51 protein-coding genes (2 of these 51 only partly in view) are annotated in these 57671 nt (G+C 60.7%); 31 read left to right on the top strand and 20 right to left on the bottom strand.

Annotated features, from left to right (window positions below; all coding sequences use genetic code 11):
- The 12 genes from ACZ5DH_RS08535 to ACZ5DH_RS08590 all read left to right on the top strand — a co-directional run.
- Positions 1–1498: the 3' portion of an ABC transporter permease gene (locus tag ACZ5DH_RS08535; RefSeq protein ID WP_464253902.1), read on the top strand. Its footprint begins 1331 nt before the window's first position; only the last 1498 of its 2829 coding nucleotides appear in the window; its start codon lies off the left edge, out of view; its stop codon occupies positions 1496–1498.
- A 7-nt stretch (positions 1499–1505) separates the two neighbouring features.
- Positions 1506–2603, top strand: coding sequence for a 4'-phosphopantetheinyl transferase superfamily protein (locus ACZ5DH_RS08540; protein ID WP_464253903.1), 1098 nt, complete (start codon positions 1506–1508; stop codon positions 2601–2603).
- Between the two features lie 198 nt (positions 2604–2801).
- Complete coding sequence (gene trmD, locus ACZ5DH_RS08545) at positions 2802–4109, top strand: tRNA (guanosine(37)-N1)-methyltransferase TrmD (protein WP_464253904.1); 1308 nt, start codon at positions 2802–2804, stop codon at positions 4107–4109.
- A gap of 77 nt (positions 4110–4186) precedes the next feature.
- Entirely contained in the window at positions 4187–4534 is a 348-nt protein-coding gene (gene rplS, locus ACZ5DH_RS08550) for a 50S ribosomal protein L19 (protein ID WP_183717307.1), read from the top strand.
- A gap of 426 nt (positions 4535–4960) precedes the next feature.
- A complete protein-coding gene (locus ACZ5DH_RS08555) occupies positions 4961–5623 on the top strand; it encodes a ribonuclease HII (RefSeq protein ID WP_464256529.1) in 663 nt (220 codons plus the stop codon).
- On the top strand, positions 5620–6126 hold the full coding sequence (locus tag ACZ5DH_RS08560; protein WP_464253905.1) for a YraN family protein: 507 nt from the start codon (positions 5620–5622) through the stop codon (positions 6124–6126). The genes ACZ5DH_RS08555 and ACZ5DH_RS08560 overlap by 4 nt, the downstream gene beginning before the upstream one ends.
- The gene (gene rsmI / locus ACZ5DH_RS08565) at positions 6068–6928 is read left to right on the top strand and encodes a 16S rRNA (cytidine(1402)-2'-O)-methyltransferase (RefSeq protein WP_464253906.1); all 861 of its coding nucleotides are present in this window, start codon (positions 6068–6070) and stop codon (positions 6926–6928) included. Before ACZ5DH_RS08560 ends, rsmI begins: the two co-directional genes overlap by 59 nt.
- Positions 6929–7050: 122 nt before the next feature.
- Positions 7051–7800, top strand: coding sequence for a PTS system mannose/fructose/sorbose family transporter subunit IID (locus tag ACZ5DH_RS08570; RefSeq protein ID WP_464253907.1), 750 nt, complete (start codon positions 7051–7053; stop codon positions 7798–7800).
- Positions 7801–7915: 115 nt separating this feature from the next.
- Positions 7916–8206 carry an HPr family phosphocarrier protein gene (locus tag ACZ5DH_RS08575; RefSeq protein ID WP_291302305.1) on the top strand — a complete coding sequence of 97 codons (291 nt, stop codon included), beginning with the start codon at positions 7916–7918 and terminating at the stop codon, positions 8204–8206.
- A gap of 1 nt (position 8207) precedes the next feature.
- Entirely contained in the window at positions 8208–9980 is a 1773-nt protein-coding gene (gene ptsP, locus ACZ5DH_RS08580) for a phosphoenolpyruvate--protein phosphotransferase (RefSeq protein WP_464253908.1), read from the top strand.
- Positions 9977–10432 carry an SsrA-binding protein SmpB gene (smpB, locus tag ACZ5DH_RS08585; RefSeq protein WP_464253909.1) on the top strand — a complete coding sequence of 152 codons (456 nt, stop codon included), beginning with the start codon at positions 9977–9979 and terminating at the stop codon, positions 10430–10432. Before ptsP ends, smpB begins: the two co-directional genes overlap by 4 nt.
- A 403-nt stretch (positions 10433–10835) precedes the next feature.
- A complete protein-coding gene (locus ACZ5DH_RS08590) occupies positions 10836–13598 on the top strand; it encodes a ComEC/Rec2 family competence protein (protein WP_464253910.1) in 2763 nt (920 codons plus the stop codon).
- Positions 13599–14142: 544 nt separating this feature from the next.
- Here ACZ5DH_RS08590 and ACZ5DH_RS08595 read toward each other — a convergent pair.
- On the bottom strand, positions 14143–14529 hold the full coding sequence (locus tag ACZ5DH_RS08595) for a winged helix-turn-helix transcriptional regulator (RefSeq protein WP_464253911.1): 387 nt from the start codon (positions 14527–14529) through the stop codon (positions 14143–14145).
- Between the two features lie 198 nt (positions 14530–14727).
- On the opposite strand from ACZ5DH_RS08595, the gene ACZ5DH_RS08600 reads away from it, so the two are divergent.
- Complete coding sequence (locus ACZ5DH_RS08600; protein WP_464253912.1) at positions 14728–15378, top strand: flavodoxin family protein; 651 nt, start codon at positions 14728–14730, stop codon at positions 15376–15378.
- A gap of 240 nt (positions 15379–15618) precedes the next feature.
- Here ACZ5DH_RS08600 and mutM read toward each other — a convergent pair whose 3' ends face one another.
- The 5 genes from mutM to ffh form a co-directional block, all read right to left on the bottom strand.
- Complete coding sequence (gene mutM, locus ACZ5DH_RS08605; RefSeq protein ID WP_464253913.1) at positions 15619–16590, bottom strand: bifunctional DNA-formamidopyrimidine glycosylase/DNA-(apurinic or apyrimidinic site) lyase; 972 nt, start codon at positions 16588–16590, stop codon at positions 15619–15621.
- 643 nt (positions 16591–17233) lie between these two features.
- Complete coding sequence (rimM, locus tag ACZ5DH_RS08610; protein ID WP_464253914.1) at positions 17234–17782, bottom strand: ribosome maturation factor RimM; 549 nt, start codon at positions 17780–17782, stop codon at positions 17234–17236.
- A gap of 11 nt (positions 17783–17793) precedes the next feature.
- Complete coding sequence (locus ACZ5DH_RS08615; RefSeq protein WP_012625423.1) at positions 17794–18024, bottom strand: KH domain-containing protein; 231 nt, start codon at positions 18022–18024, stop codon at positions 17794–17796.
- A gap of 157 nt (positions 18025–18181) precedes the next feature.
- A complete protein-coding gene (gene rpsP / locus ACZ5DH_RS08620; protein WP_179979665.1) occupies positions 18182–18421 on the bottom strand; it encodes a 30S ribosomal protein S16 in 240 nt (79 codons plus the stop codon).
- A 117-nt stretch (positions 18422–18538) separates the two neighbouring features.
- Entirely contained in the window at positions 18539–20077 is a 1539-nt protein-coding gene (gene ffh / locus ACZ5DH_RS08625) for a signal recognition particle protein (RefSeq protein WP_464253915.1), read from the bottom strand.
- 386 nt (positions 20078–20463) lie between these two features.
- Here ffh and guaB point away from each other — a divergent pair, with 386 nt between their 5' ends.
- The 11 genes from guaB to ACZ5DH_RS08680 all read left to right on the top strand — a co-directional run bounded on the left by guaB (position 20464) and on the right by ACZ5DH_RS08680 (position 30040).
- Positions 20464–21921: an IMP dehydrogenase gene (guaB, locus tag ACZ5DH_RS08630; RefSeq protein WP_464253916.1), complete on the top strand. Its 1458-nt coding sequence runs from the start codon at positions 20464–20466 to the stop codon at positions 21919–21921.
- 395 nt (positions 21922–22316) lie between these two features.
- A complete protein-coding gene (gene guaA / locus ACZ5DH_RS08635; protein WP_464253917.1) occupies positions 22317–23852 on the top strand; it encodes a glutamine-hydrolyzing GMP synthase in 1536 nt (511 codons plus the stop codon).
- Between the two features lie 9 nt (positions 23853–23861).
- Positions 23862–24509, top strand: a complete 648-nt coding sequence (gene tatB, locus ACZ5DH_RS08640) for a Sec-independent protein translocase protein TatB (protein ID WP_464253918.1) — start codon at positions 23862–23864, stop codon at positions 24507–24509.
- A gap of 650 nt (positions 24510–25159) precedes the next feature.
- The gene (tatC, locus tag ACZ5DH_RS08645; protein ID WP_464256530.1) at positions 25160–25972 is read left to right on the top strand and encodes a twin-arginine translocase subunit TatC; all 813 of its coding nucleotides are present in this window, start codon (positions 25160–25162) and stop codon (positions 25970–25972) included.
- Positions 25969–26565, top strand: a complete 597-nt coding sequence (locus ACZ5DH_RS08650) for an imidazoleglycerol-phosphate dehydratase (protein ID WP_464253919.1) — start codon at positions 25969–25971, stop codon at positions 26563–26565. The genes tatC and ACZ5DH_RS08650 overlap by 4 nt, the downstream gene beginning before the upstream one ends.
- Positions 26565–27224 (top strand): hypothetical protein, encoded by a 660-nt coding sequence (locus ACZ5DH_RS08655; protein ID WP_464253920.1) that lies wholly within the window; start codon positions 26565–26567, stop codon positions 27222–27224. The genes ACZ5DH_RS08650 and ACZ5DH_RS08655 overlap by 1 nt, the downstream gene beginning before the upstream one ends.
- Entirely contained in the window at positions 27221–27967 is a 747-nt protein-coding gene (hisA, locus tag ACZ5DH_RS08660; RefSeq protein ID WP_464253921.1) for a 1-(5-phosphoribosyl)-5-[(5-phosphoribosylamino)methylideneamino]imidazole-4-carboxamide isomerase, read from the top strand. The genes ACZ5DH_RS08655 and hisA overlap by 4 nt, the downstream gene beginning before the upstream one ends.
- Before the next feature lie 366 nt (positions 27968–28333).
- On the top strand, positions 28334–28510 hold the full coding sequence (locus ACZ5DH_RS08665) for a hypothetical protein (protein WP_464253922.1): 177 nt from the start codon (positions 28334–28336) through the stop codon (positions 28508–28510).
- Positions 28511–28653: 143 nt separating this feature from the next.
- A complete protein-coding gene (locus tag ACZ5DH_RS08670; protein WP_464253923.1) occupies positions 28654–29124 on the top strand; it encodes a DMT family transporter in 471 nt (156 codons plus the stop codon).
- On the top strand, positions 29124–29462 hold the full coding sequence (locus ACZ5DH_RS08675) for an SMR family transporter (protein WP_464256531.1): 339 nt from the start codon (positions 29124–29126) through the stop codon (positions 29460–29462). The genes ACZ5DH_RS08670 and ACZ5DH_RS08675 overlap by 1 nt, the downstream gene beginning before the upstream one ends.
- A gap of 26 nt (positions 29463–29488) precedes the next feature.
- Positions 29489–30040, top strand: coding sequence for a hypothetical protein (locus tag ACZ5DH_RS08680; protein WP_464253924.1), 552 nt, complete (start codon positions 29489–29491; stop codon positions 30038–30040).
- Positions 30041–30250: 210 nt separating this feature from the next.
- Here ACZ5DH_RS08680 and ACZ5DH_RS08685 read toward each other — a convergent pair whose 3' ends face one another.
- The 10 genes from ACZ5DH_RS08685 to ACZ5DH_RS08730 form a co-directional block, all read right to left on the bottom strand.
- Positions 30251–30832 (bottom strand): histidine phosphatase family protein, encoded by a 582-nt coding sequence (locus ACZ5DH_RS08685; RefSeq protein WP_464253925.1) that lies wholly within the window; start codon positions 30830–30832, stop codon positions 30251–30253.
- Positions 30833–30939: 107 nt separating this feature from the next.
- On the bottom strand, positions 30940–32412 hold the full coding sequence (locus ACZ5DH_RS08690) for a DVU_1551 family NTP transferase (protein ID WP_464253926.1): 1473 nt from the start codon (positions 32410–32412) through the stop codon (positions 30940–30942).
- Positions 32409–33785, bottom strand: a complete 1377-nt coding sequence (locus ACZ5DH_RS08695; RefSeq protein WP_464253927.1) for a phenylacetate--CoA ligase family protein — start codon at positions 33783–33785, stop codon at positions 32409–32411. The genes ACZ5DH_RS08690 and ACZ5DH_RS08695 overlap by 4 nt, the downstream gene beginning before the upstream one ends.
- Entirely contained in the window at positions 33782–35359 is a 1578-nt protein-coding gene (locus ACZ5DH_RS08700) for a radical SAM protein (protein ID WP_464253928.1), read from the bottom strand. Before ACZ5DH_RS08700 ends, ACZ5DH_RS08695 begins: the two co-directional genes overlap by 4 nt.
- The gene (locus ACZ5DH_RS08705; protein ID WP_464253929.1) at positions 35356–35820 is read right to left on the bottom strand and encodes a DVU_1555 family C-GCAxxG-C-C protein; all 465 of its coding nucleotides are present in this window, start codon (positions 35818–35820) and stop codon (positions 35356–35358) included. Before ACZ5DH_RS08705 ends, ACZ5DH_RS08700 begins: the two co-directional genes overlap by 4 nt.
- Positions 35817–36611, bottom strand: coding sequence for a DVU_1556 family methyltransferase (gene trsM / locus ACZ5DH_RS08710; protein ID WP_464253930.1), 795 nt, complete (start codon positions 36609–36611; stop codon positions 35817–35819). Before trsM ends, ACZ5DH_RS08705 begins: the two co-directional genes overlap by 4 nt.
- Entirely contained in the window at positions 36608–36823 is a 216-nt protein-coding gene (locus ACZ5DH_RS08715; RefSeq protein WP_179979679.1) for a DVU_1557 family redox protein, read from the bottom strand. The genes trsM and ACZ5DH_RS08715 overlap by 4 nt, the downstream gene beginning before the upstream one ends.
- Positions 36820–39288: a pyridine nucleotide-disulfide oxidoreductase/dicluster-binding protein gene (locus tag ACZ5DH_RS08720; protein ID WP_464253931.1), complete on the bottom strand. Its 2469-nt coding sequence runs from the start codon at positions 39286–39288 to the stop codon at positions 36820–36822. The genes ACZ5DH_RS08715 and ACZ5DH_RS08720 overlap by 4 nt, the downstream gene beginning before the upstream one ends.
- Positions 39289–39599: 311 nt before the next feature.
- Positions 39600–42323 carry a molybdopterin-dependent aldehyde oxidoreductase gene (locus ACZ5DH_RS08725; RefSeq protein ID WP_464253932.1) on the bottom strand — a complete coding sequence of 908 codons (2724 nt, stop codon included), beginning with the start codon at positions 42321–42323 and terminating at the stop codon, positions 39600–39602.
- A gap of 142 nt (positions 42324–42465) precedes the next feature.
- Positions 42466–43491 (bottom strand): molybdopterin-binding protein, encoded by a 1026-nt coding sequence (locus ACZ5DH_RS08730; protein WP_464256532.1) that lies wholly within the window; start codon positions 43489–43491, stop codon positions 42466–42468.
- A 324-nt stretch (positions 43492–43815) separates the two neighbouring features.
- Between ACZ5DH_RS08730 and ACZ5DH_RS08735 the strand changes: the two genes are divergently transcribed.
- From ACZ5DH_RS08735 to hcp, 5 genes are all read left to right on the top strand, one after another.
- A complete protein-coding gene (locus ACZ5DH_RS08735; RefSeq protein ID WP_464253933.1) occupies positions 43816–44199 on the top strand; it encodes a DVU3141 family protein in 384 nt (127 codons plus the stop codon).
- Positions 44200–44284: 85 nt separating this feature from the next.
- Positions 44285–45835: a polysaccharide biosynthesis/export family protein gene (locus ACZ5DH_RS08740; protein WP_464253934.1), complete on the top strand. Its 1551-nt coding sequence runs from the start codon at positions 44285–44287 to the stop codon at positions 45833–45835.
- Between the two features lie 256 nt (positions 45836–46091).
- Entirely contained in the window at positions 46092–46781 is a 690-nt protein-coding gene (locus tag ACZ5DH_RS08745) for a Crp/Fnr family transcriptional regulator (protein WP_464253935.1), read from the top strand.
- Positions 46782–46846: 65 nt separating this feature from the next.
- A complete protein-coding gene (locus ACZ5DH_RS08750; protein WP_464253936.1) occupies positions 46847–47194 on the top strand; it encodes a cupin domain-containing protein in 348 nt (115 codons plus the stop codon).
- Positions 47195–47283: 89 nt separating this feature from the next.
- Positions 47284–48909: a hydroxylamine reductase gene (gene hcp / locus ACZ5DH_RS08755; RefSeq protein WP_464256533.1), complete on the top strand. Its 1626-nt coding sequence runs from the start codon at positions 47284–47286 to the stop codon at positions 48907–48909.
- A gap of 472 nt (positions 48910–49381) precedes the next feature.
- Here the strand turns inward: hcp and ACZ5DH_RS08760 are convergent, their stop codons facing one another.
- Entirely contained in the window at positions 49382–50389 is a 1008-nt protein-coding gene (locus tag ACZ5DH_RS08760; RefSeq protein WP_464253937.1) for an MltA domain-containing protein, read from the bottom strand.
- Positions 50390–50581: 192 nt separating this feature from the next.
- Here ACZ5DH_RS08760 and ACZ5DH_RS08765 point away from each other — a divergent pair, with 192 nt between their 5' ends.
- Positions 50582–50980: an acyl-CoA thioesterase gene (locus ACZ5DH_RS08765; protein WP_464256534.1), complete on the top strand. Its 399-nt coding sequence runs from the start codon at positions 50582–50584 to the stop codon at positions 50978–50980.
- A 645-nt stretch (positions 50981–51625) separates the two neighbouring features.
- Here ACZ5DH_RS08765 and ACZ5DH_RS08770 read toward each other — a convergent pair.
- Together ACZ5DH_RS08770 and ACZ5DH_RS08775 are read right to left on the bottom strand one after the other, a co-directional pair.
- Positions 51626–51862, bottom strand: a complete 237-nt coding sequence (locus ACZ5DH_RS08770) for a FeoB-associated Cys-rich membrane protein (RefSeq protein ID WP_464253938.1) — start codon at positions 51860–51862, stop codon at positions 51626–51628.
- Between the two features lie 732 nt (positions 51863–52594).
- Positions 52595–53059, bottom strand: coding sequence for a Fur family transcriptional regulator (locus tag ACZ5DH_RS08775; protein WP_464253939.1), 465 nt, complete (start codon positions 53057–53059; stop codon positions 52595–52597).
- Between the two features lie 411 nt (positions 53060–53470).
- Here ACZ5DH_RS08775 and ahpC point away from each other — a divergent pair, with 411 nt between their 5' ends.
- Positions 53471–54037 (top strand): alkyl hydroperoxide reductase subunit C, encoded by a 567-nt coding sequence (ahpC, locus tag ACZ5DH_RS08780; protein WP_464253940.1) that lies wholly within the window; start codon positions 53471–53473, stop codon positions 54035–54037.
- 691 nt (positions 54038–54728) lie between these two features.
- On the opposite strand, the gene uvrA is transcribed toward ahpC, so the two are convergent.
- Positions 54729–57671: the 3' portion of an excinuclease ABC subunit UvrA gene (gene uvrA / locus ACZ5DH_RS08785; protein ID WP_464256535.1), read on the bottom strand. 18 nt of this gene lie beyond the right edge of the window; only the last 2943 of its 2961 coding nucleotides appear in the window; the start codon falls outside the window, past its right edge; its stop codon occupies positions 54729–54731.

Raw genomic sequence — 57671 nt, forward strand, 5'->3', positions numbered from 1 at the left:
GGCCGCCCCTCGCATGGATGCTTTGCGCGACCTTGAAAAACTTGTTCTGCTGCACGCCAATCTGTACACCCTGCTCATGAACTTCGTTTCATTTGCCGATTTTTACGAGCCCGGCAACAGGGCCATATTCCTGGCTGGCACGCTGTATATCGACAGCCGCTCCTGCTCGCTGTGCGTGCATGTGGACGATGTGAACGCCCATGTGCGCCTGGCCACCCAAAGTCACCTTTGCCTGCTCTACTGCCTTTGCGTCCGTAAAGACGCCAGCGGCAAGGAGCACACGGCCACCATTGCCGCCGCCCTTACCGCAGGCTCGGCCGATGACCTGATTGAAGGCCGTCACGGCGTTTTTGTGGACAATGCCGGGCAGCCATGGGACAGTACGCTGCTGCGTGTGGTACGCAATCCCATCAGCCTGCGCGAAGCCACGTGGGCTCCCTACATCCGCTTTGCCAATCTTGTTGGCGGGCAGTTGCAAAAACTGGTAGCCGCCAAGGATGCGGCCATTTCCAACGCCTCGTCCAAGCTGGCCAGTTCCACAACCGGGGGGCAGGCAGACGCAGCGGCCAAGGCCGCGCCCCAAAAGCAGCCCTTTGACATCGCGAAAAGCGCGGGCATTTTTGCCGCCGTCAGTGTGGGCATAAGCATGGTCAGCGCCTCGTTCACCTACATCGCCAGATCCATTTTTTCTCTGGGCTGGTGGTGGCCCATGGCGCTGCTGGTTATTTTCGCCGTAATCTCCGGCCCATCCGTGGTCATGGCATGGTTCAAGCTGCGCCGCCGCAGCCTCGGCCCCTTGCTGGACGCTTCCGGCTGGGCCGTCAATACGGGCGCGCCCATAAACTTTACGTTGGGCGGCGCGCTCACGGCTGTGGGCCAAATGCCCCCCGGCGCGCAGCGCTCGCTTGACGACCCTTACGGTTTGCCCGCCCGCCTTGGGCACTCGCGCGTGCGCCGCGCCTTCATGACCATCCTGGCCCTGCTCCTTCTTGCAGCCGCCAGCCTTGGCGGCTACTGGGCGTGGCACGGTGAAGCGCCGTCATGGATCAGGTTCTGGCGGCATGAAGCTCCCGCAGCCAGCGCAACTGACGGCAAAAACACCGGTTCGCCCGGCCAAATCGCTCCCGGCCAAATCGCTCCCGGCAAGTCCGCTTCCGGCAAGCCTGGCCAGTCAGGCAACACGGACGTGACGCCGCAGCATAGCGAGGGCGGCACGGCAGCTTCATCCGGCGCAGATGCGTCCGGTGCAGCTCCGTCCGGCAAGAATACCCCTGCCTCTGAAAAAACAGACGGGCAAAACCCGACTGACAGCAATACGCAAAAGGCCAATGCCAAGGATGCCGCCAAGACCGGAAAAAACGCTGGCGAAACCGCCGGACCGGCTTCTTCGAACGCGGCTTCCACAGGCAGTCCCCTTTCCGGGCTTGAGGCCCTTGTGCCGGGTAAAACTCCCGGCCCGGGCGCCTCGGACGCCCAACCAGAAGCAAAAGGCAAGTAAGGGCATTATGGGTAAAGCAGTTACTGACGGATGTTCTCCGGCGCGGTCTTTGTTCCACTCCTCTCCGGAGCAGGGCTCCGCCCCGCTGGCCGCTTCTCCGGCCGCCTCCACGCAGCCTTCAGACGCGTGGGCACAGGCCTCCGCCGCCGACCTGCGCTGGATATGGGCGGCACAGGCCGCCAAACGCGGCGTTATCATTGTGTACTCTCCCCTGCCCCGTCTGGAAGGACAGGCGCTGCACCATTGGTGTACCCGTCTGGAAGATGTAGTTGTGCCCTGGCTCAGCCCATTGCAGCTGAATCACCTGCAATGCTTCGGCTCAAGCGACGCTGCCCTCAAGGCCCGGTGCAGCCGCCTGCTCGCAAGGGCACTGCTCATACGGCTGGTCATGGCTGCGACGCACGCCTCCATAATCACGCGCGGTACGGCTGACGCCGCCCAAAGGCCGCGGCAACATCCCGGCATGGATTCGCACATGGAATGGCTGAGCCTTAACGGCCTTGATATGGATTACCTCGGAAGGCCCGTGATGCCGGGCTGGCGGGCCGCGTTCAGTCACAGCGGCCAGGCGGCGTTCTGCGCCGCATTCCATTTGGGGCACGAGGGTGAAAATCAGTCCTGTCATCAAGGTCACGACACGCCGGACAGCGAGGCTCTGCAGGAGTTTCGCCCTTGTCTGGCCGTTGACGCCGAATCCCTGTTCAATCCACCGCCTGCCCCCCGCGCCTATTCCAGTAAGGAGCTGACCGCTCCCCTTGCCAAAGAGTCCAGAATCCGTGATGCGTTGCGGCGCTGGACCATCAAGGAGGCCCTGCTCAAGTCCGCCGGGCTTGGCCTTTCGCGTGACCCCGCCCTTGTGCACAGCGGATTTTCCGGGCAACGGCGCGGCCGCGCGCAATTCTGTCATGAAGGCAGCACGAGTTTTACCCTTGGCGACGGCAGCGTCAGGCAGAGTGAGCCGTGCAGGTATATTGGCTGGCAGCTTGTGCCCTGCGCCGAACACTGGCTGTGCGTGGCAGCCCCCGTATTGCCGGACCGCCCCCTTCTTGTGACAGGACGCCCCTTGCGCGCGCACTGGAGCGGCGTCCTCAACACACTGGGCTAGTAGTGATGGTCAGGTGAAATATTTTGTGGGGGAGGGACCTTTTGCAAAAGGGTCCCTCCCCCACGCCCCCACCCCCTGAAACTCTTCACGCTCCCACCGCAAACCGCGCGTCCATGTATAAGATGGCGTGGCCGCCCTGTCCCGCTCACAGACAAAGCTCTTCTTGCAAGACAAGGCGTTTTACGGCACTCTCCGCCCATGCCGCGCTTTCACCTGGTTTCCCTCTTTCCCGAATTTTTCCAGTCGCCTCTGTCCACAGCCCTTATGGGGCGTGCGCGGGAAGCTGGGCTTGTGGATTTTTCCTTTCACGATCCCCGCGAATTCAGTACCAGCAAGCACCGGCATGTGGACGACCGCCCCTACGGCGGCGGGCCCGGCATGGTCATGCAGGGCGAACCCCTGGCAGCGGCGCTGCGCTCCATCGGGCAGCCGGGGCGCATCCTGCTCATGACGCCCGGCGGCCGCCCCCTGACCCAGAGCATGGCTGACGAACTGGCGCGCGAAGAAGACCTGACCATCGTCTGCGGCCGATACGAAGGCATTGATGCCCGCCTGCTGGATATTTTTTCCATTGAACCCGTAAGCGTGGGCGATGTGGTGCTCAACGGCGGCGAAACGGCGGCCCTGGCTGTCATTGAGGCTGTTTCGCGCCTTATGCCCGGCTTTATGGGCAAGGAAGAGTCCGGCGAGGACGAAAGTTTTTCACACGGCCTTCTGGAATATCCGCACTACACCCGGCCAGAGGTTCTGGAGGGCCTGCCCGTGCCCGAAGTGCTGCGCGGCGGCGACCATGCGCGCATAGCGCAGTGGCGGCGGCGGCAGTCTGTGCTGGCCACGCTGCGCATGCGGCCTGACCTGCTGGACTCTGCCCCACTGACAAAAGAGGATGTGCAGACCCTGGCCGAAGCCCCTCGCGAGAGGCCGGGCCGCAATCTTTCGTTCTGCCTTGTGCACTATCCGGTGCAGCTTGATGCAAAAAAATCCGGCGCTTCCTCTTTGACAAATCTCGACATACACGATATAGCCCGAATTTCCCGCAGCTATGCAATGGGTTTTTTCCATGTGGTGACCCCCTTGCAAGACCAACTACGGGTGCTGGATGAAATTTTGCGCCACTGGACGCGGGGTCCGGGCGGTTCAGGCAATGCCGACCGGGCACAGGCTCTCGGTCTGGTTTGCCCCGCAACCTCTCTGGACGAGGCCGTGGCGCATATGACCGCACGGCACGGCGTCCGGCCCAGGCTGGTGGCAAGTTCTGCCGTTTGGCCCGGAAAAAATACAGGGCAGGCTCACAAGGGCCCGCTCATGACGCCGCAGGAAGTGCGACACTGGTGCAGCCAGGGGCCGGTCATGCTTTGTCTCGGCACGGCAAAGGGGCTTGCCCCCGAAGTGCTGGAACAATGTGACGGCCTGATTCGCCCTGTGCGGTTTTTAGGGTATAACCACCTTTCGGTGCGCAGCGCCGCCGCTATTCTGGCAGACAGAATTTTAGGCGATTACAGCTGACAAAACAGGCGGCCTGAACGCATCGGCGCCGCTACGCAACGACGCAACAATCCGCCCGGATTTGCAAGGAGTTCACGATGGATATCATCAAAAAAATCGAACGGGAAAACATGCGCATGGATGTACCCGCGTTTCGCTCCGGCGACACGGTGAAAGTGCATCTGCGTATCGTGGAAGGCGAAAAACAGCGCATCCAGGTTTTCCAGGGCAACGTCATCCGCATCAAACGCGGCACCACCAATGCCACCTTCACGGTGCGCAAGGTTTCTGACGGCGTGGGTGTGGAACGCATCTTCCCCATCAACTCGCCCTTCATCGACCGCGTGGAACTGGTCACCCAGGGTCGTGTGCGCCGCAGCCGTCTGTACTACCTGCGCGCCCTCAAGGGCAAAGCTGCGCGCATCAAGCCGCGTGGCCGCTTCTGATAGCCCGCTGAGGCATCAGAACACACACTGCGCCTTTTTGACGGCGCGCCGTGAGATGGCGGGCAACCGCGCTCATGGCGCGCCTCTTGTGCGTTTATTGCCGGAGTCGCCAGCGTTGGAGCATGTTGCCTTTGAAAAAGTGTAAACGCTCTAACGCTGCACGAAGGTGCAGCGCGCCACAACGTGGCGTGGATGCAGCCGAGCTTTGGCTGTAAAAACAGCAATTGGTTAAGTGAGCGGGCAGCCTACTGATGGCTGTCGCTGTCCGTAAGCGGCAAAGATCCGCTAACGGCTACCGCAAATCGCATTTTTCGGCTGAATGAAAACTTTGAAATGTGAAGCAGTTCAAAGTTACTCTGCTCCAGGAGACCATGCGTGAAAAAGCCCTCCTCCCGCCCAACGCGCCCGCCTGACCTCCAGGGCAGTCTGCTTTTTGCAGCAGGCCGCCCCAGTGATCCCGGCATCACGGCGGGAGTGGATGAAGCCGGGCGCGGCTGCCTTGCGGGACCGGTGGTGGCCGGGGCCGTCATTCTGCCCGCAAGCTTTGACCTGCCCGGCCTTACGGACTCCAAGGCCTGCACCGCCAGACAGCGCGACACGCTCGCTCCGCGCATCAGGGCATGCGCCATAGGCTGGGGGCTCGGCATCGTCTGGCCGCGCCGCATTGATGCCATCAACATTCTTCAGGCCACCTTTGAGGCCATGAGCCTGGCAATACGCCACCTGCGCACAACACCGGCCCTTCTGCTCATTGACGGCGACAAAACCGTGCCCGAGGCAGTTCTGGCGCGCCTGTGGAGCCTGGGCCATGCGGGTACGCCGCCGCTGCAGCGCGCCATTATACACGGCGACGCCACAGAACCCGCCATTTCCGCCGCGTCCATCCTGGCCAAAACCTGCCGCGACAGGCTCATGACCAGTCTTGACAAGCGCTGGCCCGGCTTCGGTTTCGCCGTCCACAAGGGCTATGGCACCAGGGAGCATTATGAGGCGCTGCGCCGCCTTGGCCCCTGTCCGCAGCACCGGCTGACATTCCGGGGTGTGTGCGAGGAAAAACCCGCTGCCGTGCGACAGGGCAGTTTGCTGTGAACCTGCGCCGCCTGCTGCCGGGGCTTTTTGACAAAATGGCCCGCAAGAAGCACTCTGCCCCTGAAGGCGGCCAGGCCAAAGGCGCTGACAAAAAAACCGGCACACCCGCGCACCTGCTTCTGGGCAAAAAGGGAGAGGAAGCCGCTACGGCCTTTTTGACCCGCAAGGGCTACGCCATACTCGACCGTAACTGGCGTCAGGCCCGTCTGGAACTGGACATCGTTTGCCGTGACGGCGACACCATTGTTTTTGTAGAAGTGAAAACTCGCGGCAGCGACAGCCACGGCGGCCCCATCCATGCCCTGGGCATCGCAAAGCAGCGCACCCTCTGCCGCGCGGCCCGCGCGTGGCTGGCGGCTCACGAGGCCTGGGAACAGCCCTGCCGCTTTGATGTCATCTGCGCCCTGCGCAATGGCTCTACCCTGCACCTGGAGCATTTTTGCCATGCCTTTGACTGCCCCCCGGCTCTGGATAGTAGCCACGCCTCTTGGCAACCCTGGTGATCTTTCGCCCAGGGCTCGCGCCGTATTGACCGAAGCCGACATCGTGCTTGCGGAAGATACGCGCCGTACGGCCCGCCTTTTTCGCGACTGCGGCATTGAGGCGCGCCGCCTCTTGAGCTTCCACGACCACAACGAGACCGAGCGGCAGGAACACGTGCTTCGCTCCCTGCGCGAAGGCCAGAGTGTGGCCCTTGTTTCCGATGCGGGCACGCCGCTGCTGGCCGACCCCGGCTACCGCCTTGTGCGTGCCTGCCGCAAGGAAGGCCTGCCAGTTTCTCCCCTGCCCGGCCCCTCGGCGCCGGTAGCGGCCCTTTCCGCAGCGGGCCTGCCGCCCCTGCCGCACAGCTTTCTGGGGTTTCTGCCGCGTGACGCTTCGGGGCGCGACGCCCTGTTTGCCGCTTTTGCCCATGTGCCCGGCTCCCTCATTTTTTTCGAGCGCAAGGACCGCCTCAAGGAAAGCCTCGCACGGGCGGCCAAACTGCTGGGCCCGCGCGAGGCGGCGGTCTGCCGCGAATTGACCAAGGAGCATGAGGAATTTATACTGATCCGGCTGGAAAACAGCGAAGACCTGCCCGATGACCTGCTTGGCGAAATTACCGTTATCATCGGCCCGCCGGAACAGGTAAGCCGCAGCCCTGAAAACGAGGTTCTGACCCTGCTGCGGCAGGAGCTGGAAGCGGGCGGGCCACAGGGCAAGCCCCGGCAGGTGGCCCGCAGGGTTCAGGATATGGTGCGCGGCTGGAGCGGCAAAGAGATATACGCCCTGCTCACGGCTGATACAGACCCCCAACGCAACCTCTAACCACCGCAACGCCGCCGTGCGTCCGTTCAGCCGCCGCCCGGCGGCAGACGTCAGGGACGCCCCCCTCGGCTTTCGGCGAAGTCCCCGGTGCCCCCCGGACTTCATGCGGGCAGGACGCTCTGATGTATCCCACATTCGTCGCACTCAACTGCCTTGGCCGCACCTGCTGCATCAATGCGGCCACCACGGCCAGAGGCATGCAGCAGGTGGGGCTGCTCTTTGTGCTGAGCCCCGCCCTGTGCTGGCTTTATCCCGAAGGCGCGGCCCGCGCCCGGGCCTTTGCCCGCTATGGCGGACACAGCAACACCCATCCCTTCATGATTCCTCTTTTTGTGGGCATTCTGCTGTCGCTTGAAGAAGAAATAGCCAAGGGCACGCTCCCGGAATCCGCCGTAAGCTCTGTACGCGAAACCCTGGCCACCACGCTTTCGGCTCTGGGCGATTCCTTTTTCAGCGGCACGTTGCTGCCCCTGTGGGCGCTTGTGAGCGTGGCCCTGCTGCTTTCGGGCCATATACCCCTGGCAGGCTTCCTGGCTGTGGGATTTTTTTTCGCCCTTCTGCTTTTCAGGGCGGGCAGCTTTTTTTCTGGCCTGCGCCACGGCATGCCGGTTTTGGTGCGCCTGAAGCGCCTCAACCTCATCAACTGGGTGGACAGGCTCAAGATGGTCAACGCGGTGCTGGTGGCCCTGGTCATCTGGCATCTGCCCATGAGCCGCCTGAAGCCTTTTCCGTGGGACGTTTACCTGTTTGGCGCGCTGGCGGTTCTGGGGGCATCCTGGCTTGTGGCGCGGCTCCGCCTGCCGCGCATACTGCTGTGGGGCATGACGCTTGGGGCGTTGATTCTCATGGACGTTGACCTCATAGGTATGTAGTATGTCCACGACTGCCAGCTGGCACAGCCTGGCTGGCACAAGGTCGAGGCAGACATTCGGCGCCGCCGCGCCATATACGGCCCCAACCGCCCTGACATTGTTAAAAGGTGAGGAAATGGAAGAGACCATTGAAGAAACGTCACGCGGGCTGGAAATGCGGCTTTGCCTCAATTTGCGCAATGGCCTTCACGCCAGACCCGCAGCACGACTGGCCCAGGAAGCACAGCGCTATTCGTCGGCCATTCAGCTTATCAGCGATACCGGCGAGGTTGACGCCAAAAGCATGCTTGACGTTCTTTCACTTGCCCCGCCCTTCAACGCGGAACTGACTCTTCTGGCTCAGGGGCATGACGCCCGCGAGGCCCTTTGCGGCCTGGCCCGTCTTCTCAGCACCATGCAGGATTGATATGGCCCGCGCGGTACTTTTTGGCACTCCAGTTTCTCCCGGCATAGCCATTGGCCGCGTGCGCTTCATGCACAAGCTGTGGCAGGACGAGGAACGGCGCATCACGCCCGCTGAAGTGGAGGCCGAGCAGGCCGCCCTTCGCCTTGCGGCTGAAAACGTGCGCGTTTCGCTGCAAAAAACCATGGACAATGTGCCCGAAGATCTGGCCGAATACCGTGAGATTATTGCCGCGCAGATGGAAATGGCCCGCGACGCCAAACTGCTCAATACCGCCTCCGCGCGCATCGAACAAAAGCTCATTGCCGCGCCCTGGGCCCTGCGCCTGACGGTTGATGAACTGTGCGCCCTGTTCCGGGGCATGGACGACCCCTATCTGCGCGACCGCGCGCAGGATATCCGCGCTGTGGGTTTGCGCCTGCGCGAGAGTCTTTCCACTGGCCCTTCCGAAACACGGGGCGCTGCTGAACCGGGCGTGCTGGTGGCCGAAGACCTTTCTCCCGCCGATGTTATGGAGCTGAACCTCGACTGCGTGCTGGGCATCCTGACCACCGAGGGCGGCCCCACTTCGCACACGGCCATCCTTTCGCGCAGTCTGCGCATCCCCTGCCTTTCCAGTGTTACCGGCCTTGTGACCGTGGCCAGAGAAAATGAGCAGGTCATCATTGACGGTCTTGGCGGCTGCGTGCTGCTGGACCCGGATGAGGCGGACATGGCCCGCTATGAAGCCCGCCGCCTTGAATACACCAGCTGGGAAGAATTCACGCTCAAGACGGCACGCTGGCCCGCTGAAATGTGCGATGGCGTGCGTGTGGTGGTTCAGGCCAATCTGGAAAGCAGCGAGGAACTTGCCGCGGTGCCGTGCAGCGGCGCCGACGGCGTGGGTCTGTACCGCACCGAGTTTGCCTATCTCAAAGGCCGTCTGCCCAACGAAGAAGAACTGCTGGCCGAATACGCCCTTGTGGCCCAAAAAATTTCACCCGAGCGCGTTGTTTTTCGCACCCTTGACGTGGGCGCGGACAAGATGCTGCATGCCCAGGCGGCCCTCAAGGAACCCAATCCGGCCCTTGGCTTGCGCGGCATACGCTTCTGCCTGCGCCATCAGGGACTTTTTCGCACGCAGTTGCGGGCGCTCATGCGCGCGGGGGTGCACGGCAACGTGGCCATCATGCTGCCGATGGTTTCAGGCATGGACGAAGTACAGCAGGTGCGCAGAATCATGCAGGAAATGCATCAGGAACTCAGCGCCCAGAACCTGCAGCACGCGCCCGAACTGCCCCTTGGCGTCATGATAGAAACGCCTGCGGCGGCCCTCATCTGCGACGCCCTTGCCAGGGAATGCGATTTTTTCAGTATTGGCACAAATGATCTCATACACTATATTATGGGCATAGACCGCAACAACCGCCATGTGGCGTATCTCAATGAACCCTTGCATCCCGCCGTTGTGCGCTCGCTCAAGCATATTGTTGACGCCGCACACCGTGAAGGCATAGGAGTTTCCGTCTGCGGCGAACTGGCGTCTGATCCGCTGGGCATGGCCCTGCTGCTGGGCATGGGGGTAGACACCATATCCGTGGCTCCGCGTTTTGTGCCCGGCCTGAAACACCTCATCCGCCAGCTCAGGGCCGAAACCTGCATGGAACTGGCCCACAGCGTGCTCATGAGCACCGATGTGGCCGCCTCACGCCGCATGGTTCGTGAACAGTTGCATCAATCCCTTGGGCCTGAACTGGCCTTTCACACCACCAGCCTTTTGATCCACAGCCAGCCATGAGCCAAAAAACACCGCCTTCCACCATCGCCGTCAATAAAAAGGCCCGTCACCTCTACGAACTTTCAGAGTTTACCGAGGCGGGCATTGTGCTTACCGGCCCCGAAGTCAAAAGCATCCGCGCGGGCAAGGTCAACTTCATCGACAGCTATGTTGACTTTCGCAAGGGCGAAGCCTGGCTTATCTCGCTGCACGTGGCCCCGTATTCCAACGCAGGCTACGCCCCGCAGGAGCCCGAGCGCGCCCGAAAACTCCTGCTGCACCAGCGCGAAACCGCCAAACTGGCGGGCCTTGTGGCCCAAAAGGGCCTTACGGTCGTGCCTGTGCGCCTGTATCTCAAGCGGGGCAAGATCAAGGTGGAACTGGCCGTTGGCCGGGGCAAAAAACTGCACGACCACCGTGAAAGCCTTAAAAAACGCGCTGAAGAAAGGGACCTGGCCCGCGAACTGGCCTAGTTTTTCAGGGGCAGCCCCCCCTTGCGCGTAGACATTTTGACGTTTGCAAGCCGTTCGCTTTGGCGCGTGACCACGCAGCCAGCAAGCGCTTACGTCTTCACGGCAATGGCCTTGTCCACGCGCCACCAGGGCAATGTCACAACACCATTGCCGCAAAAACGAAAGTTCAGCCCATTGACACGTGATACGCCACGCCGCCGCTCCGGCAGGACAGGCCCGCCCGGAAACTCCCGCGGCCGCCGGGTTCACTGCGTGTTTGCCGTGCGCATGACGCAGGCCGGACAAAACGAAGACCGGCGTTTTGCAGGACAGAGGCGCGGATACCGTTGGCGCAACCAGTTCAGCACACGTCTGACCCACCGCCCGGCAGCCGGACGGAGGTTTTTTACGGGCACGGAAAAGCATGCGTTATCCGCCGCTACAAGCCCCGCTGTTCTGGCAGACCTGCCTGTGCTTCTGGATAGGCGGCATTGCCTCCGCCGTATGGCCGCAACAGACCTTTCTTTGTTTTTTCCTTTTAATTCTGGCGGATAAACGCCTGTGGCAGGCAGCCCCACTGGCTTTCTGCGCTCTGCTCGCGCTCGCGGGGCTGCTGACGGCGCAGTGGCAACTGTATGGCAGCCCGTGGCAGCACGGCTTTTCCGACCCGGAACGGCCACCCTGGCTGGCGCAGGCAGGCAAAAAGGTGCGGGTATGCGGCACGGTCACCGACAGCCAGGGCTTGCCGGACCAGCGTTTGCGGCTTTTGCTCGCCGATCTGGCCCCTGAGGGTGGCGGACACCTGGAGCAGGCCAGAGGCGGGGACACGGCTGCGCCAGCCCGCTCTCAGTCGGCGGCCCCCGCGCCATTGTCCGACCTGGCCACGTCATTACCCGCCCAGAATGTGCCGGTATCCGGCCAGACGGCGCTCACTTGGGAAAATCCCCCCTTGCACCCATTGCCGGGGCAAACCCTCTGCCTCAGCCTCCGGCCCATGCCCATGCAGGGTTTTGCCAACAAGGGGCAGGCCGCGTGGGAACTCTGGTGGGCCGCGCAGGGCGTATACTGGCGAATGTGGACTCAGGAAAGGCGCGCAGACCCCCGACTGCACGGCGACCCAGGGCGTTCCGCCCGCTGGCGCGAGGCCCTTCGCGAGGATTTTCTGGCGGTCCTGGTTGCTCCCCGGTCGTTGCCCCTGGCAGACAAAGCCGCGCCCCCCGCGCACTCTGACGCCGCCCCAAAATCCTCGACCTTTTCGCCCCCTCCCGGCGCGGCAGACATGCCTCAGGGCAAGGCCATCCTGCTGGCCCTGCTTTTTGGCGACAGACAGTATCTTGATCAGGCCACGCTGAACAATTTTATCGCAGCCACCCTGGTGCACAGCCTGGCCCTTTCGGGGCAGCACCTTGTCATCGCGGGCATGCTCGGGCTGGCCTGCGTGCTGGCTTTGGCGCGCTTGCGGCCCGGCATCTATCTGCACCGGCCACGCACACTCTGGGTCATATTGGCCTCACTGCCTCCGGCACTTGCCTATTTGTGGCTGGGCAACGCCCCTGCGTCGCTTTTGCGGGCCACGGTCATGCTCTTTGTGGTGGCGCTGTGGCTGACCATGGGCCGTCCGCGCACCACCCTGGACGCCCTGTGCGCGGCGCTGCTGTGCATCACCGTGGCCGCGCCGCTGAATGTGTTTGATACCGGGCTGCAACTCTCCGCTTTGTGCGTGGGCGCCATCGGCCTGAGCCTGCCCTGGCTGCGTGAACTCATGCCGGGATTCGACGGCGCGCCCAGATCAGGGGCGCGTGCCCGCCTCGCCCAATGGGGCCGCGCCCTGCTGCGGATTTTTCTCGTTTCACTCTGCATCCAGGTAGTTCTGCTGCCGCTCAACATGCTCCTTTTCGGCAATGCGGGGTTCTGGTTTCCGCTCAATGTGGCGTGGCTTCCTGTGGCCGATCTTTTTGTTCTGCCCGCGTCTGTGCTGGGCCTGGCATTGGCGGCCCTTGGCATGGAAACGGCGGCCCGCCTGGTTCTGGATCTGGCGGCCCTGCCCTGTCAATGGCTGGTGGATCTGCTGGACTGGCTGGCCGCAAACGACCTTTTGCTGGCCCCCTCCATGCTGCGTCCCCACTGGACAGCCCTGCCGGCGTTTGCCGCCCTGCTCACGGCGCTGGCCTTCAAGGCGGGACGCCCCATTTTGCCGGCAGCGGCGCAACGTCTGCTGCTGGCGGGGGGAGTCCTGCTTCTGGTCGGCCCCACGCTGCGGCTGGCAGAACGCCTTTCACCCGAAATCCGCCTGGATGTGCTGGACGTCGGGCAGAGTCAGGCCGTGGCCCTACGGCTGCCGGGGCATATGCGTCTGCTGCTGGACGGCGGCGGCAGCGCTTCGCCGCGCTTTGACCCCGGCCAGAACATCGTGGCCCCGGTGCTGCTCTATAACGATGGTCCCCGCCTCAAGGCCGTGCTCAACAGCCATCCCGATCTGGACCACATGGGCGGGCTTGTGCATATCCTGCGGCAGTTCACTGTAAGCGCCTTTTTTGACAACGGGCGCGACAGCGGCGACGCCAGGGGCGGCTGGGCCGCGATCTGGGCGCGTACTCGCCGCCAGTACGGGGCTCAGCCGCTTGCCCAGGGGGATGTGCTGCAACTGGGCGACCCCGCCTATGGCCTGCAACTGGAAATACTGCACCCGCCGCGCGCCGAAAGGAGCACACGCGGCGCGGGCACTGCCTCCCGTGAAGTCTGGGACGGCAACAACGCCTCTGTGGTGGCAAGGCTGACCCGCTATGGACAGGGGCTGGCGCTCATTCCGGGCGACGCCGAGCGCCGCTCGCTACGCCACATGCTTGATCAGGGGCTGGATCTGCGGGCTCAGGTGCTGGTGCTGCCCCATCACGGGTCGGACAGCAGCTATCTGCCCGAACTGTATGAAGCCGTACAGCCCGAGGTTGCGGTGGCGGCATGCGGCTTTGAAAACCGGTACGGGTATCCGGGAAAAAAGGTACGAGGGTGGCTGGAGAGTGCCGGGATTCCCCTGCTATTCACAGGGCGGGACGGACAGATAAGCCTGAACTGGACAAGCGTGTCGGGCCGTGCAAAGCAAAAAAATGAAGCCGCACACACAACCCTGCATCTGCAGACGCAAAGGCCACTGCACGAAAACCCTGTCCCCGACGAGCAGGCAGAATAAAAAGGATAGAAAGGCTTTGTGGGGGAGGGACGTCTGGCCAAAGAACAGGCCATTCGGCCACAATGAACAAAAGGGTTTTGTGGGGGAGGGACCCTTTTGCAAAAGGGTCTCCTCCCCCACGCCCCCACCCCCCAAAACCTTTACTGTGTTTTAGAGCAATTTCATTTTGAAATTGTTCTGGCGGATGCGGGAGCAGACGCCCGCCACAGAGGCGTAAGCGCAATTTATTTGCGCGGTTAAACGCCGAAGTGAGCGTACTTCAAACTTTGAGAATGTATATTCTCAAAGTTAATCTGCTCTAGTAGTGGGGACTCCAGAGGCGGAACTTTTCTGCCATCACACCGTCTCAAAGGCACTCTACTTTAGATCAGAGTAACGGTGAAATGCTTTACATTCCAATTTGCCATTCTGCCGAAAAATACGACATTCGGCAGAATATACGCGACAGCTGATGGCGCTCCGCTCCGTGCAGCGTTAGAACAGGTAGCCTTTTTCAACGGTAAGATTCTCAAAATGAAAGAAACCCTGGTCTGCCGGGATGCGCCTACCCCTGCTGGCATACCGGCTCCACACCCAGATGCTCTTTTCCCCACTGGTAGAGTTCTTTCAGGGTTGGCAGCAAGCGCCAGCCTTGCGGGGTCAGGGCATATTTCACGCGGCGTACCTTGCCCGCGGCAAGTTCCGTTCTGCTGACCAGACCGTCGCGTTCCAGCTCTTTCAGGCATTTGCCAAGCATCATGTTGGTTATGCCCCTCACTTCGCGGCCAAGGGCATTGAATCCGCAGCCGCCCGTGTCGGCCAGATGCCAGAGAATGGGCAATTTCCATTTGCCGCCTATGAGGTTAAGGGCGTGGATGAGGGGACAAGGGATATCATATACACTTTCACACGGCAGTGCCGTACTGTAGCCCACCGTCATCTTTGCCTTCATGCCTGACGCTCCTTGAAAAGCCTTGTGCGACGGGACGTTGACCGCCTTCTGCGGCACAGGTGAAAACCCGCATTCCAGGTTAGAAAAAACTGCGTACTTGTTTTCTAACCCGCGCTTCTTTTAAAGTATATCTGTCGAGACAACGCGCCGAGCATGGGCGCAAGAATGAAACCCCACACTGTTCATAAGGAGAAAACCATGAAATATTACGCCGTTAACGGAAGTCCCAGAAAAAAGCACAACACGGCCACTGTGCTGGCCAAGGCTCTTGAGGGCGTGGCCGCAGCGCAACCTGACGCACAGACCGAAATGCTGCATCTCTATGACTACACGTATAAAGGCTGTATCAGCTGTTTTGAATGCAAAAGGCTTGGCGGAAAGTCCTACGGAAAATGCGCCGTAAAGGACGATCTGGCCCCAATACTGGAAAAACTTTCTCTGGCCGACGGCATCATCTTTGGCTCGCCCATCTATTTCAAGGGCATTACGGGCGAAATGCGCTCATTTTTCGAGCGCTTTCTTTTCCCGTATCTGGTATATGACGCCACCTATTCTTCCATTGCCCCCAAGAAGATGAAAACGGCCTTCATCTACACAATGAACGTCACTGAAGCCTTCATGCGAAGCATGGACTATCCCGAACATCTCTCCGGAATGGAGTATTTTACGGGCAGGATGCTGACGCCGCCATCGGTGCTGTATGTGAACGACACCTATCAGTTTATGGACTACAGCAAGTACAAGGTGGAATGCTTCTCTGAAGAAGCCAAGCTCAAACGCAAAAATGAAGAATTCCCCAAGGACTGCCGGAAGGCCTTTGAACTTGGCATGGCCATGGCCAGATCCTGAGGCATTGAAGTTCATGAGCGGCGGGGCGGCCAGGCTGCCCCGCCGCTCTGGACGCCAGTCGGATTGCTGCGCGGGCGCCATTTTGACTGACGTTCTGCCCACGCCATGCCGCTACGCTGGCCGCCATTTTGACTGACGTTCTGTCAGCGCCGATGGCCGCAGCATTGGCCGTCGCAACGCATCACAACCCTTTAGCGTCAAAACACTATTAATGCCCGACCCGGTCTGCCCTATGTGGCCCTAGCGTTGGCACTGCGAACAGTACACGGTGCCACGGCCTGCAACTTTTGCTTTTTCAAGGGGACGGCCGCACTTTTTGCAGGGTTGCCCGCCACGCCCGTACACAGAAAAGGTGTTCTGGAATGCGCCCGCATTGCCGTTGGCGTCCTTGTAATCGCGGATGGAACTGCCGCATTGTGAAATGGACAGCAGCAGCACGTCCTGCAGGGCTTTCAGCAGGGTATCCATTTGAGCACGGGTGAGGTCTGCCGCTTTGCGGCGGGGGTCAATGCCTGCCGCGAACAGGCTTTCGTCCGCGTAGATGTTGCCCACGCCAGCCAGGATTTTCTGATCCAGCAGCACGGCCTTGATGGCCGATTTTCTGCCGGAGAGGCTTTTGGCGAAATTTTTTGGCGTCAGGGTCAGGGGTTCCGGGCCAAGCTCGCTCCAGAAAGGCCAACGGTCAAAGATATCAGGTGTGCCCGCCAGCACGAGTCCGAATGCGCGCACGTCGTCGAAAAACAGACGGCGCGGCCCGTCTTGGACGTCCGGGGGCACATCCTTCATTTGATCCAGTGCGTCTTTCACCTGCACGGATGAGGCGTGCCCGGCACGCACCACTGCATTATCTTTCTGAGTCCCCATCTGCGAAGCGGGAATATCCAGATCAAAAACGCAACGGGTATGCGGGCCTGGGGCTGTTTCGGGCGCATAGGGCATGAGCCGCCCGGTCATGCGCAGATGCACGGCAAGCCGCAGGCCTTTGCAGCCGCGAACAGCGGCATTTTCAGCGTTTGAGGCGTCAAGCTGCAACAGGAGCAGCTTGCCGCGCCGCCCGACTTCCGCGATGCGGCAGCCGCGCAAATGTTCCAGCGGAAGGCTGAGGGGGTGCTGGCTGGTGGCGCGCAGCACCTGCGCACTGGTGATAACGCAGCCCTGCACATGCGGCCTCAAGGTTCGGGCAATGGTTTCTACTTCCGGCAATTCGGGCATGATGTTCCTCTGTTTGCCGGAAAGATAATACATCCTGCCCGCATGGCAAGACACCACAAACGGTTTGCTCGCAGACACAAAGGGCAACACGACCCCAGGCCCATTGTGGCACACGCCAAAGCGCAGATAAACACGCTTACATCTCTACAACAGACGCCTGTTCCCATACAAGCAAGGGCAGTTTCTCTGCCAAATTAGCAGCCACCATAAAAAGCGAAGCCTTTGTACTCTGATATGACGAATCAAAGTGAAGAGCACGGATGGCATTGCGCGGCGCGGAGGGAGATCGCCGAGCGCAGCGAGGAAGCTCCCGCAGCAGAGGCCGCGCAGCCCTCGCGGAATTAATGTAGATGGAAAGCCCAGTGGGGTCGTCCGGGGGGAGTGCAGAGGGGGCCTCGGAGGGGCGGAGCCCCTAACAGGCCCCCATCTGCCGCCCGCCGCGCAGGCGGCCCAAACCACATAAATGAAAAGCCTCCGTGCCCGCAGGGCACAGAGGCCTCCTCTCAAAGAACAGGTCTGCTGTTTTTTCTTTAAGTACTTACTGCGCAACCACCTCAACCCGCCACGCAGACGACCCAATAAAAAAAGCTGCCATGCCCACAGACACAGCAGCCCCAAAAATCAGCCAGACGACAAATCCGCCCTACAAGTCCTGTTTTTTCTCCGAACTATCCGAAAGATAAATATCCAGCAGCCCATCCGGCGGATCAATAACCACGGCCGGGGCCTCTATGTCAAAGCCCACGATAAACTCCGGCCTGGCGGGAAAAAGCACTTCCTTGCCGTCGTCCGTCATGATGACCCACATTTCCAGATCAGCGGGGTACTCGAAGTGGTCGAGTCTTCCGATCCGCTGCCCGTCGGGCAGCAAGACGTCCCCGCCGAGCAGGTCTTCCAGATAGACCTCATCCTCTTCAGGTTCGGGCAGGGTTTCGCGCTTTGCGAGCAGCTTGTAGCCCCGAAAGTTTTCGGCGGCTGTGCGGTCTGCCACGCCTTCCAGCAACAGCAGCGGGCGGCCTTTATGGCTGCGCACTGCAAGAGGCCGGATAGGGCGCGGTTCCGCATCGCCCGCCTGAATCCAGAGGGGGGTGGTCAAAAGCAAGGGGGAGTCCGCATACCAGTCGATGCAGATCTCCCCTTTGATACCGTGGGGCCGCGCAAGCGTGCCCATATGAATCCATGAATCCGCCATAGTATCCGGCGCTATTCCAGAATTTCCAGCACAGTGCGTTTTTTGCACTTGATGGACGCGGCGCTCAGTATGGTTCGCATGGCCCTGGCCGTGCGCCCCTGCTTGCCAATGACCTTGCCCAGGTCTTCTTTGGCAACCTTGAGTTCCAGAACGGTAGTCTGTTCGCCTTCCACTTCGCTGACCTGCACTTCGTCGGGATGATCTACCAGGGATCGGGCAATATATTCGATCAGGGCCTTCATTGAGTACCTCCAAAGGGGTCTGCGCCGGAGAAGACCGGAGCAGTAAAGGCCGCGCGCAGTGCCGATATTGCCCAAGACGGCCTTTCCCAACATGCTTTCGCATAATTCGGGAGGCCGCAGGGCGTCTGCCGCCGTGGCGGAAGCTTAGCGGAATGCGCTAGGCCATGTGTTTCTTGATCAGGGAACGCACGGTATCCGTGGGTTCAGCGCCACGAGCCAGCCATTCCTTGATTTTATCCGCATCAAGCTTGACCTCGATCGGATCCTTCATGGGGTTATAATAGCCCAGGAATTCCAGCGGACGGCCATCACGACGGGTTTCGTCAGTGGCGGCCACAACCCGGTAGAAGGGGTGCTTTTTGCTTCCGAGGCGGGTCAGTTTCAACTTTACAGCCATGAGTCCAACTCCCTTTGAGGTGGTATGTTATCGTTGCGCCCGGGAAAGGGCAAGGGCGGAAAAGCCCTGGCGCAAAGAGGTGTTGCCGTTACGACGGCGCTCCTTGCCGCGAAATATCTATTTTTTCTTACGCTTTTGGCGCTCTTTTTTCTTGCGCTTTTTTGCGGCGGCCGATTTGCCGGAACCCGCGCGCCCACCGGGTGCGCCGTCCATACCGGGCAAACCGCCCATTCCGGGCATGCCGCCCATGCCTGGCAGACCGCCAAGGCCGGGCATCCCACCCATACCGCCGGGAGGGGTCATGCCGGGGGGCATGCCGCGCATGCGGGGCATGGAAGGCATCTTGGCCCCCTTGCCGCCCATCATACCCTTCATCATCTGGCGCATCTGCTCAAACTGGCGCACCAGCTGATTGACCTGAGCGACGGTCACGCCCGCGCCCTTGGCTATGCGCGCCCGGCGACTGCCATTGAGGATGTCGGGGTTGCGCCTCTCGGCCATGGTCATCGAGTTGATGATGGCTTCGGTACGGGCCATTTCCTTTTCGGGCATGGCGCCGCTTGCTTCGGCCAGCTTGTCGCGCAAACCGCCAAGCCCCGGAATCATCTTGAGGATGCTGTCCAGGGAGCCGAGTTTTTTGATGCGGCGCATCTGGGTGCGAAAATCTTCAAGGTCAAAACTGGCCTTTTTCATCTTGCGGGCCAGTTCTTCGGCCTCCTCGGCATTGATGGCGCTCTGCGCTTTTTCCACAAGGGTAAGCACGTCGCCCATGCCCAGGATACGCCCGGCGATGCGGTCGGGGTGGAAAACTTCCATCTCGGACAGTTTTTCGCCCATGCCCACAAATTTTACGGGAGCGCCAGTAACCGCGCGGATGGAAAGGGCCGCGCCGCCGCGCGCATCGCCGTCCATCTTGGTGAGCACAACACCCGTGACGCCAAGGCGCTGGTTGAAGCTTTCAGCCACGGTCACGGCATCCTGGCCGGTCATGGCGTCAGCCACAAACAAAATTTCCTGCGGCCGCACGGCCGCCTTGATGGCCTCAAGCTCCTGCATGAGGGGCTCGTCCACATGCAGACGCCCCGCCGTATCCAGCAGCAGCACAGTGGCCTGTTCGCGCCGCGCCTCTTCCAGGGCGGCCCTGGCTATGTCCACGGGGCTCATGTCCACGGTGGAGGGATAGCAAGGCATGTCCAGCTGTTTGGCGAGCACGGTCAGCTGGTCAATGGCCGCGGGGCGGTACACGTCGGCAGGCACAAGATAGGGACGCATCTTTTGTTTGCGCAAAATATTTGCTATCTTGCCCGCAGAGGTGGTCTTGCCCGAGCCCTGCAAACCCACAAGCATGATGACCGCAGGCTCGCGCCCCTGAAGGTCAAGCCCGGCGGTTTCACCGCCAAGCAGGTTCACCAGTTCGTCATTGACGATCTTGACCACCTGCTGGGAAGGGTTCACGCCCTTGAGCACTTCCTGGCCAAGACACTTTTCGCGCACGCTTTCAACAAAGTCTTTGACGACCTTGAAGTTAACGTCCGCTTCCAGCAGGGCCAGCCGCACTTCGCGCAGACCGGCCTGCACGTTTTCTTCGGTTAGCTGGCCGCGTCCGCTAAAAGAGCGGAATACGCCGGAAAGTCTGTCTGAAAGGCTTTCGAACATGCAGTCTCCACAGGGGCCGCAGGGCGGCAAAAAGCGGTGCGGTAATTACCTCGCGCAGATACCCTGCACATGGCCGCCGCACGGCGCAAAAGCCCCTACAGGGGCGAAGTGGTGATTCATAGGATGTTTGCCGCCTCACGTCAAGTCTTGTAAGAAAAAGGCGCACCGGGGCTTGCAAAGTACGGCCAAAAACTGTACGCGCAGGCACCCGCCTGAAATGGCCCGCCCGGTCCCAGAATCTTCACCGGGCAATGGCGGGGCCCCTGCCCCTTCGCTTGCGAGAAGGCAACCCGCAAAGGCACAGCCCACATTGACATACGGGCCACAAGGGGATACTCTGTCAGACTATAATTTGAACAATTATTCCAGCATATTACGAGGAAGTCATGTTCACCAATCGCGGCAAGGCGCTGACCTTTGACGATATTTTGCTCATCCCCGGCTATTCGGACATCACCCCTGACGCCGTGGACATTGCCACCTGGCTCACCCCTTCCATTCCTCTTCGCATCCCCCTGCTCTCCGCCGCTATGGACACCGTGACGGAATCGGCCATGGCCATTTCCATGGCTCGCATGGGCGGCATCGGCATCATCCATAAGAACATGCCCGTTGCCCGGCAACGCCTTGAGGTCGAGAGGGTCAAAAAGAGCGAGAGCGGCATGATTCTCGACCCTGTGACCATTTCACCCAACAATACCGTGCAGGACGCCCTTGACCTCATGTCGGACTTCCGCGTTTCCGGTCTGCCAGTTGTGGAAGATGGCCGTCTGGTGGGCATTCTCACCAACCGTGACGTGCGCTTTATCGAAGACGGGCACGCCGTGCGCGTGGCCGACGTCATGACCAGTAAAAAACTCGTCACCGTACCCATGGGCACATCCCTTGAAGAAGCCAAGCAGCATTTGCACGAACACCGCATTGAAAAGCTGCTTGTGGTTGATGAAGACGGCCATCTGCGCGGCCTCATCACCATGAAAGATATCGACAAGGTGCAAAAGTACCCCAACGCCTGCAAGGATGCCGCCGGACGCCTGCGCGTAGGCGCGGCCATCGGCATTGGCAAGGATTGCGAATCTCGCGCCGAACAGCTGCTTGAAGCCGGGGCCGACGTACTGGTGCTTGATTCGGCCCACGGGCATTCTGTCAATGTTCTCACTGCCATACGCATGGTCAAATCAGCCTTCCCCAACTGCCAGCTTGTGGCTGGCAACGTGGCCACCTATGAAGGGGCCAAGGCCATTCTTGAAGCCGGCGCCGACACCGTCAAGGTGGGCATAGGCCCCGGCTCCATCTGCACCACCCGTATTGTGGCCGGCGTTGGCGTGCCTCAGGTCTCCGCTGTTATGGACGGCGGACGCGCCGCGCGCGAAATGGACCGCTGCTGCATCGCTGACGGCGGCATCAAGTTTTCGGGCGACATCGTCAAGGCCCTGGTCGTGGGCGCGCATTCCGTCATGATCGGCTCGCTGTTCGCAGGCACCGAGGAAAGCCCCGGTGAAACCATTCTGTATCAGGGACGCACGTACAAGATCTATCGCGGCATGGGCTCCATCGACGCCATGAAGGAAGGCAGCTCCGACCGCTACTTCCAGGAAAAAAGCAAAAAACTCGTTCCCGAGGGCATCGTGGGCCGTGTGCCCTACCGGGGCCCGGTGATGGAGGCGGTATACCAGCTCATGGGCGGCCTGCGTTCCGGCATGGGCTACGTGGGCGCGCACAACCTCAAGCAGCTGTTCGAGAACACCACATTCTGCGAGATTTCTCCGGCTGGCCTGCGCGAAAGCCATGTGCACGACGTGGTTATCACCAAGGAAGCACCCAACTATCGCATTGAGAACTAGGGCATTTATCCTTGAAAAAAGGGAAATGCCCTGACGCTGCACGAGAGTGTAGCGCGCCGCAACGTGGCGCGGGTTCTGCCAAAAATCGCATTTTTCGGCGGAATGACAAATTGAAATGTGAAACATTTCAATGTTAATCTAGTTCAAGGCGCATTGAAAACCAGGGCAATTTCATCTTGAAATTGCCCTGGCGTCTGCGCGAGCAGACATCCGCCACCGGGGGCGCAGGCGCGCGCTGTTTGCGCTGCCGACGCAAGGTGGACGCCACAAAAATACCGAGAATACGCATCTCACAGTGAGCATGCTCAGGCTGGCGGCGCAGCGACGCCGCATGCCCCCTGCACACAGGGAACCGGTGCGCCCCCGGCTGGGCGCGCACAGATCATGAGGAAGTTATGCCCAGCAAGGTCATTATCATAGATTACGGCTCGCAAGTTACCCAGCTTATCGCGCGACGCGTGCGCGAAGCCGGGGTATATTCTGAAATCCACTCCTGTGTGACCACCGCCGAACAGGTGGCCGCCATGAAGCCCCAGGCCGTTATTCTGTCCGGTGGCCCGGCCAGCGTGGGCGAAGCGGACGCCCCGGCGCTGGATCCCGGTTTTCTGGAACTGGGCGTGCCCGTGCTCGGCATCTGCTATGGCATGCAGTTGCTGGCCCAGAACCTCGGCGGGCAACTGGCCCAGTCCCTCACGCGGGAATATGGCCCGGCCGACCTCAACCTCATCGCGCCCTGCACCTTGATGGATGGCGTCACCTCGCCAACCCGCGTGTGGATGAGTCACGGCGACAAGGTTATGGTGCCGCCGCCCGGCTTCACCGTCACGGCCAGCACCAGCACGCTTGAAGTCGCTGCCATGGCCGATGAAAAGCGCAAAATCTACGCTGTGCAGTTCCACCCCGAAGTGCACCACAGCGTGGACGGCGAACGCATGCTCCAGAACTTCCTGTTCAAGGTTGTCGGCATCAAGCCCGACTGGACCATGTCGTCCTTTGTGGAGCGCGTAATCAAGGAAATGGCCGAGCAGGCTGGCGACAAGCATGTGGTCTGCGCCCTTTCCGGCGGCATCGACTCCACGGTTGTGGCCGTGCTGCTGCACCGCGCCATCGGCAAGCGTCTGCACTGCATTTTTGTGGACAACGGCCTGCTGCGCCTTGGCGAAGGCGATGAAGTGGTCGGCTTCCTGCGCGAACATTTTGACCTCAACCTCAATTTTGTCCAGGCGCAGGAGCGCTTTCTCTCCAAGCTCAAGGGCGTGGAAGACCCCGAAAAGAAGCGCAAAATCATCGGCCACACCTTTATTGAAATTTTCGATGAAGAAGCCAAAAAGCTCCCTGAAGTCGATTTTCTGGCCCAGGGCACACTGTACCCCGACGTCATCGAATCCGTTTCCCACAAGGGCCCCAGCGCTGTCATCAAGAGCCACCACAATGTGGGCGGCCTGCCCGATACGATGAAACTCAAGCTCATCGAACCCCTGCGCGAACTCTTCAAGGACGAAGTGCGCAAGGTTGCGGCGGAACTCGGCATGCCCGACTCCATCGTGTGGCGGCATCCCTTCCCCGGCCCCGGCCTTGCCATCCGCGTGCTTGGCGAAGTGACGGAAGAGCGCCTCGGCATTCTGCGTCAGGCAGACAAAATCGTGCAGCAGGAATTGCGCGAATCCGGCTGGTACCGCAAGGTCTGGCAGGGCTTTGCCGTGCTGCTGCCGCTCAAGACCGTGGGCGTCATGGGCGACGGGCGCACCTATGAGCATGTCATTGCCCTGCGCGTGGTCGACAGCGTGGACGCCATGACCGCAGATTGGGCACGCCTGCCCGCCGAGCTTATCGAGCGCATGTCCGGCCGTATCATCAATGAGGTCAAGGGCGTCAACCGTGTGGTCTACGACGTGTCCTCCAAGCCGCCCAGCACCATTGAATGGGAATAGGAGAGCCCTATGTTCGGTATAGGCAGCACTGAGCTTCTGGTCATCCTTGTGGTGGCCCTGATTGTGCTCGGCCCCAAGAGCATGGCCAACATTTCGCGCACACTGGGCAAGGCTTTGGGCGAATTCCGCCGGGTTTCCACCGACTTCCAGCGCACCCTCAATGCCGAGGTTGAAGAGGAAGAGCAGAAAAAACGCAAAAAAGAGGCTGCCCAGGCTGCCAGAGAGGCCGCCAGAGCCGAGGCCGAAGCCGCACAGGTGGCCGCCCAGGAATCCGGCCAGGCAACAGAGCAGCCCGCCGGACAGGCTGAGGGCCAGACGCCCCAGGCTGGCGCGCAGGCGACGGATCCACAAGACACCCCCGCGGCTGAAGCCGTACTGGACACCACTGCGGTTCATCCCGAGCAGCCTGCGGCGCAAGCCCAGGCTCCTGCCGAAGCCCAAGCTGCCGCGCGGTATGCGCCGGAAGCCGCAACCGATGCAGGACAGTCGCAGGCTTCTGCTGCCAGCGAGGCCACAAATGCCGACGCTGGCGTGCCAGCGCCGCCCGAAGGCAGCCCTCTGGCCGAAGCCCTTGCACGAACTGAAGCTGAAGCCCGTGCGGCGGAAGCCCGCCTGGCTCAGACCGCAACAGCCTCTGAAAACGGCGGCAAGGCATGATTGAAGAAAAAAAAGCCCTTCTTGAGCAGGCTTCGATTGATGCCACGGCGGCCGACTCCCAGGAGTCCGGCCAGGAATCGGAAGCATCCGCCGCTCTGTCCGTTATAGGCCAGATTGATCTTGAGGCCGCCAGCAAGCTGGCGGCCTCTGCCACGCCATCAACTCCATCGGGCGACGCGGGCAATGCCGCTACGCCAAGCGTCACAGCAGACGCTGCGTCAGGCGAAGTGACTGCCGCTGCCGCAAACGATGCGGCTGAGGCAACGGCAGGCCTCACGCCCGATGCCGCAAACGCAGTGACAGACGCCACGGCAGCCCCCACGCCCGCCGCCGAGCCCCAAGCTGCTGACGATGCCCCGAAAAACGCCGCTGCGGCAACGCCGCAGGATTCGGTTGCCCCAGAAGCCGCTGCCGACTCCCTTGCGGTGCACAACGCTTCTGAGCCGGCCGGCGCAGCCCCTGAAGAAACTTCGCCGACTGAAGCCACCCCGCCCACAGCGGCATCGGGCGGGCAGCCCCCCCTACCCCCGGCAAGCTCCTTTCCGCCTGCGGGCACGTCGGGCGACGCTCCTCTTCCCGTTGCTTCGGGAGGGAACCTTCCCGCCGCTGCCGAAGACGATGAAGACGACGATGACGGGCCGGACAAGGCCATGGGCCTTATGGACCACCTTGGTGAACTGCGCATGCGCATCGTGCGCTGCTGCATTGCCATTGTTCTGGGATTTTTTGCCTGCTGGGCCGTGGTGGACCCCATTTTCGACGCTCTGGTGAACCCGCTGCTGGCCGTGCTGCCCAAGGGCTCGCATGCCATTTACACCACCCTGCCCGAAGGCTTTTTCACGCGCATGTACATTGCCCTGGTGGCGGGCATCTTTGCGTCCAGCCCGGTGATTTTTTATCAGATCTGGTCCTTCATCGCGCCGGGATTGTATGAAGAGGAAAAAAAATACATCATTCCCATTGCGGTGATGTCCGCGCTGTTCTTCGCTTGCGGCGGGGCATTCTGCTATTTTGTGGTTTTTCCCTACGCTTTCAGCTTCTTTGTGAGCTTTGCCACGGAAGAGATCGTGGCCATGCCCAAGGTCAGCGATTATCTGAGCTTTGTGCTCAAGCTTATTCTGGCCTTCGGCATCATCTTTGAAATGCCGCTTTTCGCCTTCTTTCTGGCCCGCATGGGCGTCATCACCGCCGCCATGATGCGCAAGGCACGGCGCTACGCCATCCTTGGCATCTTCGTCGTGGCCGCCATTCTTACGCCGCCGGACGTGGTTTCGCAGCTTCTCATGGCTTGCCCCATGCTCGTGTTGTATGAAATAAGTATATTAGTGGCCGCCGCTTTTGGCCGCAAACCCAAAAAGAGCGAAGACGAAGAAAGCGAAGGCCAGGAAAAACAGACCGCCGCAGGCGGAACTTCTGACGCATCCAAAGACGCCAAGGCCGCCAGTACCTCGGAGGAATCATGAGTACCGCCCCGCGCACGTCCACACAGGCGCGCACCAGCGCCGAAACCGACATACGCCTTGAACTGACGCTGGACGGCCAGGGCAAAACGGATATCAGAACGGGCTTTGGTCTGCTGGATCACATGCTGACGCTGACGGCTTTCTGGGCAGGTATGGACCTCACTCTCATCTGTGAGGGCGATATGGAAGTGGACGCCCACCACACCGCTGAAGACGTGGGCCTTACCCTGGGCAAAAGCCTGCTTGAAGCTCTGGGCGACAGGACGGGCATTGCCCGCGTCGGCTACGGCCGCGTGCCCATGGATGAAGCCCTTACCGAAGTTACCGTAGACCTTTCGGGCCGTCCCTGGCTTGAGTGGCGCGGCGACGACCTGTTGCCTCCCGTACTCGCCCGGGAGGAAAAAGACCTCTGGCGTGAATATTACAAGGCTCTTGCAAGCGGCGCACGCTGCAATCTGCATGTGGAGATGCGCTACGGCAAGAATGGACACCACCTGCTGGAATCCGTCGCCAAGGGTCTGGGTCTTGCTCTGGCTCAGGCGGTGCGACGGCACGGCACAACCATCCGCAGCACCAAGGGAGGTCTTGATTAATGCATAACCGCCTGAATATACTGCTACTCATTATACTAAGCTTCGTTCTGGTTCTGGGTGCCTGCTCCAAGCGGCCGCGCAGCACAGCCGATGTGCCGCGCAATCTCTCCGGCACCTACTCCATAACCGTGGCTCCCTTTACCCAACCCGTCAATGCAAGCCAGCTTATCATGGGGCGCATCCCCGAAGATCAGGGACGCATCCCCGAAGACATGCTGACCTCTCTGGACATGCAATTGCGCCGCGTACTGACCACCGACACCAACCGGCAGTACAAGTTTATCAGCCTGCGCACCTTGCCCAAGGATCTGACGACCTTTCACAGCTCTGAACAGCCGCAGGCCTTGCCCCGCTGGATAGAGTACGGCAAAAAACAGGGTGCGCAGGTGCTGCTTATCCCTCAGGTGCTGGACTGGCACGAACGTGAAGGCTCCACGGCCGGGGTCACCCAGTCGGCCCACGTGCGCGTTGAATTCTTTTTGCTGCGCGTTGACACGGGCAGCATCATGGACCGCTCTGTTTTTGAAGAAAGACAGCTGGGCCTGACGGAAAACCTGCTGAACATGGGTTCATTTCTCAAGCGCAAGGGCCAGTGGGTCACCGCCGAGGAACTCACCGTGGATGGCATACGCAAGGCTGTGAAGGATTTGGGATTATGATTCTGTTTCCTGCTGTAGATATTCAGAATGGCAAGGCCGTTCGCCTCAAGCAGGGGCGTGCCCATGAAAGCACGACTTTTGCCGAAAGCCCTGTGGACGCGGCCAAAGCCTGGGAAGAAGCCGGGGCACGCTGGCTGCACGTGGTTGACCTGGACGGCGCTTTTGACGGCGCTGCCCAAAGCCGACACATCGTGCGGGACATCTGCACGGCCCTTTCCATCCCCGTGCAACTGGGCGGGGGCATCCGCGACATGAAAACAGCCGAGGGCTATCTTGAAGCCGGGGTCAGCCGCCTTATCATCGGCACTCTGGCTCTGGAACAGCCAGAGCTTTTCGCAGCCATGTGCCGCGCGTTTCCCGGCCAGATTGGCGTTTCACTGGATGCTGAAGGCGGTCGCCTCAAAAGCCGTGGCTGGGTGGAAGATACGGGCATGACCGTTGATTCGGCCCTGCCCCGCCTGCTTGAAGACGGCGCGGCCTTTGTCATCTATACGGACATTGAACGCGACGGCATGCAGTGCGGCGTCAATGTGGCGGCTCTGAAACATCTGGCGCAGCTTTCCACCGTGCCCGTCATTGCGGCGGGTGGCGTGGCCACGCTTGAAGACGTAAAGAATCTCTACCCCCTCACCCTCAATACCAGCCTTATCGGCGCGGTGAGCGGGCGCGCCCTCTATGAGGGAACGCTCAACCTTGAGGAAGCCAATGCCTGGATTGATGCCCAGGCTGGTGTACAAGTTTAGGGTAGAATTCGTTGGGATGCTTTGTGGGGGAGGGACCCTTTTGCAAAAGGGTCCCTCCCCCACGCCCCCACCCCCTAAGGAAACGCTGATTTATTCCGTTTGGCGTCGTTGCTTCACTTTTTTTGAAACAGTCGAGGACGGAAGAGTCCACTCCTGCTTCAAAAAAAGATCGCGCCTTGCCAAACGAAACAACTGCGCGTTTCCAAGAGGCTCTTTAATCAGTGCTTCCTTAAGATAGTTCAAAGTGTGTTGTGAGCTGAAAGGAGCCAAAGACAGCGTCTTTGAGACAGCACAGCATTTCAAAATGTATCGTTCTGGCTGATAAATACAGGCCCATGCGTAAGTAAACGTCCACATGGGCCTGTTATGTTGTGGGGTGCTGCCCCTGTTCTGGCCCTGTTCTGGCCTGCCTGGGCCACCCTTGCCAAGCCGTCGGGCAGTACCTATACTCTCTGCATGAAGTCAGCTTTTTACAACCAGCATCATCCTGGCCGCTCTTTTTGCGGTTACCCTGAAGAGCGCTACTGGCGTTCCTTCCTTTAATTCCTCACACGCAGACGTCCTTTGTCGCGGCGGCCCCCATCGGGCGGCCGACGCTCTGGTTGTTTCAAATCCCGGACAAACTGCCGTGGGGCATGCTCTGAAGCCTGCCCGGCATAACTGCCCGGAACGCATGCGAGGATAGAATGCTTGTCACCAAACCCCGCCACTGGTTCTGCCTTATGGGAGCCATTATTTTTGAAGTGGCCGGAACCACAATAATGAAGATGGCCCAGGGATGGAGTTTTGCCCATGCCGCCCTGCTGGGGCTGGCCCTTATGTGGCTGGCCATTGGCCTTTCCTATTATCTGCTGGCAAAGGCCACCACCGGCCTGCCCGTGGGCGTGGCCTTCGCCTTTTGGGAGGGGCTTGGGCTGACGCTCATAACCCTGTGCAGCGTTGTCCTGCTGGACGAAAGCATGACCGTCAGGCGCGCGCTTGGTCTTGTGTGCGTGCTGGCGGGCGCTCTGCTTGTCCACCACGGAACAGGGCACGGAACAGGGCACGGGGCTGGGCACGGCAAGAAAGACGCCAATGTCGCCCTCCACCCGGCAGCGCGTCCCGCATCTGCCGCAGGCGGCACGCCGACGCAGCTGCGGGAAGGAGAAAGGGCATGATGCAAACATTCACCTCCTTTTTCAGCCTTTCATTGCTGCTGGTTGTGCTGGCCGCCACGCTGGATGTGCTGGCAAATCTTTTACTGGCGAAGTCCGGCGGCTTTCGCCGCCGCTGGCTTGGCTTCTTTTCACTGGCGCTTGTGGGCCTGGCTTTTTACTGTCTTTCGTTGGCCGTGCGCCATATGGACCTGGCCGTGGCCTACGCCATGTGGGGCAGCTTTGGCATCCTTGGCACCTCCCTTGGAGGCTGGCTGTTTTTCAGCCAGAAGCTGCGGCCCTGCGCCTTTGCCGGCATGGCTTTGCTCATGACAGGTATGGCGCTTTTGCATATGAGTTGACGCCCGGACGTCTGCCGGAGGCAATTGTGGGAAAAAAATTCTGGGATTATCTTGAAAAATGGCGCGGCCTTTTCCCGCGCCGCCGGACGCTGCGCTGGCGTGATGGCTGGATACAGAACGGATACTGCTGTGACTGCCGCTATTGCTGCGGCCCGCAGGATTCCAACGAACCCTACCCCATGGCCCTGTTGCCCCGGCAGATACACGCTGGCATTGAAAAAGACTTTTACATGCTCAACGCCGACACCGCCTATATGGATGGCCGTGGCTGCAAGTCGTGTTCGCCCAAGGGCTGCGGCCTGCCCCGTGAAAACCGGCCCGTGTCTTGCGGCCTCTTTCCCTTTGCGCTCATCAACGGCAACCTGTACGCCTACAAGACCTGTCCGGCCAGTCTGTTCACACCGGTGGCGCAACTGGCACCGCTGGGACTTGAAGCCGCCCGCTGGCTCACCGGCTTCAGCCACGATGAACTGCGCCACCTGTCGCTCAACGTGGAGCCTGCCGTTCTGGCGGAAAAATACATTTCTCTGGATATTCAGCTTTTTGACGACAGAGGCGTAAACCTGCGCTTGCGCTGACCCCGGAGCAATTCCACCCCGAACATACTCTGACGGCTGTGTGGGCAGGCGCTCGCCGTGATTTTCTCGCTATTTAGAAACAGCCCCTAGAGTACAATAAGAGTTTTAGGGGGTGGGGGCGTGGGGGAGGAGACCCTTTTGCAAAAGGGTCCCTCCCCCACAAAGCATTTCACTGGTGAAAGCCAGCCAACGCTACGCGCGTAACGGCGTTTACCATTCCGGCACAAAGGTGCGGCAGGCGTATTCCTGTGGGATATGAAGAGCATCGTCAAGCGGCAGGGCCATGTAGTGGGCCAGCAAGCTGCGGATGACGCCAGCGTGGGCCACCAGCAACAGCGTGCCGTCAGGGTAGCGCCGCCGCCAGCGGCGCACGGCCTCAAGAGCGCGGTTTTGCAATTGCGTGAAGCTCTCGCCGCCCTCTGGCTGAAAATGGGCAAAATCCCGGCCCCGCGCGTCAAACTGGCCGGGAAAACGCGCTTCAATCTCGGCCTTTGTCAGGCCCTGCCACTGGCCCATGTCCAGTTCGCGCAGTCCTGGTTCAAAGTGGACAGGGGGCGGGCTGGCGGTCCATTCATTTCCGGTCAGAAGAATGGACGTGGTCTCACGGCAACGCCCCAGATCCGAGGACACCACTGCCGCCAGTCTTCCCGCCAATATGGGCATGAAGTCACAAGCCAGAGCGCGTATCTGCCGCCGCCCGGCAGGGCTGAGCGGGATATCGCGGTTTCCCACGATGCGCCGCTCGGGGTTGGGCGGCAAAGCGCCGTGGCGCACAAGCCACATGCCTTTCATCTGAAATCTCCAGTTTTTTTCTGTAGCACGCGCCCCGGATTTCGGGCAAGACTTGACAGATTTTTTCCATTTTCCGCAAAAACGGCCTTCTATCGCCGTCACCAGCCTTACCGGGGCATGGGGGCAAGCGACCTGCTGCCGACGCTGCCGTCAACGGTACTGTGGCACAAGACTACGCGCATGCCGTCGCCCTGCGTCTGGCCGGGATGAACGGCCGTTTCCGTCAGGGCGGCACGGGCTATGTCCTCGGGATATGGGGGATGCGGGGGGCGCGAAGTGTGCGCAGGCTGCGGGGATTGCGGAGACTGCAAGGGCTGCGGGGCTTGATCCCGCGCGCAGTCCTGGTCATCTTCCTGAACACTATGTCCGCCTGTGGGGCAGTCAAGTTCGCGGGCAAGCCGGGCTTCCATCGCCAGGGCACGCTCCATGCGCCCCATGATGGCTTGCTCCGCCTCAGCACCGAAGCTTTCCATCTTTTGTTCAAAGCGCTGACGCACAGGCACAAAGCTTCCGCCGTAACAGTATTTGTCAGCCAGAAAAATCAGCTCCCTTTCGGTGATGGGCTGGTCGTCGGGCAAGGTCAGGTCCCGGTGGTCTTCCACAATATGGGCCATGACAGGCAGGCGCAGATGGCGAAATAATCGGCCCGCTGCGGCCTCATGCCCTTTCTCATCCTTGCAGATATCGTGCACCAGCCCTCCGGCCAGGGCAAGATCGGGGTCAAGGCCAGAGTTACGGCCAGAATCAGGAGCAGAAGTAAAGCAAGCGCCAAGGTCAGGGTTTGGGACAGCGTCGCCCTCCAGACCGGGATTCCCTGTACGCCTCGTCAGGAGCAGGGCTTTTGCCAGGGCAGCGGCAACCGTGCCCACGGCGCGGCCATGACGCAGCCCTTTTTCAGGCACGCCACGCAGACGCAGTAGTTCCAGGGCCTCGTCCGGCCGCAGAGTCTCCCGACGTGACGCCAGAAGCCTCATGCTTTCATATTCTTCAGGCCTGTCCATATCCGGCAGCATAAGCCGGTCCGCCACGGAAATGTGGCGCACAGGCAGACCTTCCAGAGCGCCCCGCAGGCCATTTTCGCCCCCGGTATGCGCATGGCGCAGCACATGCGCCAGATGACGGGCGGGCAGAAGCGGCGGATGCCCCTCCTGGCCTGCGAAGGTCGGCACAAGAACATTTTCCGGGTCAGCCGCATGGGCCTCGAGCAGGGCCTGTATGGTCATGGGCCGCACCAGCGGCACATCCACTGGCTGTACCAGCACAGGCGTTTCCGCCATTGTCGGATCGCCCCCGGCCAGCGCCGACAGTCCGGCGCAGACCGAGGAAAACATGCCGTCTTCCGGCCTGGGGTTGCGCACCACAGCAAGGCCGAGAGCCTGCGCCGCCGGTTCAATACGTTCCGCATGCCAGCCTGTGACGACCGAGAGATGCTCGATGCCCATCTGGCGAAAAAGGCGCGCCAGTCCTTCCAGGGCAGAACATGATTCTCCGGCCGCCCCCAGCGGAAATGGCAGAAGAGCCTTGACCCGGCCCATGCGGGACGCCTGCCCTGCGGCCAATATCAGCACGCGGGCAGTCACATCCAGCCTTCCCAGTCGCCCACAGTGCAGTATGGCCCGTCATGGCCTGAGCGGTCACGCTGCCCGGAAGCCCCTGTCGGATTGCCGCCCTTGGGCATCTGCACCACACGCACCCGGTTGCCGCACCGTTCAAGCCTGCCCTGCACCGGCCCCAGGCGCGGCAAGGGGCTGCCGCAGGCGCACGGACCTGGCAAAAGGCAGGCCACGTCTCCTGTGCGGTAGCGGATAAGGGGCATGGCTTCGCGCTCCAGCGTCGTGATGACAACTTCGCCTGTCTCCCCAGGCTGCAACGGTTCATCACCGCAAAAATCCACAATTTCCACAATAATATCCAGGAGGCGCAAGTGATACCCGTCATGGGCCGGACACTCCACAGCGCCGCCATAGCCCGTTTCCGTGAGCCCGTAGTGGTCAAGCACGGTGCAGTTCCATACGGTGGACAACACGTGCCCCAGCACGGGGTCAAGCCTGTCCGCGCTGCTGAGCAGGCCGCAAAGTCCCGGAGGGCTGCTCTTGGGAAAATGGCGCAACAATCCTTCCAGTTGCCCTGGCGCGGCCACAAGACAATGGGGCCGCACCTCGTCCAGCCACTGCACAATATCCTGATGAATGCCCGCGAGCGCCGCCTGCGGCGTCGCCACTCTTGCTGAGGGACACGCACCAAAGGCGCGGGGCGTCACACCCCTTTGCAGCGGATTTTCCCGCATGGGCAGCCCTTGTGCCGGCCTTCTCACAAAGCCTTGCTGCAGGCTTTTGGCAGGAACCAGCAGATCCTGCGGCGGGGTGCACACCTCCACGCCACACGGGCTCAAAGACTGGCGCAGCAGGTCTGCCACTCCATCGGGACGTGCCGCCCCCGGCAACAATACCGCCAGCTTTTGCCCGCCGCGCACCAGTTGCGACATACCCACGCGAAAAAAATCAATGGTTCTGGCAAGATCCGCCTGAGTAAAAGCCAACCGCTTGGGACTGCCAGTGGTGCCGGACGTGCGCAAGGTCACCATGCGCTGCACATCGCCGTGCGACACGCAAAGAAAATCCTCCCACCGGGCCAGATCTTCAGCCGTGGTGAAGGGCAGACCGCGCATATCCTCGGGAGTGAAGCGTTCGAGGTCGTATCCTGCCAGTTTGCGGGCATAAAAAGCGCTACGGGCAGCCGCGTAGCTGAGGCAACGGGTCAGGGCGCGGGCGCGGGATTCACGCAGGGTACACACGAGGGTCTTGGCGTCTGCACCCTGCACGCCGCACTGACCGGCCAGCCAGGCATCAAGAGGATTACGAAAACCGCGACCAGGAGCCGCGGCAGCGGAAGAGCCGCGAGCCGAAAAACTCCGCAAAGAAGGCCCGGCAACAGACGAGGAACCTGAATTCATGAGACGTCCTCCGCATACAGCCGCGTGCCGTTCTGTGATGTCAGATTGTGCAGGCAAAATGGTATCATGCGTCCGTCACGCCGCAAAACGTGGATGCAGCATCCGCGCACGCGCTCAATATCCAGGCTCAGCGCGTCCTGAAAAGCCATGGCGGACAGCGTGAAACGCCGCTCGGCCCCTGCCTGGGCCAAAAAACGGCTGAATCCGTCCAGACCAGCGCTGACAGCGCCCAGGCCCGACGCACGGTCGGCTGTTTTTTCCGCTTCGGGACTGTCGCCACGCCAGTGCAGGGCCACGAACTGCTTTGCCTTTCGCGCGCCCTCTGCCGCTGACGGCGGCACGCCAGTACCCGGCGATGAAGCCCCCGGAGCGGCCGCATTCTTTGCACCGGAGCCCGCAGAATCCGCACCCTGAGGGCGCGGCGAACAGCAGGACTGGCCAGCGTCAGACAGCCACTGGAGTGCTGGCTGGGCGTCATTTGCCCTTCCGTTTTCAACGGCGGCAGGCCCGGCGTCGTTACGCCGATAAACAGCGCTGAAGGAGCACAATTCATTTTCGCACCCCGGCGGGTGCAGATGTTCCGGGCGCACAAGATCGGGAGCCTGCCGGGTAAAGCAGGCCATAACTTCCGGCAGGGTGAGCCTTGGGGCCTCATCCAGACGCCAGGGATAACGCCCGAAAAACGCGGCGGGCTGCACATGCAGGCCCCGCACCGCTGGCCCAAGACGCAGGGCAAGGCGCAGCAGGTCGCCTACCTCGTTGTCATTGACGCCGCGCACAAGGGTAGCCACCAGCACCACGCCAAGGCCCGCCCCGGCGCAGGCAGCCACGGCACGACGCTTGAAATCCAGACAGGGGCGGCCGCGCAATGTCCTGAAGGTTTCGTCGCTCACGCCGTCCCATTGCAGATAGACGGAATCCAGCCCGGCCTTTCGCAGTCTTGCGGCATAGCCCTCTTCTTCGGCCAGCCGCAGCCCGTTGGTGTTGACCTGCACAAGGCCAAAGGCCCTCTCGCGCGCAAGGCCGATGATTTGCGGCAGATCGTCACGCACAGTGGGTTCGCCGCCGGAAATCTGCACATTGCACGGTCCGGACGCGGTTTTAAGCGCGTCCAGCTGGTCGGCGATGCAGGCCAGATCCGGATCAGAGCCGTTTTCCCGCCCAGATCCGCCCGCCTCCGCGTAGCAGATGGGGCAGGTCATATTGCAGCGCATGGTCACTTCCACAAGGCCCGTACAGGTGTGCTGCGCATGTGCCGGGCACAGGCCGCAGTCAAAGGGGCAACCCTCGCCCATGGCCGTGCGGGGATGCAGAGGATAGGAAGGGCTTTTGGGACGCGACCATGACTCGAACGCGGGAACAGGCACGCCGTCCTGGTCCCCGGTTACGGGCTGCCCCGCAGGGTCTGCCGGGCCCTGCGCAACCGTGCGCCATACGGGCACGCTGAACAGGCCGTGCTCGGGGCAGGTCTTGCGCAGTTCAACACAATGCGGATCGTCCTGCGCCAGCGCGTATACGGCGTCCAGCCGCCGCAGACAGACCGGGCACAGGCTTTGGGTTCGACGCAGAATCATGACGCGGGCATGATGTCCAGATCATAGCTCTGGACCAGTTCAATAATCTTTCCCCAGCATTCGGCCAGCAGGTCGCCGCAGGCCACAGGATTGGGCGCTTCGCCCGGTGCGCCCGACGTCGCGCCAAGCCCGGCGGCTATCTGACTGCAGCTTTGGCCGCCGTAAGCGTTGGTGCGCTCATAAAACCATGTGGCGTAATCGTTGAGCAGGGGCGTAAGCATGGCGTGCGGCGTTTCAGTGGCAGCCCCCTTGCCAGCCACCAGCGCCAGGGCACAGGCTCCACCAGTGAGCAGGCCGCAAGGCCCGTCCGACTGGCCGATGCCATGGCAAAGGCCATGAACCGCCCGCACAAGATCAGGGTTTTCCTGATCGCGGGCCTGAAGCATAAGCAACATCAGCAACTGGCTGCAGCAATAGCCCTCATGCACCAGAGGCAGAAGCTCCATCATCATCGGATTCATGCTCTCTCCTTTTGTGCTATCCACAATCCATAGCCGTATTTGCGCCCCCCACCAGAGGCGGAACAGGAACACCCGCCGGAAAGCCCTTTGCCCCCGGAGCCGGTCTCCCCATACCAGACCATGCGGGCGGCCAGTTCCACCAGCGCCCGACTGTGATCTTCATACGTCGCGATCTGAAAGCCCGCCTGCTGTAAATACCGCTCCCACAGCGCCGCGGGACGCGCGCCCTCCATGCAGGATGCGCCCGTGCCCTGTGTGGCGGAAAAACCGGGAGCAGGATCTTCTGGCTGCATCCCCACACAGGTCGCGGCGTTTTGCCCTGAACCGCGCACGTGCGCCGGCATTGCGCCGCCCTGCGCATCACGCTGCGTAAGGTCGCTGAAGAGCAGCGCGCCACCGGGGCGCAGCACGCGCAGACACTGGCGCAGCACGCCCAGCGGGTCCGCCAGCAACGAAAATACGCATTCGCACACAAGGCCGTCAACGCTGCCTGCCGCCAGAGGCAGCCGGGCCATGTCCGCCCGGATGATCTGCCCACCGCCTTCGCCCGCCGCGCTCACGGCTTCGGGCTGCACCTGCCTGTCCAGACCTATCACACGATATCCGGCCTGTCGCAACAGCCCCAGGGTCGCCCCGCAGCCGCAGCCCATGTCCAGCACAAGGCCGCCGGGCGCAAGGCCGCAGAGCCTGCGGCACAGTTCAAGGCCCCTGACGGTCAGGGCCGTGCCGCCGGGCCGCCAGATAGTGCCAGCCACGCGGCGGAAGGATTCACTCTCCCACAGGGCGCTCATTTGTCTTCCAGCAGAGCTTCCACCTCAACCATCTTGCCTTCAGCCAGGGATTTTGGCGTCTGCGTCAGACCGCACTTTGGGCAGCGCGGTAAAATGACGTCAAAAGCGCTGTTGAGATAGAACACCGGAACCTTGCCCTGTTCGAGGGGCACATTGCAGCGACAGCATACCCATTGGCCGCCATCGGGGGCGTAGTTGGGGCCCATGCTCATGACTGTCCTCCTTGCCCGCCGCGCTGCCCGTCCGTGCAGCACTGGTGGCTGTTGATGACGTCCACGGCCTCGTGGCCGCCGGAACCGGGCACCACCATACGATGGCACCACGCATCGTGGAGTATGAAACTTTCGCCTTGAGGCTCATACTCTACCCAGAATGTTACCTGACGGGGGCGCCAGGAGCCAAGAATGTGACCGTTTTCGAGATTTTTAAAACAGTGCCCGCTGGCTTCGGCCCCGGCCACGGCAGCTTCAATGTCTTCCAGCAGAATATGCCGCTCTTCCAGCCGGGTCAGCATTTCGGCGCTTATGATGACACGTTCCTTGCCCGGTTCCGGCGCGTCCTGCCCCAACCAGTCCCGCATCAGGCGCCGTCGCAGGGCCGCGCGGTTGGCACGGCGGGCGGACAGACCAGGGCCTTTTTCCTTGCCACCATCCGGGCTGGCGCAAGCGGGAAAAAGCAGATCAAGCAGATGCCAGCATTCCTTGCCGCTGGCCGCCATGCGGTCGCGGCACATGATGCAGGAGGCAAGGCCCGCATGGGGCAGTTCCGCCGAGCGGTGGGCGGCCATGGCATCCGCAAGTTCGGGCTGGGCGCACCACACAAGGCCGCCATAGCCGCAGCAGGCTGTGGAGGCTCCGGTGAGGCGCGGCTCTTCAATACGCGCCCCCGCCCGTTGGGCCAGACTGCGCACCGCCGTGAGCCACGCGCTGTCATGCCGCGCCGTACAGGGGTCCTGAATGGAAAAAACCTCGGGCAGGCCGGTGCAGCAGCCAGCCATGGCCGGATCGCCAGAAGATGCCGCCTTTTCGTCGGACTGCGGGAGCGAAGAAGGCAGCGGCCTGTCGGGCAGGCCCATCTGGTTCATAACCTCCCAAAGCGACAGGGATTCGGCTTCGGGCAGGGATTCGCGCAGGGCGGCAAGGCAGGACGAGCAGGCGGCCATTATCCGTGGTTTGCCAAGGTGTTCCCACGTCTGGCGCAGTTTTGCACTGTGTTCGGCAAAAAGGCTGGCCCGTCCGGCCCACCGGGCCGGAATGCCGCAACAGGAGAGCATGAGGGCCACGCCGGGTTCGGAGCTTGCTGCCATACGTTCGCGCAGCAGGCCGTATACGCGGGCCACCTGCTCCCCGCGTGAAGCCGCCAGCTGGCAGCCGGGGAAAAACAGCCACGAAGGCGCAACGCCAGAAGGCAAGGAAGTGTCGGGCAAAACAAGGGCGCATTCCGGGCCGGAGGCGCTTTCCATATCCTCAAGGGCAAATTCGTGGGCGGCGGGAGGCATATAGCCTCTCTCCACCATGTCCTCACGCGCGGAGAGGCAAAGCTCGGCCATAGAGAAATTTTCCGGGCAAAGCTCTTCACACTGGCCGCACAGGGCGCAGCCGTTGATCAGGGCATTGGCCGTATGCAGGCCCTTGACGATGGAGGCGTTGTTGTGAACCTGCCGTGCGTACACACGTGGATAGCCCTTATATTTTTGCAGGTAGACGCATTCGCGCACGCAGATCATGCACTGGCACTGCAGGCAGCGGGCAGCTTCAGCCACGGCATCGTCGGCGGCATACACGGCGGCGGCCGGCTCCACGCGCGGCACGGGGGCGATGCCGCGCAGGTCCGTATGCAGGGGTCCCTGCTCCTTGTTGCGCGCGGCGGTAAGGGACACGCCACTGGTCAGGCGTTCCAGCGTCTGGGCGGCGCGGCGTCCCTGCCCGGCCTGACGCGACGATGAGGCAAAATTGTGCCCCGTGGGCGTCACGCTGCACCAGCCCGCACAGCAGACAGCGTCACGCCAGTGCAGGGTTTCCTCATCCAGATCCGCAGGGGCCGGAGCCAGAGCCGGGGCCGCGCCCGCGTCCACAAGCACGCCCGCGTATTCCGCGGCAGCCTTGTCCAGCAGGGCCTGATCCAGCTCGGCCGCAACAAACCGCACCTTCTGGCGCACCAGAAGTTCCATATCTTCGGCCAGAAAATCCTTGGCAAGCGCCCCGTCACCCTCGTTGCGCAGTTGTGGATAGGCTTCAAGCACCGCCTGGCTGGGCGTTCCGGCATGGTACACTGTCACGGGATACGCCTTGCGAGAAAGATCCCAGGCAGCCGCGAGGCCCGCCAGACCCGCCCCAAGGATCGCTATGCTGAAGCGCTTGGGCGGCAGGGGCAGGGGGCGGCCCTGCGGGCCGGCCGCCAGCATGCAGGCAAGCTCGAGGCCGTGCATGGCAACGCTGCCGCCAAGGTCGCGCCGCAGACAGACGTTTTCACACGGGGCGTCGCAGAGGCGGGCCATGATGCCGGGCAGCGGCAGATGGCGCTCCACAAGCTTACGGGCGTCGCCGGGCCTGCCCTCGGCCATACGCGCCATGAAGGCGCGTACGTCCAGATCGAAAGGGCAGGCTTCGCGGCAACGCGGAGGGCTTTCCTGCGTACAGCGGGCTTCAATCTCGTGCAGACGTTTTTGATCCATCATGGCGTAAACTCACTGAAAATCCGGCTTGGTGTGGAGTGCAAATGTAAAAATCTTTTTTCCGCCCATGCGCATGGTCCACGGCAAGGCCTCGTGTTTTCCCTGCCCCGCAAAAGCGTATGCGGGGTTTTTGGGGGTGCCCCCGAAAACCCCGCGTACGGACAATGCGCAACATGAGCCTGTACCCCTGCGCGCCAGACAAAACAGTAATCTTTGCGGGTGAGGGTCGGAAGGAGGGGACTTTCAGCCATCATGACGCTGTCAGATGCTGAAAGGCTCCCTCCTTCCGCTTTTTCCTTGGCTATGAACCTACCCTACTTGGGCATGGCCTCCAAGACCTTTTCGGGACGCGCGGGCAAATGCCGGATGCGCGCGCCGCAGGCATTGTAGATGCCGTTGATGATGGCCGCATGCGGGGCGGTGAGGGGCATTTCGCCCACACCGGAGGCGCCGAAGGGGCCATCCTTGCGGGGGGTCTGCACATACACGATTTCCATATCGTCGGGGATCATCTTGATGCTGGGAACGCCCGATCCGCCTATGGTGCTGTGCTTCTTGAGGTCTTCGTAATCTTCGGTAAGAGCAAGACCAACGCCCTGGGCGAGGCCGCCGTAGATCTGCCCGTCCACCACAAGCTTGTTGCAGAGGGTGCCGATGTCGGCCACGCAGACGATTTTTTCCACGGTGGCTTTGCCGGTGGCCACTTCAACAGCCACTTCGGACAGGAACAGGCCGTACATGTAGCAGGCGAAAGGCGAACCCTGGCCCTTGCCGTCGCAGTCCTTGGCAGGCGCGCTCCACTTGCCTTCATAGCGCAGCGGGCGGCCTTCGGCCTTCATTTCTTCAGGAGTAAAGAAGCCGCCGCCGGGCTTGCGCATGCCCTCGATGAGCATTTCGCAAGCCACGCGGATGGCGTTGCCCGTGACCACCTGTGAACGTGAGCCGCCCGCGGGACCGGAGTTGGGGGTCTTGCTGGTGTCGTTCATGAGCAGGTGAATATTTTCAGGGGCGATCTTCAGGGGACGCAGAGCCTCATGGGCCGTGCCCAGCGAACCGGCGTCGGCGCCCTGGCCGTGGTCTTCCCAGGAGTTCCCCAGGGTCACGCTGCCGTCCATATTGAGTTCAACCCAGGCTTCGGAGGTGTCCGGCCCGTCAAGGCCCGCGCCGTACACGCCAAGGGCGATGCCCACGCCGCGCTTGACTTCGGCGGTGGAACGTTCCTTCACGCGCTTTTTGGATTCTTCATAGTAGGGGCGCATTTTTTCGAACATTTCAGGCAGGCTCATAACTTCAGGAACCTGACCCGAAGGCGTGGTGTCGCCTTCCTTATAGCAGTTCAGGGCGCGCAGTTCGAAGGGATCCATGCCGAGCTTTTCAGCCAGTTCGTCCATGAGCACTTCAGAGGGGAATTCCGATTCCGGCGCGCCGTAACCGCGGAACGCCGCGCCCCAGCAGTGGTTGGTGGCAACGGTGCGGCCCTGGCCGCGAATGTTGGCGATGCCGTAGCCCGCGCCGATATACTGCGCACCGCGCAGGGTCAGAAGGTCGCCGAATTCGGAATAGGGACCGTGGTCAACGCTCCAGTCCGTCTCCATTGCGAGGATCTTGCCCTGCTTGTTGGCGGCGTAACGCAGCGTGGTCCAGAAGGGCGAACGCTTGCCGGTGTAGTTCTGCTGCTGCTCGTAGTTGTAACGCAGATGGCAGGGACGACCGGTGGCCATGACGGCCACGCCGATGAGCGCTTCCATGGTGGGGCTGAACTTGTAGCCGAAGGTGCCGCCCGCGGTGTTTTGCACCAGCACGAGATCCTTGGGGAATTCCAGACCCAGACCGGGAGCGATCATAAGCGCGTGCAGGTGAAGACCAATGGACTTGGAGTGGATGACCACCTGGCCCTGCTCGTTGATGTAGCCGTAACCCACGTCGGGTTCGATGGGCAGGTGCGGCTGGCGCTGGGTGTAGTAGCTGCCCTCGATCACCACATTGCTGGGATCGTTGAAGAACGGAGCCGTATCGGCGCCTTTTTCTTCAAACTGGTCATAATAGACGTTGGGGGTGCCGGGGTGAATCTCAATGGCGTCCGGGGCCATGGCTTCAGGAGCGCTCATGTATTCGGGCAGCAGCTCCAGGTCAAACTTGACCTTTTCAGCGGCGGCGCGCGCATTGGCCTCAGAGTCGGCACAAACGATGGCCAGGGCATCGCCGTACTGGAAGATCTTCTGGTCGTTCAGGATGGGGCGTTCCCAACCGTCACCCTTGTTGGTGGGGAAGGTGATGAGGCCCGTGATGCGGTTCTTGCCCTTCACGTCCTTGTGGGTCAGCACCTTGACCACACCGGGCATCTTTTCGGCCTCGGAGGTGTCGATGCCCTTGATGATGGCATGGGACACCTTGGCCTGGGCCAGGGCCAGATGCAGGGTGTCTTCAGGCATACGCACGGTGGCGTCCGCGCCGAATTCGGCCACGCCCGTGACCTTGGCCACAGCGCTGGGACGGGGGATGCTGGTGCCCCAGATGCGGCCGTCGGCAGGCATCTTGAAGCTGATTTCTTCAACGGTTTTTTCGCCGCGCATGATGGCGGCCGCGTCCATGACGGCGTCCACCAGGGGCTTGTAGCCCGTGCAGCGGCAGATATTGTGGTTCTTCTGGAACCAGTCACGCACATCTTCACGGCTGGGCTTGACGTTCTCATCCAGCAAAGCCTTGGCCGACACGATGAAACCGGGGGTGCAAAAACCGCACTGCGCCGCGCCGTGCTGTATCCAGGCGTGCTGCAGAGGATGCAGGCAGGCGGGCGTTCCAATGCCTTCAAGAGTGGTTATGGCCGCATTATCAGCCACGCGGCTCATCTTTATGATGCAGGCGCGCGACACCTTGCCGTCAACGATGACGGTACAAGCGCCGCACTGCCCTTTGCCGCAGCCAACCTTGACGCTGGTGAGCTGCAACTGGCTGCGCAGCACGTCCACCAGAGTATCATTGGGGCTGACCAGCAAACGCCGGGGGATGCCGTTCACTACAAGAGTTTTTGGTTCCATGCGCGACTCCTTTATTGATGAATGCCTGTGTATATGCCGACGCGGGATATCCGCGTTCAGGGCCGAGACTGACCGGCGTGAACGCCGTGCTGCTCAAGAAGGCAGAAGATACATTGACTGTGATACCGCTATGCCCGCGGCTCTATTTGCCAAAAGGACACATGGGGTAGGTGCATTCGGGACAGCCCGAGCAAAACCCGCCGTGCCCCATGGCCGCCACGTCTTCGGGCGTGACCTTGATGCCGGCCAGCAGGCGCGGCACCACCAGGTCGAAAATACTGGCCTTGTGGTACATGACGCAGCCCGGCAGGCCCAGAACGGGCACCGGGCCGCGCGGCCCGGTTGCGTAGGCCAGAAGAAACATGGCGCCCGGATATACCGGCGCGCCGTAACCAAGAACTTCCGCCCCGGAAGCGCGGATGGCCGTTGGCGTGCGGTCGTCCGGATCAACGGACATGCCGCCCGTGACCACGATCATGTCCGCGCCCTGATGCAAAAAATCCACAATGGCGGATGCCGTCATGGCCACCTCATCACTGGTGAGGGTCTGCCCCATGACGGTACTGCCCAGTTTGGCGAACTTTTTTTGCAGCACAGGCCCAAAGGCATCCTGAATACGGCCGTAGTACACTTCACTGCCTGTGGTCACCACGCCTACCCTGGCGTGCGCGAGGGGCAGCACTTCCATGACGGGGCCGCTGACGCTGGCCTCCATGCGGCGCAGCTTTTCTTCTTCTATCATGAGCGGCACCACGCGCGTGCCCGCCACAGCCCGCCCCCTGGCGACAAACTGCATGCTGTGCAGTGTGGCTATGGTAATTTCGCCAAGGCTGTTGATTCTGGTCAGCGCGGGCACGTCAATACGCAACAGGCCGTCACATGCGGCAGAGAGATCGATGCGCCCTTCCCTGGGTTCCCCGGCCACGAGGTTTTTGCCCACCGTGGCGGCCACAATGCGGGCGGCGGCGTCATTTTCATGAACCATGCCGGGGAGCGGTTCGAAAACATAAAGATGCTCCTTGCCTACTTCGAGCAGCACCTTGATATCTTCGGGCCGCACCACATGGCCCTTGCTGAAGACCGGCCCCTTGCTCTCACCGGGCACAATCCGCGTTATATCGTGACAAAGAACGCTACCTACTGCGTCGTGAACATGTATGGTTTTCATACAAGGTTTTGGCATGAATACTCCTGCAATGATGCATGATCTGATGCTCAGATTAGACAGAGAATACCACCCTCACAACAAAATGCAAAATAAAATTCAGCCTTTATAAAGTGTGGACACAATAACTTGCCGGTATCTTATGTGTTACGTTTTTATTTTCTCCATTTTGACAAAAAGCGTGACTATTAAACCCCAGCAAAACGATATCCTACGCTTCGGGGAATTGACAGAGGCCGCGTTCTCTGCGACAGGGAGTGGAAGAAAATGATCCGAAATCACGTCAGATGATCATGGCGCGTCGGTCCGCCGCCGCCAGGAGTCCGCATGAACACAAAACTCGGTACCATACACACACCGCGCTTTCACCGGCTGGCCACCTTGGCCGCCGCACTTTTTCTCACCCTGCCCCTGGCCGCCTGCGGCTTTGGCGAAAACCCGCAAAAGGCTGAAACGCCCCCTGGCCCTGTGGAAAGCTTCATGATACTTTCCACTCCCGGTCAGACCACCGTTGTGGACGACGTACAGTTCGGACAGGGCGTAAACGTGAGCGTTGACGAAGTTTTCACCTCGGCCAAGGGTGAAAACTGCAAACGCGGCACAGTTTTGGCCGGGCAGAAGGAAGCCGAAGTGGTGGTCATCTGCCAGGACGAACAGGGACGCTGGATCATGGCTCCCAGAGTCTGGGGACAGGGCATCTCCAAGCCGTAATTTCAGCGGGGGCCGACCCCGTAACCATTGCAGGCGCGCGGCGCGGCTCAGCCGCGAAACCGCGCGTCTCATCCGTTGGAACACCATGCTGCAAAAACACTACTTTATCGCCATCTTGGCTCTGTTGACCCTTTGTGGCGCAGCCCGGGCCGAAGATAACGTGCGGCCTTACGCGGCCAATCTTTTTCAGGGCAATTTCGCCCACAACAAAGAAGGCTCCGTCATCGCCTCCGGCGACCGGGTGGTAGTGCGCCTGTGGGGTGGCGACCTTAACGTCGACCGCACGCTGACCGTGGGGCCGGATGGGCACATGAACCTGCCCGAGGTGGGTGACATGCCCGTGTCAGGGCTTGCCTACGACAAGCTGGTTGACGCGCTGCGCAGCAAGCTGGCCGCCAACGGACACCCCAACGTTCAGATATACGCCGCCCCCCTGGACGCACGCCCCGTGTCCATCTTTGTGACCGGCGGCGTAGCCCGCCCCGGCAGCTACACAGGCGGCCCCAACGACCCCATGCTCAGCTTTCTGGACAAGGCTGGCGGCCTTGATCCTGTGCGCGGAAGCTACCGCGACATCCATCTTATGCGCGACGGAAAATCCGTATCCAATCTTGATCTTTACCCCTTTGCCCGCAAGGGCGTGCTGCCCGCCGTGCGGCTACAGGACGGCGACACGCTGGTGGTGGGCGAAAAAGGCCCCACCATCACGGCCACAGGCGTAGTGCGCAACGCGGCGCTTTTTGAATTCCCCAAGGGGCAGGCCACCGGGGCGGCCCTCATCGATCTGGCCGAACCCGAAAGCCGTGCCTCGCACATTACCCTCAACGGCACCCGTAACGGCGCGCCCTACAGCACATATCTGCCCCTTAAAGACCTGCGCAGCCTGCGCCTTGAAGACGGCGACAAGGTGCAGTTCATCGCCGACGCCACCGGCAACACCATAATGATTGAAGTTCAGGGAGCGGTGCGCGGCGCTTCGCGCTTTCCCGTTCGCCAGGGTGCGCGCCTGCGCGACGTGAAGAACTTCATTGCCGTGGAACCCGAGCGCGCCAACCTTGACGCCATGTACATCAAGCGCAAGAGCGTGGCCGCCCGGCAAAAAAAAGCCATTGCCGATTCCCTGCGCCGCCTGGAAGAAACCGCCCTCACCGCCTCTTCGGCCAGCACCGAAGAAGCGCAGATACGCGCCAAGGAAGCCGAAATGGTGTCCAAGTTTGTCGAGCGCGCCAAGGCAGTGGAACCAGAAGGCGTGGTCGTGCTCGAAGGCGGCCCGGACAAGGCCGACCTGAGCCTTGAGGAAGGCGACGTCATCGTCATCCCCACCAAGAGCGACGTTGTGCTGGTCAGCGGCGAGGTCATGGTTCCCCAGGCCATGCTCTGGGCCAAGAAGAAAGATTCGGGAGACTACATCAAGAGTGCGGGCGGCCTGACCAACCGCGCGGACAGCGACAAGATTCTTGTCATGCACCAGAACGGCTCGGTGACGCAGGGCGGAAGCAACATTTCGCCCGGCGACCAGATACTGGTGCTGCCCAAGGTTGAATCCAAAAGCATGCAGGCCGTCAAGGACATCTCCCAGGTGCTCATGCAGGTGGCCATTTCCGCCAGAGTGCTGCTGGGCCTGCCCTCGCTGTAAGACGCGCCCCGCACCACAAGCACACAGTGCAAAACAAAAAGCCCGTTTCCGGGCTTTTTGTTTTGCAAGCCCCACGCCCCTGCCAGAACGCTGGCGTGCCGCCCAAAACCCGGCCTGCACGTTATTGACGTCCCAACACGGTCAAGCCAAACTTGGAGGTGGGCATTTTATAGGCTTTAGTGTATACTTCCCCCAAGCTCATGATCGGCATGACACTCCTGTAATGCCGGTTTTCTCCTCAGGACAGGAAGAACACATGGATCAGGCCCTGAAAAACTGTGACCTTTTCGCGCATATGACCTCCGATGAGGCCAGGCTCTGTCTGGGATGCAGCGGCGCTGTGGAGGAGAAATTCGGCAGGGGGGGAATGGTTTTTTGCGAAACCGATTCGCCCACCCGGCTGTTCGTCCTGCTGGAGGGCTCCGTCACGGTGGGACGCGACAGCGCCGATGGCAGACGCGCGGTCATGGCCCGTATTGACAGCCCTGGCGATCTGTTCGGCGAAGTGTATGTTTTTCTTGATCAGTCTACCTACGGTTGTAGCGTGCAGGCCGAAAGTCCGGTGCGGGTTCTGGCCATACCCGCCAAGTTCTTTTATTCTACCTGTGAAAAGCGCTGCGCCATGCATGCGCAGATCATTCGCAACATGCTCTCGGTCTTTGCGCGCAAGGCCTTTTTTTTGACCCGGCGGGTGTCGCTGCTGTCATCCGGCAGTCTGCGGCGCAAAATCGCCGCCCTTCTGCTGGAGCATCGCGCCCCGGACGGGTCACTGGCCCTGGGCATGAACCGTGAACAGATGGCTGATTTTCTGGGTGTAACGCGCCCGTCGCTTTCGCGAGAACTGGCAGCCATGCGCGATGAGGGACTGCTGGACATGCACGGCAAGGCCATCGCCCTGCCCCACCCCGAACGGCTGAAAGAATTTTACGATTATTTTGTTCCGTAACAAATGTTACGGACGTGCGGACTCCCCCTTGCTATACAGGAATCGTCAAAGCCAAGGAGGGAATCATGCAACGCTTCCTCAAAAATCTCGACTACGCCACGGCCCTGCCCCTTGCAGAGCAGGTGGCGTACCAGCCCGGGCAGATAGCCAGCAAGACCCTTGTTCAAAATGCCGCAGTGAGCATGACGCTTTTCGCCTTTGACCAGGGCGAGGAAATCAGCGCACACACCTCCACAGGCGACGCTTTTGTCCTGGCCCTGGATGGTCAGGGGCAGGTCAGCATCAATGGGCAGACCACCGTTCTCAAAGCAGGCGAAGCCATAGTGATGCCCGCCGGACACCCGCATGCCGTCAGCGCGCCCGAACGCTTCAAGATGCTGCTGGTGGTCGTTTTTCCCACAGAAAACCCATAAAAGTTTTATAGTGCCGCCCGCCATGCGCGGGTTCACCCAAGCCTCCGCCGCAACGGAGCCGCAAGAAGGATACTACCATGAGTAATGCCATGTTCTGCTATCAGTGTCAGGAAACCGTAGGTAACAAAGGTTGCACCCAGGTCGGCGTATGCGGCAAAAAGCCCGAAACAGCCGCGCTTCAGGACGTGCTGATCTATGTGTCCAAGGGGCTTGGTCAGATCACCACCCGCCTGCGCGCCGAAGGCAAGACCATAGACCACAAGATCGACCAGCTGATTGTGGGCAACCTTTTTGCCACCATCACCAACGCCAACTTTGACGACGACATTCTGGCCGAGCGCATCCGCATGACCTGTAAGGCCAAGAAGGAACTGGCCGCCACCCTTGGCGACAAGACCGGCCTCAACGACGCGGCCCTGTGGGAGGCCGCCGACAAGTCCGCCATGCTCGCCAAGGCGGGAACCGTGGGCGTCACGGCCACCACTGACGACGATATGCGCTCCCTGCGCTGGCTCATCACCTTCGGCCTCAAGGGCATGGCCGCCTATGCCAAGCATGCCGACGTGCTGGGCAAGCATGAGAACAGCCTTGACGCCTTCATACAGGAAACCCTTGCCAAAACCCTGGACGACAGCCTGAGCGTGGGCGACCTCGTGGGCCTTACCCTTGAAACCGGCAAGTTCGGCGTTTCGGCCATGGCCCTGCTTGACGCCGCCAACACCGGCACCTACGGCCACCCCGAAATCACCAAGGTCAACATCGGCGTGGGTTCCAACCCCGGCATCCTCATTTCCGGCCACGACCTGCGCGACCTCGAAATGCTGCTCCAGCAGACCGAAGGCACGGGCGTTGACGTGTACACGCATTCTGAAATGCTGCCCGCCCACTACTATCCCGCGTTCAAGAAGTACGCCCACTTCAAGGGCAACTACGGCAACGCCTGGTGGAAGCAGAAGGAAGAGTTTGAAAGCTTCAACGGCCCCATCCTGCTGACCACCAACTGCCTTGTGCCCCCCAAGGAAAGCTACAAGGACCGCGTGTACACCACGGGCATCGTGGGCTTCACGGGCTGCAAGCACATTCCCGGTGAAATCGGCGAACACAAGGACTTCAGCGCCATCATCGCCCACGCCAAGACCTGCCCCGCGCCCACGGAAATCGAAACCGGCTCGATCATCGGCGGCTTCGCCCACAACCAGGTGATGGCCCTGGCCGACAAGGTCATCGACGCCGTGAAGTCCGGCGCCATCAAGAAGTTCGTGGTCATGGCCGGCTGCGACGGCCGCGCCAAATCCCGCGACTACTACACGGAATTTGCCGCCGGCCTGCCCAAGGATACGGTCATCCTCACCGCCGGTTGCGCCAAGTACCGCTACAACAAGCTCGACCTGGGCGACATCGGCGGCATCCCCCGCGTGCTGGACGCCGGGCAGTGCAACGACTCCTACTCCCTGGCCGTCATTGCCCTCAAGCTCAAGGAAGTTTTCGGCCTTGAGGACGTGAACGACCTGCCCATCGTCTACAACATCGCCTGGTACGAGCAAAAGGCCGTCATCGTGCTGCTGGCCCTGCTCAGCCTTGGCGTCAAGAACATCCATCTTGGACCCACCCTGCCCGCCTTCCTGTCGCCCAACGTGGTCAAGGTGCTGGTGGAGCAGTTCAATATCGGCGGCGTGACCAACGCTCAGGACGATCTCAAGGCCTTCCTCGGCTAAGTTCCCACGGGCACCCCCGTACACGCAGAAAGGCGCGCCCCGTAAGGGGCGCGCCTTGTCATTTCGGTCAGCCAGAGCAGATACGCTTTAGAGCATTTTCACTTTGAAATTGCTCTGGCGACTGCGTGAGCAGGCGCCCGCAGCGAAGGCGTAAGCGCAATTTATTTGCGCTGTTAAGCGACGAAGCATGCGCGTCTTAAACTTTGAGAATGTCCATTCTCAAAGTTAATCTGGTCTAAGTTGTGCCACCTGGAAGGCGCAGCCTCCGACATCCCTTCTTCAGATCAGAAAACTCTTTGCTATACGCTGCAATAGACAAAAATTTTAGGGGGAGGGGGCGTGGGGGAGGAGACGCTTTTTTAGAGTATGTAACCTTTGAAAAAAGTTACATACTCTAAAAAAGCGTCTCCTCCCCCACAAAGCCTTTCAACCTGACATTCGTAACGCACCTCGGGCGGGCCCGCCAGCGCCCCTATTTTGCCAGCAATACCCAGGCCGGGCCCTTGGCGTCCAGGTGACTGGCCACAAAGTTGCCGCGCTCTTCGCCGCCGCAGAACACGTCGATACGGTTCTTTTTGATGGCTCCGCCCACGTCCTGGGCAAAGCCGATGCCGCGCAGGGGGTACTTGCCGCGCCGCTGGTCAGGAATGTTCACCCCATAGGCCACGATTGACCCAAGGGGGATGAAGGTGCGGTCCGTGGCCAGTGAAAGCCAGTCGTCCACCACCTGCCCCATGGCCCCAGTGGGGCCGCGTCCGCTGTATTTGAAAAAGACGTAGCTCGGGTTATCGTTGAGTATTTCGCGCACGCGGTGCGGGTTATCCTTGAACCACTGGCGCTGCTCAAAAATGTCGCCCTGCCTGAGCAGACCTTTTTCACGCATGATGCGGCCCGAGCTTTTGTATTTGTGCCCGTTCTGCCCAGCATAATTGACAAATGCCTGGGTGCCGTCGTCGAAAACCAGACGGCCCGAGCCCTGTATTTCCAGAAAGAACACGTCCACAGGGTCGGCGGCCCAGGCCAGTTCAAGCCCCTTGCCGGCCAGCACCTGCTTTTCTTCAATGGTACGGCGGTCATGATAGCGGCCGCGCTTGGCCACCGCGGACTTGAGATCCGGCGGCAGCCCGTAGATTGCCTGGGTATAGCCGGGCTTGCGCGTACGGCTGGCGCGCACCATGGGCTCATAGTAGCCCGAATACTTTATGCCGTCAGGCACCTGCACCCAGGCGAAATTGGCGAGAAAAAGCTCCGGTTCCTTGTCCAGACGGGGCAAAAGCTCCTGAAGGCGGGTGAGCGTACGCGACAGTTCACCCCAGGTCACGGTAAGGCCGGGCCTCTGCACGGCAATGGCCCCCTGGGGCTTACTGTTGACATAGAGCAGAGACTTGCGCACGGTAGGAGCCATGTCCTTCCAACTGGTCAGGTCCTGGTTGCCGGGCCGCAGGCAGCTCACAAAAAATTCCGGGCTCTCAAAGCCCACAGGGGGCCCCACGTACTCTGGCACGGGAGGGGCAACCGTTTTGGCGCAGGCCCCCAGTACCAGACACATGAGCAGCAAAGTTGCAAACCCGCACCTGCGGACGCCCGGCTCCCGGATCGACTCCAATGCGCACGGCGCATATACATAAGGAGATTTTTCGTGCATGACGCTTTTCCCACCCCTGATATCTGGATGCCTCACCGCGTTTCCTATGGAGAAACGGACACGATGGGCGTTCTTTATTATGCTGAATATCTGCATCTTTTCGAGCGCGCCCGTGGCGAATACATCCGCCGCTGCGGCATGAGCTACGCCGAAGTCGAAAAAAGGGGCCTCATTTTGCCCGTTCGTGAAGCCCAGTGCCGCTACAGGTCACCGGCCCATTATGACGATCTTCTTCTGGTACGCGCGGGTATCAGCGAGTGGACCCGAGCCTCCATGCGCTTTGTATATGAGATATGGAGCGAGGACAAGGCGCGCCTGCTGGCCACCGGCATGACCCAGCATGCGCTGGTAAACAAGGAAGGCCGCCCCGTTCCGGTGCCGGACTGGTTCAGAAACCTGAGCTTTTCAGACAGCCAGGACAAATAGGCCGGTAAAATATATCTCGCAAAGATTGAACGCGCGCAGGCAGGCGTTATGGAGGGAAGGGTTGAAAAGCTTTGTGGGGGAGGGACCCTTTTGCAAAAGGGTCCCTCCCCCACGCCCCCACCCCCTAAAAATCTTACTGTATGGTTCCAGCATCGTGCAAAGAATATGGCGCTCCGAGGCGAAGGCTCCAGAGGCAGCGCCTTCCGGGCGTCACGCCATCCCAAACGGTATTTGCTTCAGAGACGGCAAACTCCAGAGCAATTTCAAAGTGAACTTGCTCTGCTGACGCGAAGGCGGCAGCCGCCACGAAGTGGCGTGGATTCTGGCGAAAACCACGTTTTTCGCCAGAATGATGCGTCGAAACAAGGAGTGTTTCAAAAGCAAAATACTCTAAGGGGGGCGTCAGCCCGGCACCCAGGCGCAGCAATAATGACAGCCCCGGAGAATACTCCGGGGCTGTACTATCTCGCTGTCTGACGCTGCACAACCAGGCCAGGCAACGAGCGGAGGGGCTATGACAAGGGAGGGCGGGACTCTACCAGGGGAGCAAGACCAGACACCGGAAGTGTAGCCGTATTTGGCGGGATGGATGCCATAACGGGCGTTCCTGTGGCAGGCTTCGTCGGCACATTCCTTACAGGAGGTTTACGTATCCTTTCGGTCACCGGGATTGATACGGGTGGCTTCCAACCGTTGGGCTTCCGCGGCCGACTCCGTGCTTTTTGACGGGCAGCAGGCCATGTCCTTGGGTTTGCCGGGGCTGCCGCAACCGTCGCAACCGCAGCCGCACTGGCCTTTATTCACCGCCCGGACCATGCGGCGAATAATAAAAAATGCCGCACCCGCAATGCAAAGCGCCACGACAATCAATTGTGCGTCCATGTGAATCACCTCATGGCTGAATACTGCACTCGACGAAAATGAATGTCAAGTTCGTTTGAACCAGATACAGCTACGTTTTCATACGTAACAGAATTATATACATTTTTGGGGTAAGTACCCTCCCCTCAGTCTGGCTGAGAGAACAGGGGCAGGCGAAAAACAGGAAGGAGGCGAACCAGATCAGACTGCCGTTGAAATACCGCACGGTTCAATTTGTCATTCTGCCGACAAATGCGATTTGCGGCAGCCGTTGCTTTAGCCGTTGTGACGCAGGCTTCAGCCGTTGCGATGCAGGAAGCTACGGATAAAGCCGACTGACCCCACGCCACGTTGCGGCGCGCCGCGCTCTCGTGCAGCGTCAGAGCATGTATCCTTTTTCAATGTCAACAGACTAATGGTCTGCAAAACATCATTGCGCAGAGCATGGCGAGCATGGCTCCAGCAAAATTTACATCACCCCGTTACACTCGCGCCAATGAATGGCAGCCCCCCTGCTGACAGCCAGTGGCACGCTTGCGAGTCGGCGGGCCGCAACGACTGCATGGCAGAGGCCTACCTCGCGCATGCTGCCTTTTGTGCAGTTGCGGTGCCACGCAGGCTGGCTTTTTGCTGAGTTTTCGGGGCCACAACGTCTGAAGCAGTCGTGAGCCTGCGGGCAAGGGTAAAGGCTGCGCTTGCGCCCCACAAGGTCTGCCACGCTAACACCAGAGAACTTTTCAGGACAAAGACGCCCTAACGGTCCTCTTCGGCAGCCTCGGCACGGCAGGCTTCGCACAGGCCATAAAGATTATGCACGTGCACCCGCAGCTTGAATCCATATTTTTCAGCCAGTTCGCGCTGCAGCTTTTCAATGCGCGGGTCGCATATCTCCACAATTTTTCCGCACTGCAGGCACACAAGGTGGTCGTGGTGGCTGTCGGGCCTGGCCACTTCGTAACGGGTGATACCATCGCTGAAGTGGATTTCCATAGCCATTCCGGCATCGCAGAGCAGTTTCAGGGTCCGGTATACCGTGGTTTGCCCGATACCCGAATCACGTTGCAGGATATGCTGGTAAAATTCTTCAAGCGAATGGTGGCCCGGCAGCTCAAAAAAAGCTTCGGCGATAATGCGCCGTTGCGAAGTGGTGTTCAAACCCTTGCGGTTCATGAACTCCAGAAAGTCCGCCAGGCAGGCGTCACGCTGTTTTGCTGTCATAATTTGCCTACCCCCGAATCCACTCTAAAATATTTTCTCGGTTCGCGCCACGTAAAACAGGGTCTGTTTTTTGACGGATCCGCTTTTTCCCTCAGACTATAGCGTTATTTGTGACGCACTTTCGGGCAAAAAGCAATGGATTACAAATGGCTGTTCGGCCAGACATCCCGAAAAGTCCATAAAGCGCGACTATTTTGCCCCGGCACCCGAGAGAGCTTACCGTTGCTGGAAGGGTACATTTGCACGTTTCAGAACGGGCTGTTCTCTGCTACACGTAATTCATATCCAGCCTTTCGGAAATCTTTCGCACTCTCTTGACAGACATAATAAGATTGAATACTGTTTTCAAAAAGAGACACACCCACTCGTTGCCGGACGACGCAGCCGTCCGCCCAAAATAAGGAAAACATCATGTCCAATCTGATCAACACAAAAGTGGAACCCTTCTCTGTTCAGGCATACCAGGCTGGCGAGCTTAAAACCGTCTGCGACCTTGACCTGCTGGGGCACTGGTCTGTCTTCTTTTTCTACCCGGCGGACTTTACGTTTGTGTGCCCCACAGAGCTTGAAGATCTGGCAGAAATGTATGACGACTTCAAGAAGCTCCATTGCGAAATTTATTCAGTATCCTGCGACAGCGCCTTTGTGCACAAAGCCTGGGCAGACGCTTCGCCCAACATCGCCAAAGTCAAATACCCCATGCTTGCAGACTGCGCGGGCACCCTGGCGCGTTCTTTCAACGTGCTCATTGAAGAAGCCGGCCAGGCGCTGCGGGGCAGCTTTATTGTGAACCCCGACGGCATCATCAAGGCGTATGAAGTGCATGACCTTGGCATCGGCCGCAATGCCGAAGAACTGCTGCGCAAGCTTGAGGCCGCCCAATTTGTGGCCGAACACGGCGATCAGGTGTGCCCCGCCCGCTGGAAGCCCGGCAAAGCTACCCTGAAGCCCGGCCTGGATCTGGTGGGCAAGCTCTAGGGAAACGCTGATTTATTTCGTTTGGCGGCGTTGCTTCACTTTTTTGAAACAGTCGAGGACGGAAGAGTCCACTCCTGCTTCAAAAAAAGATCGCGCCTTGCCAAACGAAATAACTGCGCGTTTCCAGGAGGCTCTTTAGAGCAGATTAACTTTGAAAATATACATTTTCAAAGTTTGAGGCACGCTCACTTCGGCGTTTAACAGCGCAAATAAATAGCGGTGCTGTCTTCATCCGTAAGCCCTGCGGGCAACGGCTGAAGCTGCGCTTACGCCTCCGTGGCGGGCGTCTGCTCCCGCATCCGCCAGAGCAATTTCATTATGAAATTGCTCTAATCAGTGCTTCCCTAGCCCTCTCTGTTTTCTCAGCCCCCAAAAGCCCCTATCCTCCTCTTGCTCAACCTTCTAACCGAAACCACCCGCAAATCGCGGGTGGTTTCTTTTTACTGACAAGCACAGATGCGGGGAAAACATGCGCCTACCGGGTGATGGAGCATTTTACCTTTGAAAAAGGTTACACGCTCCAACTCTTCCGATTCAGAGTCGGAAAACTCTTTATGCTAACACTGCAATAAAAGTTTTAGTGGGTGGGGGCGTGGGGGAGGAGACCCTTTTACAAAAGGGTCCCTCCCCCACAAAACATTCCTGCCCACAAAACATTCTTCCCCCACAAAGCACTCCAACGTGACATGCCCTAGCTGGTGCGCCTCTTGATCCTGTCCAGACGTTCCTGCATAAGAAAACGCCCGGTGACGGAATTGGGGTCGGCCACAATGGCTTCCGGCGTTCCGGCCGAAACGATGAGGCCGCCGTTTTCGCCGCCGCCCGGTCCCATATCCAGCACATGGTCGGAAGCGAGGATCATGTCCGTATTGTGTTCAATGACCACCACGCTGGCTCCCCTGTCCACAAGAGCGTGCAGCACCTTGATGAGCTTGCCCACCTCGTGCATGTGCAGGCCGGTGGTGGGCTCGTCCAGAATATACATGGTGCCCGGCAGCGAGCGCTTGCCAAGCTCGCGCGAAATCTTGATACGCTGCGCCTCGCCGCCCGAAAGCGTGGTGGCGGGCTGGCCGAGCCGCAGGTATTCCAGGCCGACCTCTTCCAGCACGGCAAGGCGGCGCTCCAGCGCCGGATAGTTCTGAAACAGCTCTCTGGCCTGACTCACGGTAAGGTTGAGCACCTCGGCAATGTTCAGCCCCTTGTAACGCACTTCAAGGGTTTCGTGGTTGTAGCGCTTGCCCTTGCACACGTCGCAGGTGACGTAAACGTCCGGCAAAAAATGCATTTCCACCCGAATCTGCCCGTCGCCGCCGCAGGCTTCGCACCGGCCCCCACGCACGTTGAAGCTGAAGCGCCCCGGCTTGTAACCGCGCTTGCGGGCGTCCTGCGTCATGGCGAAGATGTTGCGGATCTCGTCGAATATCTTGGTATAGGTGGCCGGGTTGGAGCGCGGAGTGCGCCCGATGGGCGTCTGGTCAATGGCCACGATGCGCTCGACGGGGGCAGCGCCGTCTTCGTAGGCCAGGCCGCCGATGGTGCCGGGCTGGTCCACCCGCAGGCCCAGATTCAGGGCCAGATGCTTGTACAGCGTGTCCACCACCAGCGAGCTTTTGCCGGAACCGGAAACACCGGTCACGCAGGTCAGCACGCCGAGGGGGATGCGGCACTCCACATTGCGCAGGTTGTTGGTGGTCACATTGTGCAGCACAAGCCAACCCTGCGGGTCACGCCGGGCGTCTGGCAGGGCAATGGTGTCGTCTCCGCGCAGGTAGCGGGCCGTGAGCGTATTGGCCTTGGAAAGCAGGTCGTCCACGCTGCCCTGAAACATGATGTCGCCGCCGTGCGAGCCCGAACCGGGGCCAAGCTCGATGACGGTATCGGCCTCACAGATGGTGGCCTCGTCGTGTTCCACCACCAGCACAGTGTTGCCCCGCGCCTGAAGCGAGCGCAGCGTGCCCAAAAGACGTTCGTTGTCGCGCGGGTGCAGCCCGATGGAAGGCTCGTCCAGCACATAGGTCACGCCCACAAGGCCGGAGCCAAGCTGGCTTGCCAGCCGGATGCGCTGGGCCTCGCCGCCGGAAAGGGTGGACATGGACCGCCCGAGGGACAGGTATTCCAGCCCCACGCTGCGCATGAAGGACAGACGGTGCGTCAGCTCCTTCATGAGCGGCTCGGCTATGACCACATGGCGGCCCGAAAATTCGCGCTTATCCAGCCATTCAAGGGCGCGCTCCACCGAAAGGTTGCAGAAGGCCGCGATATTGAGGTCGTCCACACGCACCGAGAGCGCGTTGGGATTGAGCCGTGCGCCTTTGCAGTCGGGGCAGTCCATGGTCTGACGGTAACGCGAAAGGGCCTCGCGCCAGGCGTCGCCGTACTGCATGCCGCTTTCCAGCAGGGGGATGACGCCGGGCCAGCGCTTGTCATTGACGCTCACGTCGCCCGTGCTTCTGGCGGCGGTAAAGTGTTCGCTCTGATAGTCGCCCCCGGCCCCGAGAGCCACGTTGCCGCCCATCCAGTTACGGCGCAGGCCCAATGACGAGCGCGCGGGACGGCCCTTTTCGTCCTCGCCATAAAAAAGCGCGGCCAGGGCGTCTTCAGAAAATTCTTCCAGCGGCGTGGACAACGTGAACTTGAAGCGCTTGCCCAGAGCCTTGAGCGCGCCTTCATAGCGACTGAACATCCTGTCCGTGGCCCAGGGCAGAAGCACGCCAGTATTGAGCGAAAGCCCCATATTGGGCGCAATGAGCCGTGGTTCGAAGTAGTCCACACCGCCAAGGCCCACACAGCGCGGGCAGGCCCCCTGCGGCCCGTTGAAGGAGAAAAGCTGCGGGCTTGGCGCAGGCAGGGAAATGCGGCAGTGCGTGCAGACAGAGGAGGTGGAGTGCGTGGTGTCGGCCTCCTCGCCCGCAGCTGCCTTGTCGGGCAAATGCACCACAAGGCGGCCTTCGCCATAGCGCAGGGCCAGCTCCACCGAGTCGGCCAGGCGGCCCCTGATGCCGTCCTTGTTCACCAGACGGTCCACCACAAGGTCAATGTTGTGCTTTTTATTTTTATCCAGAGCGGGCACGTCATCCAGAGTGTAAAAAACGCCGTTGACCCGCACACGGGCAAAGCCCTCGGCCTTGAGTTTTTTGAACTTGTCCTGGTGTGTGCCTTTTTGCAGTTCAACCAGCGGGGCCAGCACCATAAATTTGGCGCCCTGCGGCAGGGCCAGAATATCCGAAATGATTTCGTCCGCGGCGCGCGCCTCGATGGGGCGCCCGCACTGGGGGCAGTACATGCGGCCAAGCCGGGCGAAAAACACGCGCAAAAAGTCGTAAATTTCCGTCACCGTGCCCACGGTGGAGCGCGGGTTGCGCGAGACGCTTTGTTGCTCGAGCGAAATGGCGGGGGAAAGCCCTTCAATCTTTTCCACGTCAGGCTTGTCCATCTGGGGCAGAAACTGACGCGCATAGGCAGAAAGGGACTCCACATAGCGGCGCTGACCTTCGGCATAGACAATGTCAAATGCCAGCGTGGACTTGCCGGACCCGGAAGGCCCGCAAATGACCACCAGCTCATCGCGCGGTATGTCCAGACTGATGTCTTTGAGGTTATGCTGCCGGGCCTTTTCAATATGTATGCAAGGTTT

This window comes from Desulfovibrio simplex (genome assembly GCF_055387835.1).

Coding starts and splice junctions, on each gene's coding strand:
- ACZ5DH_RS08540 (WP_464253903.1), top strand. CDS start 1,506: ATGGGTAAAGCAGTTACTGACGGATGTTCTCCGGCGCGGTCTTTGTTC.
- trmD (WP_464253904.1), top strand. CDS start 2,802: ATGCCGCGCTTTCACCTGGTTTCCCTCTTTCCCGAATTTTTCCAGTCG.
- rplS (WP_183717307.1), top strand. CDS start 4,187: ATGGATATCATCAAAAAAATCGAACGGGAAAACATGCGCATGGATGTA.
- rsmI (WP_464253906.1), top strand. CDS start 6,068: ATGCCTTTGACTGCCCCCCGGCTCTGGATAGTAGCCACGCCTCTTGGC.
- ACZ5DH_RS08570 (WP_464253907.1), top strand. CDS start 7,051: ATGTATCCCACATTCGTCGCACTCAACTGCCTTGGCCGCACCTGCTGC.
- ACZ5DH_RS08575 (WP_291302305.1), top strand. CDS start 7,916: ATGGAAGAGACCATTGAAGAAACGTCACGCGGGCTGGAAATGCGGCTT.
- ptsP (WP_464253908.1), top strand. CDS start 8,208: ATGGCCCGCGCGGTACTTTTTGGCACTCCAGTTTCTCCCGGCATAGCC.
- smpB (WP_464253909.1), top strand. CDS start 9,977: ATGAGCCAAAAAACACCGCCTTCCACCATCGCCGTCAATAAAAAGGCC.
- ACZ5DH_RS08590 (WP_464253910.1), top strand. CDS start 10,836: ATGCGTTATCCGCCGCTACAAGCCCCGCTGTTCTGGCAGACCTGCCTG.
- ACZ5DH_RS08595 (WP_464253911.1), bottom strand. CDS start 14,529: ATGAAGGCAAAGATGACGGTGGGCTACAGTACGGCACTGCCGTGTGAA.
- ACZ5DH_RS08600 (WP_464253912.1), top strand. CDS start 14,728: ATGAAATATTACGCCGTTAACGGAAGTCCCAGAAAAAAGCACAACACG.
- mutM (WP_464253913.1), bottom strand. CDS start 16,590: ATGCCCGAATTGCCGGAAGTAGAAACCATTGCCCGAACCTTGAGGCCG.
- rimM (WP_464253914.1), bottom strand. CDS start 17,782: ATGGCGGATTCATGGATTCATATGGGCACGCTTGCGCGGCCCCACGGT.
- ACZ5DH_RS08615 (WP_012625423.1), bottom strand. CDS start 18,024: ATGAAGGCCCTGATCGAATATATTGCCCGATCCCTGGTAGATCATCCC.
- rpsP (WP_179979665.1), bottom strand. CDS start 18,421: ATGGCTGTAAAGTTGAAACTGACCCGCCTCGGAAGCAAAAAGCACCCC.
- ffh (WP_464253915.1), bottom strand. CDS start 20,077: ATGTTCGAAAGCCTTTCAGACAGACTTTCCGGCGTATTCCGCTCTTTT.
- guaB (WP_464253916.1), top strand. CDS start 20,464: ATGTTCACCAATCGCGGCAAGGCGCTGACCTTTGACGATATTTTGCTC.
- guaA (WP_464253917.1), top strand. CDS start 22,317: ATGCCCAGCAAGGTCATTATCATAGATTACGGCTCGCAAGTTACCCAG.
- tatB (WP_464253918.1), top strand. CDS start 23,862: ATGTTCGGTATAGGCAGCACTGAGCTTCTGGTCATCCTTGTGGTGGCC.
- tatC (WP_464256530.1), top strand. CDS start 25,160: ATGGGCCTTATGGACCACCTTGGTGAACTGCGCATGCGCATCGTGCGC.
- ACZ5DH_RS08650 (WP_464253919.1), top strand. CDS start 25,969: ATGAGTACCGCCCCGCGCACGTCCACACAGGCGCGCACCAGCGCCGAA.
- ACZ5DH_RS08655 (WP_464253920.1), top strand. CDS start 26,565: ATGCATAACCGCCTGAATATACTGCTACTCATTATACTAAGCTTCGTT.
- hisA (WP_464253921.1), top strand. CDS start 27,221: ATGATTCTGTTTCCTGCTGTAGATATTCAGAATGGCAAGGCCGTTCGC.
- ACZ5DH_RS08665 (WP_464253922.1), top strand. CDS start 28,334: ATGTTGTGGGGTGCTGCCCCTGTTCTGGCCCTGTTCTGGCCTGCCTGG.
- ACZ5DH_RS08670 (WP_464253923.1), top strand. CDS start 28,654: ATGCTTGTCACCAAACCCCGCCACTGGTTCTGCCTTATGGGAGCCATT.
- ACZ5DH_RS08675 (WP_464256531.1), top strand. CDS start 29,124: ATGCAAACATTCACCTCCTTTTTCAGCCTTTCATTGCTGCTGGTTGTG.
- ACZ5DH_RS08685 (WP_464253925.1), bottom strand. CDS start 30,832: ATGAAAGGCATGTGGCTTGTGCGCCACGGCGCTTTGCCGCCCAACCCC.
- ACZ5DH_RS08695 (WP_464253927.1), bottom strand. CDS start 33,785: ATGAATTCAGGTTCCTCGTCTGTTGCCGGGCCTTCTTTGCGGAGTTTT.
- ACZ5DH_RS08700 (WP_464253928.1), bottom strand. CDS start 35,359: ATGATTCTGCGTCGAACCCAAAGCCTGTGCCCGGTCTGTCTGCGGCGG.
- ACZ5DH_RS08705 (WP_464253929.1), bottom strand. CDS start 35,820: ATGAATCCGATGATGATGGAGCTTCTGCCTCTGGTGCATGAGGGCTAT.
- trsM (WP_464253930.1), bottom strand. CDS start 36,611: ATGAGCGCCCTGTGGGAGAGTGAATCCTTCCGCCGCGTGGCTGGCACT.
- ACZ5DH_RS08715 (WP_179979679.1), bottom strand. CDS start 36,823: ATGAGCATGGGCCCCAACTACGCCCCCGATGGCGGCCAATGGGTATGC.
- ACZ5DH_RS08720 (WP_464253931.1), bottom strand. CDS start 39,288: ATGATGGATCAAAAACGTCTGCACGAGATTGAAGCCCGCTGTACGCAG.
- ACZ5DH_RS08725 (WP_464253932.1), bottom strand. CDS start 42,323: ATGGAACCAAAAACTCTTGTAGTGAACGGCATCCCCCGGCGTTTGCTG.
- ACZ5DH_RS08730 (WP_464256532.1), bottom strand. CDS start 43,491: ATGAAAACCATACATGTTCACGACGCAGTAGGTAGCGTTCTTTGTCAC.
- ACZ5DH_RS08735 (WP_464253933.1), top strand. CDS start 43,816: ATGAACACAAAACTCGGTACCATACACACACCGCGCTTTCACCGGCTG.
- ACZ5DH_RS08740 (WP_464253934.1), top strand. CDS start 44,285: ATGCTGCAAAAACACTACTTTATCGCCATCTTGGCTCTGTTGACCCTT.
- ACZ5DH_RS08745 (WP_464253935.1), top strand. CDS start 46,092: ATGGATCAGGCCCTGAAAAACTGTGACCTTTTCGCGCATATGACCTCC.
- ACZ5DH_RS08750 (WP_464253936.1), top strand. CDS start 46,847: ATGCAACGCTTCCTCAAAAATCTCGACTACGCCACGGCCCTGCCCCTT.
- hcp (WP_464256533.1), top strand. CDS start 47,284: ATGTTCTGCTATCAGTGTCAGGAAACCGTAGGTAACAAAGGTTGCACC.
- ACZ5DH_RS08765 (WP_464256534.1), top strand. CDS start 50,582: ATGCCTCACCGCGTTTCCTATGGAGAAACGGACACGATGGGCGTTCTT.
- ACZ5DH_RS08770 (WP_464253938.1), bottom strand. CDS start 51,862: ATGGACGCACAATTGATTGTCGTGGCGCTTTGCATTGCGGGTGCGGCA.
- ACZ5DH_RS08775 (WP_464253939.1), bottom strand. CDS start 53,059: ATGACAGCAAAACAGCGTGACGCCTGCCTGGCGGACTTTCTGGAGTTC.
- ahpC (WP_464253940.1), top strand. CDS start 53,471: ATGTCCAATCTGATCAACACAAAAGTGGAACCCTTCTCTGTTCAGGCA.